At 71.0% G+C, this 55,919-nt stretch carries 55 protein-coding genes (2 of these 55 only partly in view); 31 read left to right on the top strand and 24 right to left on the bottom strand.

Annotation, left to right across the window (positions count from 1 at the left end; translation table 11 throughout):
• The 6 genes from sufB to JWR33_RS02775 all read left to right on the top strand — a co-directional run.
• Nucleotides 1-906: the 3' portion of a Fe-S cluster assembly protein SufB gene (gene sufB / locus JWR33_RS02800; RefSeq protein WP_297409261.1), read on the top strand. It extends 513 nt beyond the left edge of the window; 906 of the gene's 1,419 nt are visible here — the last part of the coding sequence; the start codon falls outside the window, past its left edge; the stop codon is at nt 904-906.
• A 96-nt stretch (nt 907-1,002) separates the two neighbouring features.
• Entirely contained in the window at nt 1,003-2,145 is a 1,143-nt protein-coding gene (locus JWR33_RS02795; protein ID WP_297409367.1) for a SufD family Fe-S cluster assembly protein, read from the top strand.
• A complete protein-coding gene (locus tag JWR33_RS02790; RefSeq protein WP_297409259.1) occupies nt 2,142-2,471 on the top strand; it encodes a non-heme iron oxygenase ferredoxin subunit in 330 nt (109 codons plus the stop codon). The genes JWR33_RS02795 and JWR33_RS02790 overlap by 4 nt, the downstream gene beginning before the upstream one ends.
• A gap of 38 nt (nt 2,472-2,509) precedes the next feature.
• A complete protein-coding gene (gene sufC, locus JWR33_RS02785; RefSeq protein ID WP_297409257.1) occupies nt 2,510-3,271 on the top strand; it encodes a Fe-S cluster assembly ATPase SufC in 762 nt (253 codons plus the stop codon).
• Complete coding sequence (locus JWR33_RS02780; protein ID WP_297409255.1) at nt 3,271-3,600, top strand: metal-sulfur cluster assembly factor; 330 nt, start codon at nt 3,271-3,273, stop codon at nt 3,598-3,600. The genes sufC and JWR33_RS02780 overlap by 1 nt, the downstream gene beginning before the upstream one ends.
• Before the next feature lie 69 nt (nt 3,601-3,669).
• Nucleotides 3,670-3,855: a hypothetical protein gene (locus JWR33_RS02775; protein ID WP_297409254.1), complete on the top strand. Its 186-nt coding sequence runs from the start codon at nt 3,670-3,672 to the stop codon at nt 3,853-3,855.
• 73 nt (nt 3,856-3,928) lie between these two features.
• Here JWR33_RS02775 and JWR33_RS02770 read toward each other — a convergent pair whose 3' ends face one another.
• Complete coding sequence (locus JWR33_RS02770; protein WP_297409252.1) at nt 3,929-4,519, bottom strand: biotin transporter BioY; 591 nt, start codon at nt 4,517-4,519, stop codon at nt 3,929-3,931.
• 112 nt (nt 4,520-4,631) lie between these two features.
• On the opposite strand from JWR33_RS02770, the gene JWR33_RS02765 reads away from it, so the two are divergent.
• Entirely contained in the window at nt 4,632-6,230 is a 1,599-nt protein-coding gene (locus JWR33_RS02765) for an ABC-F family ATP-binding cassette domain-containing protein (protein WP_297409250.1), read from the top strand.
• Nucleotides 6,231-6,382: 152 nt separating this feature from the next.
• Here the strand turns inward: JWR33_RS02765 and JWR33_RS02760 are convergent, their stop codons facing one another.
• On the bottom strand, nt 6,383-7,432 hold the full coding sequence (locus JWR33_RS02760; RefSeq protein WP_297409248.1) for an agmatine deiminase family protein: 1,050 nt from the start codon (nt 7,430-7,432) through the stop codon (nt 6,383-6,385).
• A 53-nt stretch (nt 7,433-7,485) separates the two neighbouring features.
• On the opposite strand from JWR33_RS02760, the gene JWR33_RS02755 reads away from it, so the two are divergent.
• The 5 genes from JWR33_RS02755 (at nt 7,486) to JWR33_RS02735 (ending at nt 13,563) form a co-directional block, all read left to right on the top strand.
• Entirely contained in the window at nt 7,486-9,150 is a 1,665-nt protein-coding gene (locus JWR33_RS02755) for an amidohydrolase (RefSeq protein ID WP_297409246.1), read from the top strand.
• Between the two features lie 218 nt (nt 9,151-9,368).
• Entirely contained in the window at nt 9,369-10,520 is a 1,152-nt protein-coding gene (locus JWR33_RS02750) for an ABC transporter ATP-binding protein (RefSeq protein ID WP_297409244.1), read from the top strand.
• 24 nt (nt 10,521-10,544) lie between these two features.
• Nucleotides 10,545-11,684, top strand: a complete 1,140-nt coding sequence (locus tag JWR33_RS02745; RefSeq protein WP_297409242.1) for a spermidine/putrescine ABC transporter substrate-binding protein — start codon at nt 10,545-10,547, stop codon at nt 11,682-11,684.
• A 59-nt stretch (nt 11,685-11,743) separates the two neighbouring features.
• Nucleotides 11,744-12,619, top strand: coding sequence for an ABC transporter permease (locus JWR33_RS02740; protein ID WP_297409240.1), 876 nt, complete (start codon nt 11,744-11,746; stop codon nt 12,617-12,619).
• Complete coding sequence (locus JWR33_RS02735; protein WP_297409238.1) at nt 12,616-13,563, top strand: ABC transporter permease; 948 nt, start codon at nt 12,616-12,618, stop codon at nt 13,561-13,563. Before JWR33_RS02740 ends, JWR33_RS02735 begins: the two co-directional genes overlap by 4 nt.
• Before the next feature lie 61 nt (nt 13,564-13,624).
• Here JWR33_RS02735 and JWR33_RS02730 read toward each other — a convergent pair whose 3' ends face one another.
• The 4 genes from JWR33_RS02730 to JWR33_RS02715 all read right to left on the bottom strand — a co-directional run bounded on the left by JWR33_RS02730 (nt 13,625) and on the right by JWR33_RS02715 (nt 16,503).
• The gene (locus JWR33_RS02730) at nt 13,625-15,040 is read right to left on the bottom strand and encodes an FAD-dependent oxidoreductase (RefSeq protein ID WP_297409236.1); all 1,416 of its coding nucleotides are present in this window, start codon (nt 15,038-15,040) and stop codon (nt 13,625-13,627) included.
• 64 nt (nt 15,041-15,104) lie between these two features.
• Nucleotides 15,105-15,941, bottom strand: a complete 837-nt coding sequence (locus JWR33_RS02725; protein ID WP_297409234.1) for an SURF1 family protein — start codon at nt 15,939-15,941, stop codon at nt 15,105-15,107.
• Nucleotides 15,941-16,159, bottom strand: a complete 219-nt coding sequence (locus JWR33_RS02720; RefSeq protein ID WP_297409232.1) for a hypothetical protein — start codon at nt 16,157-16,159, stop codon at nt 15,941-15,943. Before JWR33_RS02720 ends, JWR33_RS02725 begins: the two co-directional genes overlap by 1 nt.
• A complete protein-coding gene (locus JWR33_RS02715; protein ID WP_297409230.1) occupies nt 16,156-16,503 on the bottom strand; it encodes a DUF3099 domain-containing protein in 348 nt (115 codons plus the stop codon). The genes JWR33_RS02720 and JWR33_RS02715 overlap by 4 nt, the downstream gene beginning before the upstream one ends.
• 85 nt (nt 16,504-16,588) lie before the next feature.
• Between JWR33_RS02715 and fabG the strand changes: the two genes are divergently transcribed.
• The gene (gene fabG, locus JWR33_RS02710; protein ID WP_297409228.1) at nt 16,589-17,299 is read left to right on the top strand and encodes a 3-oxoacyl-ACP reductase FabG; all 711 of its coding nucleotides are present in this window, start codon (nt 16,589-16,591) and stop codon (nt 17,297-17,299) included.
• A 338-nt stretch (nt 17,300-17,637) separates the two neighbouring features.
• On the opposite strand, the gene serB is transcribed toward fabG, so the two are convergent.
• A complete protein-coding gene (gene serB, locus JWR33_RS02705; RefSeq protein ID WP_297409365.1) occupies nt 17,638-18,288 on the bottom strand; it encodes a phosphoserine phosphatase SerB in 651 nt (216 codons plus the stop codon).
• The gene (locus JWR33_RS02700; protein ID WP_297409226.1) at nt 18,279-19,520 is read right to left on the bottom strand and encodes a glucose-1-phosphate adenylyltransferase; all 1,242 of its coding nucleotides are present in this window, start codon (nt 19,518-19,520) and stop codon (nt 18,279-18,281) included. The genes serB and JWR33_RS02700 overlap by 10 nt, the downstream gene beginning before the upstream one ends.
• A 97-nt stretch (nt 19,521-19,617) precedes the next feature.
• Here JWR33_RS02700 and glgA point away from each other — a divergent pair, with 97 nt between their 5' ends.
• From glgA to JWR33_RS02685, 3 genes are all read left to right on the top strand, one after another.
• Complete coding sequence (gene glgA, locus JWR33_RS02695) at nt 19,618-20,808, top strand: glycogen synthase (RefSeq protein WP_297409224.1); 1,191 nt, start codon at nt 19,618-19,620, stop codon at nt 20,806-20,808.
• A gap of 40 nt (nt 20,809-20,848) precedes the next feature.
• Nucleotides 20,849-21,631 (top strand): ABC transporter ATP-binding protein, encoded by a 783-nt coding sequence (locus JWR33_RS02690; RefSeq protein ID WP_297409222.1) that lies wholly within the window; start codon nt 20,849-20,851, stop codon nt 21,629-21,631.
• 101 nt (nt 21,632-21,732) lie between these two features.
• The gene (locus JWR33_RS02685) at nt 21,733-21,984 is read left to right on the top strand and encodes a type B 50S ribosomal protein L31 (RefSeq protein WP_297409220.1); all 252 of its coding nucleotides are present in this window, start codon (nt 21,733-21,735) and stop codon (nt 21,982-21,984) included.
• Nucleotides 21,985-22,197: 213 nt separating this feature from the next.
• On the opposite strand, the gene JWR33_RS13530 is transcribed toward JWR33_RS02685, so the two are convergent.
• Both JWR33_RS13530 and treS read right to left on the bottom strand, forming a co-directional pair.
• Nucleotides 22,198-23,358, bottom strand: coding sequence for an exonuclease domain-containing protein (locus tag JWR33_RS13530; RefSeq protein ID WP_366073580.1), 1,161 nt, complete (start codon nt 23,356-23,358; stop codon nt 22,198-22,200).
• A gap of 55 nt (nt 23,359-23,413) precedes the next feature.
• The gene (gene treS / locus JWR33_RS02675) at nt 23,414-25,123 is read right to left on the bottom strand and encodes a maltose alpha-D-glucosyltransferase (RefSeq protein WP_297409218.1); all 1,710 of its coding nucleotides are present in this window, start codon (nt 25,121-25,123) and stop codon (nt 23,414-23,416) included.
• A gap of 104 nt (nt 25,124-25,227) precedes the next feature.
• Between treS and JWR33_RS02670 the strand changes: the two genes are divergently transcribed.
• Nucleotides 25,228-26,139, top strand: coding sequence for an alpha/beta hydrolase (locus tag JWR33_RS02670; RefSeq protein ID WP_297409216.1), 912 nt, complete (start codon nt 25,228-25,230; stop codon nt 26,137-26,139).
• Nucleotides 26,136-27,311: a glycosyltransferase family 1 protein gene (locus JWR33_RS02665; RefSeq protein WP_297409213.1), complete on the top strand. Its 1,176-nt coding sequence runs from the start codon at nt 26,136-26,138 to the stop codon at nt 27,309-27,311. Before JWR33_RS02670 ends, JWR33_RS02665 begins: the two co-directional genes overlap by 4 nt.
• Here the strand turns inward: JWR33_RS02665 and JWR33_RS02660 are convergent.
• Genes JWR33_RS02660 through JWR33_RS02650 form a run of 3 tightly spaced genes read right to left on the bottom strand, consistent with a single transcriptional unit; the run spans nt 27,280 to nt 29,219 of the window.
• Nucleotides 27,280-27,753 carry a YbaK/EbsC family protein gene (locus JWR33_RS02660; protein ID WP_297409211.1) on the bottom strand — a complete coding sequence of 158 codons (474 nt, stop codon included), beginning with the start codon at nt 27,751-27,753 and terminating at the stop codon, nt 27,280-27,282. The genes JWR33_RS02665 and JWR33_RS02660 overlap by 32 nt on opposite strands.
• Nucleotides 27,737-28,348 (bottom strand): histidine phosphatase family protein, encoded by a 612-nt coding sequence (locus tag JWR33_RS02655; RefSeq protein WP_297409209.1) that lies wholly within the window; start codon nt 28,346-28,348, stop codon nt 27,737-27,739. The genes JWR33_RS02660 and JWR33_RS02655 overlap by 17 nt, the downstream gene beginning before the upstream one ends.
• A 25-nt stretch (nt 28,349-28,373) precedes the next feature.
• Nucleotides 28,374-29,219 carry a Sir2 family NAD-dependent protein deacetylase gene (locus tag JWR33_RS02650; RefSeq protein WP_297409207.1) on the bottom strand — a complete coding sequence of 282 codons (846 nt, stop codon included), beginning with the start codon at nt 29,217-29,219 and terminating at the stop codon, nt 28,374-28,376.
• A gap of 73 nt (nt 29,220-29,292) precedes the next feature.
• On the opposite strand from JWR33_RS02650, the gene JWR33_RS02645 reads away from it, so the two are divergent.
• Nucleotides 29,293-30,099 (top strand): RNA methyltransferase, encoded by an 807-nt coding sequence (locus JWR33_RS02645; RefSeq protein WP_297409205.1) that lies wholly within the window; start codon nt 29,293-29,295, stop codon nt 30,097-30,099.
• Between the two features lie 20 nt (nt 30,100-30,119).
• Here JWR33_RS02645 and JWR33_RS02640 read toward each other — a convergent pair whose 3' ends face one another.
• A complete protein-coding gene (locus JWR33_RS02640; RefSeq protein ID WP_297409203.1) occupies nt 30,120-32,681 on the bottom strand; it encodes a transglycosylase domain-containing protein in 2,562 nt (853 codons plus the stop codon).
• Nucleotides 32,682-32,791: 110 nt separating this feature from the next.
• Here JWR33_RS02640 and JWR33_RS02635 point away from each other — a divergent pair, with 110 nt between their 5' ends.
• Nucleotides 32,792-34,051, top strand: a complete 1,260-nt coding sequence (locus tag JWR33_RS02635) for a D-alanyl-D-alanine carboxypeptidase (protein WP_297409201.1) — start codon at nt 32,792-32,794, stop codon at nt 34,049-34,051.
• A gap of 15 nt (nt 34,052-34,066) precedes the next feature.
• Here JWR33_RS02635 and JWR33_RS02630 read toward each other — a convergent pair whose 3' ends face one another.
• Nucleotides 34,067-34,864 carry an SGNH/GDSL hydrolase family protein gene (locus tag JWR33_RS02630; protein ID WP_297409198.1) on the bottom strand — a complete coding sequence of 266 codons (798 nt, stop codon included), beginning with the start codon at nt 34,862-34,864 and terminating at the stop codon, nt 34,067-34,069.
• 162 nt (nt 34,865-35,026) lie between these two features.
• Here JWR33_RS02630 and JWR33_RS02625 point away from each other — a divergent pair, with 162 nt between their 5' ends.
• A complete protein-coding gene (locus JWR33_RS02625; RefSeq protein WP_297409361.1) occupies nt 35,027-36,760 on the top strand; it encodes a DEAD/DEAH box helicase in 1,734 nt (577 codons plus the stop codon).
• A 43-nt stretch (nt 36,761-36,803) separates the two neighbouring features.
• Entirely contained in the window at nt 36,804-37,640 is an 837-nt protein-coding gene (locus JWR33_RS02620; protein WP_297409195.1) for an MSMEG_6728 family protein, read from the top strand.
• A 65-nt stretch (nt 37,641-37,705) separates the two neighbouring features.
• Here the strand turns inward: JWR33_RS02620 and JWR33_RS02615 are convergent, their stop codons facing one another.
• Both JWR33_RS02615 and JWR33_RS02610 read right to left on the bottom strand, forming a co-directional pair.
• Complete coding sequence (locus JWR33_RS02615; protein WP_297409193.1) at nt 37,706-38,569, bottom strand: NAD(P)H-hydrate dehydratase; 864 nt, start codon at nt 38,567-38,569, stop codon at nt 37,706-37,708.
• Entirely contained in the window at nt 38,553-39,293 is a 741-nt protein-coding gene (locus tag JWR33_RS02610) for a histidine phosphatase family protein (protein WP_297409191.1), read from the bottom strand. The genes JWR33_RS02615 and JWR33_RS02610 overlap by 17 nt, the downstream gene beginning before the upstream one ends.
• A 60-nt stretch (nt 39,294-39,353) precedes the next feature.
• On the opposite strand from JWR33_RS02610, the gene JWR33_RS02605 reads away from it, so the two are divergent.
• Nucleotides 39,354-40,451, top strand: a complete 1,098-nt coding sequence (locus tag JWR33_RS02605) for a VIT1/CCC1 family protein (RefSeq protein ID WP_297409190.1) — start codon at nt 39,354-39,356, stop codon at nt 40,449-40,451.
• Nucleotides 40,448-40,720, top strand: a complete 273-nt coding sequence (locus tag JWR33_RS02600) for an acylphosphatase (protein WP_297409189.1) — start codon at nt 40,448-40,450, stop codon at nt 40,718-40,720. Before JWR33_RS02605 ends, JWR33_RS02600 begins: the two co-directional genes overlap by 4 nt.
• Before the next feature lie 62 nt (nt 40,721-40,782).
• Here the strand turns inward: JWR33_RS02600 and JWR33_RS02595 are convergent, their stop codons facing one another.
• Nucleotides 40,783-44,406, bottom strand: coding sequence for an error-prone DNA polymerase (locus JWR33_RS02595; RefSeq protein ID WP_297409359.1), 3,624 nt, complete (start codon nt 44,404-44,406; stop codon nt 40,783-40,785).
• Nucleotides 44,407-44,632: 226 nt separating this feature from the next.
• Here JWR33_RS02595 and JWR33_RS02590 point away from each other — a divergent pair, with 226 nt between their 5' ends.
• Nucleotides 44,633-45,583, top strand: coding sequence for a glycosyltransferase (locus JWR33_RS02590; protein WP_297409186.1), 951 nt, complete (start codon nt 44,633-44,635; stop codon nt 45,581-45,583).
• An 87-nt stretch (nt 45,584-45,670) separates the two neighbouring features.
• Nucleotides 45,671-46,372 (top strand): UdgX family uracil-DNA binding protein, encoded by a 702-nt coding sequence (locus JWR33_RS02585; RefSeq protein WP_297409184.1) that lies wholly within the window; start codon nt 45,671-45,673, stop codon nt 46,370-46,372.
• On the opposite strand, the gene JWR33_RS02580 is transcribed toward JWR33_RS02585, so the two are convergent.
• The 6 genes from JWR33_RS02580 to JWR33_RS02555 all read right to left on the bottom strand — a co-directional run bounded on the left by JWR33_RS02580 (nt 46,363) and on the right by JWR33_RS02555 (nt 51,522).
• Entirely contained in the window at nt 46,363-47,910 is a 1,548-nt protein-coding gene (locus JWR33_RS02580; protein WP_297409182.1) for a DNA polymerase Y family protein, read from the bottom strand. The genes JWR33_RS02585 and JWR33_RS02580 overlap by 10 nt on opposite strands.
• Nucleotide 47,911: 1 nt before the next feature.
• The gene (locus JWR33_RS02575; RefSeq protein WP_297409180.1) at nt 47,912-48,682 is read right to left on the bottom strand and encodes a hypothetical protein; all 771 of its coding nucleotides are present in this window, start codon (nt 48,680-48,682) and stop codon (nt 47,912-47,914) included.
• A 109-nt stretch (nt 48,683-48,791) separates the two neighbouring features.
• Entirely contained in the window at nt 48,792-49,139 is a 348-nt protein-coding gene (locus JWR33_RS02570; RefSeq protein WP_297409178.1) for a hypothetical protein, read from the bottom strand.
• Nucleotides 49,139-49,393: a hypothetical protein gene (locus JWR33_RS02565; RefSeq protein WP_297409177.1), complete on the bottom strand. Its 255-nt coding sequence runs from the start codon at nt 49,391-49,393 to the stop codon at nt 49,139-49,141. The genes JWR33_RS02570 and JWR33_RS02565 overlap by 1 nt, the downstream gene beginning before the upstream one ends.
• Nucleotides 49,394-49,440: 47 nt before the next feature.
• Nucleotides 49,441-51,078 carry a RecQ family ATP-dependent DNA helicase gene (locus tag JWR33_RS02560; protein ID WP_297409175.1) on the bottom strand — a complete coding sequence of 546 codons (1,638 nt, stop codon included), beginning with the start codon at nt 51,076-51,078 and terminating at the stop codon, nt 49,441-49,443.
• A 117-nt stretch (nt 51,079-51,195) separates the two neighbouring features.
• Nucleotides 51,196-51,522: a hypothetical protein gene (locus tag JWR33_RS02555; protein ID WP_297409173.1), complete on the bottom strand. Its 327-nt coding sequence runs from the start codon at nt 51,520-51,522 to the stop codon at nt 51,196-51,198.
• Nucleotides 51,523-51,675: 153 nt separating this feature from the next.
• Between JWR33_RS02555 and JWR33_RS02550 the strand changes: the two genes are divergently transcribed.
• The 5 genes in view from JWR33_RS02550 to JWR33_RS02530 are tightly spaced (at most 54 nt apart) and all read left to right on the top strand, a layout consistent with a single transcriptional unit that may run on beyond the window.
• Nucleotides 51,676-52,419 carry a sugar phosphate isomerase/epimerase gene (locus JWR33_RS02550; RefSeq protein WP_297409171.1) on the top strand — a complete coding sequence of 248 codons (744 nt, stop codon included), beginning with the start codon at nt 51,676-51,678 and terminating at the stop codon, nt 52,417-52,419.
• Entirely contained in the window at nt 52,416-53,513 is a 1,098-nt protein-coding gene (locus JWR33_RS02545; protein ID WP_297409169.1) for a Gfo/Idh/MocA family oxidoreductase, read from the top strand. The genes JWR33_RS02550 and JWR33_RS02545 overlap by 4 nt, the downstream gene beginning before the upstream one ends.
• Before the next feature lie 24 nt (nt 53,514-53,537).
• Nucleotides 53,538-54,032, top strand: a complete 495-nt coding sequence (locus JWR33_RS02540) for an NUDIX domain-containing protein (protein ID WP_297409167.1) — start codon at nt 53,538-53,540, stop codon at nt 54,030-54,032.
• 33 nt (nt 54,033-54,065) lie between these two features.
• On the top strand, nt 54,066-55,409 hold the full coding sequence (locus JWR33_RS02535; protein WP_297409165.1) for a CoA transferase: 1,344 nt from the start codon (nt 54,066-54,068) through the stop codon (nt 55,407-55,409).
• Between the two features lie 54 nt (nt 55,410-55,463).
• On the top strand, nt 55,464-55,919 hold the 5' portion of the coding sequence (locus JWR33_RS02530) for an HNH endonuclease family protein (protein ID WP_297409163.1). The gene runs 252 nt beyond the window's last position; only the first 456 of its 708 coding nucleotides appear in the window; it begins with the start codon at nt 55,464-55,466; its stop codon lies off the right edge, out of view.

Below are 55,919 nucleotides of genomic sequence, written 5' to 3'. Positions count from 1 at the left end.
ATCCCGGCCGGCGACAACAAGTTCGCCGCGCTGAACACGTCGGTCTGGTCGGGCGGCTCGTTCGTCTACGTGCCGAAGGGCGTGCACGTCGACATCCCGCTGCAGGCCTACTTCCGGATCAACACCGAGAACATGGGCCAGTTCGAGCGCACGCTGATCATCGCCGACGAGGGCAGCTACGTGCACTACATCGAGGGCTGCACGGCGCCCATCTACAAGTCGGACTCGCTGCACTCCGCGGTCGTCGAGATCATCGTCAAGAAGAACGCGCGGGTGCGCTACACGACCATCCAGAACTGGTCGAACAACGTCTACAACCTCGTCACCAAGCGCGCGATCGCGCACGAGGGCGCGACGATGGAGTGGATCGACGGCAACATCGGCTCCAAGGTGACGATGAAGTACCCGTCCATCTACCTGGTCGGCGAGCATGCCAAGGGCGAGACCCTGTCGGTGGCCTTCGCGGGCCCCGGTCAGCACCAGGACGCCGGCGCGAAGATGGTGCACATGGCGCCGTACACGCAGTCGTCGATCGTGTCCAAGTCCATCGCCCGCGGCGGCGGCCGGGCCGGCTACCGCGGCGAGGTCCGGGTGGACGCCAACGCGCACCACTCGGCCAACACGGTGCGCTGCGACGCACTGCTCGTCGACACCATCTCCCGCTCGGACACCTACCCGTCCATCGACATCCGCGTCGACGATGTTCAGCTCGGCCACGAGGCGACCGTCTCGAAGGTGAGCGAGGAGCAGCTCTTCTACCTGATGTCCCGGGGCATGCCCGAGGACGAGGCGATGGCGATGATCGTCCGCGGCTTCATCGAGCCGATCGCTCGGGAGCTGCCGATGGAGTACGCACTGGAGCTCAACAAACTGATCGAGATGGGCATGGAAGGCAGTGTCGGCTAGGTGACCGAGAGCACAGCGACCAGCCCCGCGCGAGGACTCGCCACCCCGGACGGGAACACTGCCGTTGAGGTGACGGGCACCGGCACCCGCCCGTCGATCATCTCCGACGCCACCAACCGGCACGGCGCCGTGCCGGTGCAGACCCGCAACGCGCGGTTCACCTCGGCCGATGTGGCCGACTTCCCGGAGGTCACCGGGCGCGAGGCGAACTGGAAGCTCACGCCGGTCGACCGGATCCGGGATCTCCTCGACGGTCCTCTCGACGGGTCCGCGTACTCGGTGGTGGCGCAGCCATCGGACGGCGTCGACGTCCGCTGGGTGCCGCGGACCGATCCGCGGATCGGGCTCGCGGGCATCCCCGAGGACAAGGCCTCCGCCAACGCCTGGTCGTCGTTCGGCACAGCCCTCGCCATCACCCTCTCCGGTGAGGAGCACACCGAGCTCGTCGTGGGGCGCTCCGAATTCGGCACCTTGCCGCGCGCGGCGCACACTCTCCTCGAGGCGAAGCCGTTCAGCGACTCCCTCGTGGTGCTGGACAACACCGGGTCCGCCGCGCTCGTCGAGAACCTCGAGATCCTCGTCCGGGACGGCGCCCGTCTCACCCTCGTCACGGTTCAGGACTTCGCGGAGGACGCCCGCTACGTCGCGAGCCACTTCGCCCAGGTCGGCCGGGACGCGACCTTCAAGCACGTCGTGGTGTCTCTCGGCGGCAGCGTCGTGCGGGTGAACCCCTCGGTGACGCTGGCCGACACCGGTGCGGACGGCGAGCTGCTCGGCGTGTACTTCAGCGACGCCGGCCAGCACCTCGAGCAGCAGGTGTTCCTCTTCCACAAGGCGGCGAACACCCGCGGCCGGGTCAACTACAAGGGCGCCCTGCAGGGCGCGGGCGCGCGAACGGTCTGGATCGGCGACGTGCTGATCGGCCCAGAGGCCTCCGGCACCGACAGCTACGAGCAGAACCGCAACCTCGTGCTCTCGGACGGGACCCGCGCCGACAGCATCCCCAACCTCGAGATCGAGACGGGCGACATCCTGGGGGCCGGGCATGCGAGCGCCACCGGACGATTCGACGACGAGCAGCTGTTCTACCTGCAGTCCCGTGGCATCCCCGAGGAGGAGGCGCGACGGCTCGTCGTGCGCGGCTTCCTGATCGACATCATCCAGCGCATCGGCTCTGCCGCGCTCGAGGAGCGGCTGACCGCCGCCATCGAGGCGGAGCTCGCGAGGGACGACCGATGACCGGCGTGCGGGTCTGCTCGCTCGACGACGTGCGGGTCGACTCGGCCACGCGTGTGGTGATCGAGGGCGTCGCCATCGCGGTCGTCCGGGACAGCGCGGGCCGGGTGCACGCGATCGGTGACACCTGCACCCACGGCGACATCTCCCTGTCCGAGGGCTTCGTCGAGGACGACACGCTCGAATGCTGGGCCCACGGCTCCCGCTTCGAGCTGACCACGGGCCGGCCTCTCACGCTGCCCGCCTACGAGCCGGTTCCCGTCTTCGGCGTCACCGTCGTCGATGGCGGCGTCTACGTCGACCCGACGCCGCTGACGATCGGCGCCTGACCGCCCTGCGGTCACTCCACTTTCGAAAGGAATCCCCGATGTCCACCCTCACCATCTCCGACCTCCAGGTCAGCGTCGAGACCGACCAGGGCGCCAAGCAGATCCTCCGCGGCGTCGACCTCACCATCAACGAGGGCGAGATCCACGCGATCATGGGGCCGAACGGGTCGGGCAAGTCGACGCTCGCCTACGCGATCGCCGGTCATCCCAAGTACACCGTCGACGGCGGCTCGATCACGCTCGACGGTGAGGACGTGCTCGCGATGACCGTCGACCAGCGCGCGAGGGCAGGCCTCTTCCTCGCCATGCAGTACCCGGTGGAGATCCCGGGCGTCACCAACTCCAACTTCCTGCGCACGGCCAAGACCGCGATCACCGGCGAGGCACCGGCCATCCGTGGCTGGATCAAGGAGGTGCGCGACTCGATGGGGAAGCTGCGCATGGACTCCTCGTTCGCCGAGCGGAACGTCAACGAGGGCTTCTCCGGCGGTGAGAAGAAGCGCAACGAGATCCTCCAGATGGAGCTGCTCAAGCCCCGGTTCGCCGTCCTCGACGAGACCGACTCCGGCCTCGACGTGGACGCGCTGAAGATCGTGTCCGAGGGCGTCAACCGTGCAATGGCGGCGACCGGCCTCGGGATCCTGCTGATCACCCACTACACGCGGATCCTCCGGTACATCACGCCGGACTTCGTGCATGTGTTCGTGGCCGGCCGCGTCGCCGAGGAGGGCGGACCGGAGCTCGCCGAGCGACTCGAGGACGAGGGCTACGACCGCTTCCTTCCCGAGGCGGTGAGCTGATGGCCGTCTCACTCTCTCCCGAGCGCTTCGACGAGTTCACGGAGGCGCTGAAGGACGTCGTCGACCCCGAGCTTGGCGTCAACATCGTCGACCTCGGCCTCATCTACGACCTCGCCTGGGACGAGGAGAACGACGCCCTCCTCATCAGCATGACCCTCACATCGGCCGGCTGCCCGCTCACCGACGTCATCGAGGAGGACACCGCGCAGGCCCTCGACGGCCACGCCGAGCGCTTCCGCATCAACTGGGTGTGGATGCCCCCGTGGGGCCCCGAGAAGATCACCGACGACGGCCGCGAGATGATGCGCGCCATCGGCTTCGCCATCTGACCTGCCGAACCTCTCACCCCGAGCGGCGCCGGCCTTCTGCTGAGAGATTCTCAGCGGTAGGGTCGGCGCGTGACCGTTCCCGCCATCGACGTCTGGGCCGTGCTGTCACCGCCGCGCGCTGCACCACGCCACGACGCGTCGGGCGGGCGGGCGGTGGCCCGGACGCGCCTCGACCCGGGCTACGAGCTCGTCACCACCGTGGTGATGGCGCTGACCAGCCGCGCCTTCGGGGTCGGCCAGGGAGCCCCGGCCTAGCGTCGAAGCCCCGACCTGCCCAGTTCTGCCGCCGCTCAGTGCCGAGTTGCGGCGGAATTGGGCAGATCGGCGTCTAGGAGCGGCGGCGCTCGAGGCCGAACCAGCCGAGGCGGATGGCTCCGGCGGCGATCGCGGCCTTGATCACGCCGCCGAGCACGAACGGGTACAGGCCGGCCGCGAGCGTCTGCTCGAGGCTCAGCCCGAGGGTGATCGCGAGCCAGGGCAGGCCGATCGCGAACGGGACGAGCGAGCCGACCAGGTAGGCCGCCATGCCGCCGAGGATCCGCCGGTCCCAGCGGCGCTCGGCGAGATAGCCGGTGAGCGCCGCAGCGAAGATGAAGCCGACGATATAGCCGCCGGTGGCGCCGAAGAGGACGCCTGTGCCGCTCGTGGCGGCGCTGAACACCGGCAGTCCGACAGCGCCGACGACGGCGTAGAGCACCATCGAGAGCGCGCCGCGAAGCGAGCCGAGGGTGCCGCCGACCAGCAGCACCGCGAGGGTCTGACCGGTGATCGGCACGGGGTGCAGCGGGATGACGACCTGCGCGAGCAGCGCGGTCAGCGCGGTGCCCGCGACGATCAGGGCGAGATCCGCGGCGATCCCGCGCGGGACGACCAGGTCGGCCAGGACGGGGCGGCGGGCGGCGAGTGAGACGGACGACATGGCTTCCCTCGGGGTGTGGCGGGCGACCCGGGACCCGGGCGGCGGAATTTATACTAGAGGGCTGTCGTTTTCGACAATGCTCCCCCTCCTCCTGAAGTAAAGGTCGTTCTCTGTGCTCGCCGTGCATGATCTCGAGATCCGCATCGGGGCACGCGTCCTCATGGAGGGCGTGAACTTCCGAGTGAGCGCCGGCGACAAGATCGGACTCGTCGGCCGCAACGGAGCAGGAAAGACGACACTGACGAAGACGCTCGCGGGGGAGACCCTGCCGACCGGCGGCCGCATCGACCGGTCAGGCGAGATCGGCTACCTGCCCCAGGACCCGCGTTCCGGCAATCCGGAGGAGCTCGCCCGCACCCGCATCCTCGACGCTCGTGGCCTCGGCTCCCTGGTGCTCGGCATGGAGAAGGCCGGCCTCGACATGGCCAGCGACGACGCCAAGATCGCCGAGCGGGCCATGAAGAAGTACGGCGACGCCAACGACCGCTTCCTGGCCCTCGGCGGCTACGCGGCGGAGGCCGAGGCCGCGTCGATCGCGAGCAACCTGAACCTCCCGGACCGCATCCTCGACCAACCGCTCAAGACGCTCTCCGGCGGCCAGCGCCGGCGCATCGAGCTCGCCCGCATCCTGTTCTCCGGCGCCGACACGATCATCCTCGACGAGCCGACGAACCACCTGGACGCCGACTCGGTCGTGTGGCTGCGCGACTTCCTCAAGAGCTATGCCGGCGGCGTGATCGTGATCAGCCACGACATCGAGCTGGTGGGGGAGACCGTGAACCGGGTCTTCTACCTCGACGCCAACCGCTCCGTCATCGACGTCTACAACATGGGCTGGAAGCAGTACCTGCGCCAGCGCGCGTCCGACGAGGAGCGGCGCAAGAAGGAGCGCGCCAACGCCGAGAAGAAGGCGTCCGTGCTTCAGCTGCAGGCCGCCCGCTTCGGCGCGAAGGCCAGCAAGGCGGCCGCCGCCCACCAGATGGTTCGCCGGGCCGAGAAGCTCCTCTCCGGGCTCGACGAGGTGCGCACCGTCGACCGCGTGGCCAAGCTGCGGTTCCCGGATCCCGCGCCCTGCGGCCGCACGCCTCTCATGGCGTCGGATCTCAGCAAGAACTACGGATCGCTGGAGATCTTCACCGCGGTGGACCTCGCCATCGACCGTGGCTCGAAGGTCGTCGTGCTGGGCCTGAACGGCGCGGGCAAGACCACCCTGCTGCGGATCCTGGCCGGGGTGGACCTGCCGGACACCGGGCAGATCGAGGCTGGTCACGGCCTGCGAGTCGGCTACTACGCGCAGGAGCACGAGACACTCGACGTGAAGCGCAGCGTGCTGCAGAACATGATGACCGCCTCGGACACGCTCACCGAGACGGAGGCCCGCCGGGTGCTCGGCTCGTTCCTGTTCACCGGTGACGACACGAGCAAGCCCGCCGGGGTCCTGTCCGGTGGCGAGAAGACCCGGCTCGCCCTGGCGATGCTCGTGGTGTCCTCGGCGAACGTGCTGCTGCTCGATGAGCCGACCAACAACCTGGATCCGGCGAGCCGCGAGGAGATCCTGGGCGCGCTGGCCGGGTACACGGGAGCCGTCGTCCTGGTCAGCCATGACGAAGGCGCCGTGGAGGCGCTCAACCCGGAGCGGGTCCTCATCATGCCCGAGGGCACCGAGGACCTGTGGACCAAGGACTACGCGGAGCTCATCAGCCTCGCCTAGCCTCGCGGCGGTCCGCCCGGTCCTCTCGCTCAGCAGGCAGAAATCACTTGATCGGTCGGTGCGGCCCCGTTCTGCCTGCTAACGGCGATTCTGCCTGCTGAGGGAGAGTCTGCCTGCTGAGGGAGAGTCTGCCTGCTGAGGGACAGCGGCGCTCAGGCAGGGCGGGCAGAGGGCTGCTGCTGCGTGATGCAGTGGATTCCGCCGCCGCGGGCGAAGAGCTCGCGGGCGTCGAGCACCACCACCTTCCGGCCGGGATACTGCTCCGCCAGGATCCCCGCCGCCACGTCGTCGGCCGCGGGGTCGCCGAATCCGCAGGCGAGCACGCCGCCGTTCACCAGCACGTGATTGACGTAGCTGTAGTCGGTCCAGCTCTCGGTGCCCTCCACGTCCGGGGCGCGCAGCTGGGCCGGCGCCGGCAGGCGGATGAGCTCGAAAGCGCGGCCGGAGGCGTCGACGGCCCCCGCGAGCGTCTCGATCACCTCGGCGGTGACGGAGTGGTCGGGGTGCGCGGGGTCGCGCTGGTCGTGCACGAGGATCCGGCCCGGCGCGGCGAAGGCCGCGACGATGTCGACATGGCCCCGGGTGCCGAAGCGCTCGTAGTCGCGCGTCAGGCCACGCGGCAGCCAGACGGCTGACCGGGTGCCGAGGGTGCGGGCGAGCTCCGCCTCGACCTCCTCGCGGGAGAGCTGAGGATTGCGCCCCTCGCCCCGCTGCACCGTCTCGGTGAGCAGGACCGTGCCTTCGCCGTCGACGTGGAAGCCGCCGCCCTCGTTCACGAGGGAGCTGGCGACCACCTCCGCGCCGGCGAGTGCGGCCACGAAGGGCGCGATGTCTGCGTCCTTGTCCCACTCGGCCCAGTCGGGCGCACCCCAGCCGTTGAAGATCCAGTCGATCGCGCCGAGCCGCCCGTCCTCGCCGTCGAGGACGAAGGTGGGTCCCATGTCGCGCATCCAGGCGTCGTCGAGGGGCGCCGTGCGGCGTTCGACCTCGCCGGACAGGTGCCGCCGGGCGGAGTCCTCGTCGTCGGGACCGACGACCACCGTCACCGGCTCGAACTCGACTGCCGCATTGGCCACCGAAGCCCAGGCGCGCCACGCGGCCTCCGCGGTCTCCGCGCTCTCCCCGAGCGCGTAGCCCGAGGGGGGCCACGCCAGCCAGAGCCGATCCTGCCGGTCGCCCTCCCAGGGCATCGTCCACGCCATGACCCGAGGCTAGCGAGTGTCCAGCCCGCCCATCGCTCGGCTACCGTGGCGCCATGACGAACGATCTCGTGATCACCTCCGGCCGGGTCTTCACCGGCGCCGCCCTGCATCCCACTGCGACGGCGGTCGCCGTCTCCGGCGGACGCGTCGTCGCGATCGGCTCCGACGAGGATGCCCTCGCGGCGGTGCCCGGGGGAGCGGAGCTGTTCGACGCCGCCGGCGGACTGATCACGCCCGGCTTCCTGGACTCGCACGTGCATCCCACCCAAGGCGGGCACGAGCGCCTCACCTGCGACCTCACCGACAGCACCGACGCCGCGAGCGCCCTGGAACTGGTGCGGCGCTACGCCGTCGAGCACCCCGAGGACGACTGGATCGTCGGCGGCGGCTGGCATCTGCCCCACTTCCCGGGCGGCCTTCCCCGCGCAGAGCTGCTGGAGCAGGCGGCGCCGGGCCGAAAGGTGTACCTCGTCAACGCCGACCACCATGGCGCCTGGGTCTCCCCGGCCGCTCTCGCCGCGGCCGGGATGGACGCCGACACTCCCGACCCCGCCGACGGCCACATCGACCGGGACCCCGACGGCAGCCCCAGCGGCACCCTGCAGGAGGGCGCGATGGACCTGTTCGAGCACCTGCTGCCGGTCCCGGACGACGCCGCCTACGTCGACGCGCTCGTGGAGGCCCAGCGCTATCTGCGCTCGTTCGGCATCACCGGCTGGCAGGACGCGATCCTCGGCTCCTACGCCGGGGCGCGCGACAGCACGGAGGCCTACCTTCTCGGCTTCGAGTCCGGAGCCCTCTCCGCACGCGTCTCCGCCGCCCTGTGGCTGACCCGTGGCTTCGGCCTGGACGAGGTGGCGGACGTGGTCGCCCGACTCGTCGCGGCCCGGGACCGCATCGGGGTGCGGACCAACGATGCGGGCGGAAGCTTCAAGGCAGTGACCGTGAAGATCATGCAGGACGGCGTGCCCGAGAGCCGCACCGCCGCCCTGAAACAGCCCTACCTGGACGGGCACGGCCATCCCACGGACCAGCTCGGACCCTCGCACTTCCCGCCCGAGGTGCTCGACGCGGTCGCCGTCGCCCTGGCGAGGGAGGGCTTCCAGCTGCACATCCACGCGATCGGCGACCGGGCCGTGGCGGAGGCCCTGCACGCGCTCGGCCTCGCCGCCGAGCAGACCGATGGGGAGGCGCTTCGGCACCACCTGGCGCACCTGCAGCAGGTGGACCTCGACGACATCGCGACGATGGCCTCGCTGGGGGTCACCGCGAACCTGCAGGCGCTCTGGGCCTGCAACAGCGATCAGATGACCGAACTCAACCTTCCCCTCGTGGGCGAGGGACGGTTCCGGGAGCAGTACCCGTTCGCGGCGATGGCGGCGGCCGGCGTCCGGCTCGCCATGGGCTCGGACTGGCCGGTGTCGACGCCAGATCCGTGGCAGGCGATCTCGGTCGCGGTGACCCGGGTGGAGCCGGGGGAGGACCGCTATCCGCCACTGGGGAAGGGCCAGGAGCTGACCCTGGAGCAGGCGCTCTCCGCCTACACGGCCGGTTCCGCACGGGTGACCCTGCACGACGACGCCGGACGGATCGAGCTGGGCGGGAGGGCGGACCTCGCGGTGGCTGACCGGAACCCGTTCGACCTCTCGGCTCAGCAGATTCACACTGTCCGCAACGTGCTGACGGTATCGGCGGGCCGGGTGGTCCATCGCGGCTGAGAAAACCGCACGCGACCACCGTTTCCGTTGCCGTATCGCCATCGGAGCGCGGGATCCGTAGGTGTTTCGTGTCATGCGCAACCGGTTCGATCGTGTAAGAAGTGAGCGGGGTTCCGCGCGCAGAAGTTGTGGCCGCGGTGCTCGACGCCCTAATTTCGGCAGTACGCCCTTCGCGCTCTCCTGCGCGACGACTTCGTGATCATCGAGGAGCCCGAACGATGACCTTCCTCGCCACCAGCGGACCGGAGACGGATTCCGTGGCCGGCCGTCCCGGTCGCGTGACCCTGCAGGGCGTCTCCAAGATCTACGGCAAGAGCTATGCCGTCAAGGGACTGGACCTCGACATCGAGGCGGGGACCTTCGTCTCCCTGCTCGGCCCGAGCGGCTGCGGCAAGACGACGACGCTCCGGATGATCGGCGGCTTCGAGTACCCCGACGAGGGCACCATCGCCATCTCCGGAACCCCCATGCACGAGCTGCCCCCGCACAAGCGACCGGTGAACACGGTGTTCCAGGCCTACGCGCTGTTCCCGCACATGTCGGTCGCCAAGAACGTGGCGTACGGCCTCGGCTACGCCAAGGTCCCCAAGAGCGAGATCGCGACCCGGGTCACCGACGCGCTCGGCATGGTCCGGATGAAGGGCTTCGCGGACCGCATGCCGGCCCAGCTGTCGGGCGGGCAGCAGCAGCGCATCGCGCTCGCCCGCGCCCTCGTCAACCGCCCGTCGGTCCTGCTCCTCGACGAGCCGATGTCCGCCCTCGACCGCAAGCTGCGCGAGGAGATGCAGATCGAGCTCAAGCTCCTCCAGCAGCAGCTCGGCACCACCTTCGTCTTCGTGACCCACGATCAGGAGGAGGCGATGACGATGAGCGACCGCATCGCCGTGATGAACGGCGGCAGGATCGAGCAGATCGGCTCGCCGGCCGAGGTGTACGACAACCCGGCGAGCGCCTACGTCGCCGGGTTCATCGGCCAGCAGAACTTCTTCCAGGGGACCGTCCGCAAGGCCGCCGGTCAGGAGGCGGTCGTCGACTTCCCGGGCGGCACGCTGGCCGGCGCCACTCCCGCGGCCACTCTGCTGGCAACCGGCGCCGCCGTCACCGGAGCCGTCCGGCCCGAGAACGTCACCGTCACCAGCCAAACGGCCGAGGGGCACAACCAGGTCAGGGCGACCCTGATGGGTGTCAGCCAGCTCGGGTCCTACCTCCAGGTCGTCACCCTCACCGACGCGGGCGTGAAGATCCTGGCCCGCACCTCCCGCTCTCTCGACGTGCCCACGACCGTGGGCACGCCGGTCACCTGCAGCTGGCCCGCCAGTGCAGTGAAGCTCTACCCCGCGACGGACGCCTCGTCCGCCACCCCGTCCTGACCCTCACAGCCAAGGAGTCCCCGAATGCCTGAGCGATCCGACCTCACGGTCCTCGTCCCCAGCTTCATGAAGAAGGAGGTGTCCCGGCGCCTCTTCCTCGGCGGAATGGTCGGCGCAGGCGCCTCCCTCGCCCTCGCCGCCTGCGCACCGGGAACCGGCGGCGGAAGTGGCGGCGGCGGCACCCTCAACCTCTACACCTGGGGCGAGTACGACGACCCCGACGTGCTCAAGTCGTTCACGAAGGACACCGGCGGACCGACCGTCAAGCTCGGCAGCTACGACTCCAATGAGGAGCTCATCGCCAAGCTCAACTCGTCGAAGGGGACGAGCGGCTACGACATCGTGGTGCCGACGATCGGCTTCATCCCGCAGATGGTCCAGCTGAAGCTGCTGGAGAAGCTCGACAAGTCGAAGCTGCCCAACATCAAGAACGTCGACCCGGCCTACCTCGACACGGATCTCGACAAGGGCAACGACTACAGCGTCCCGAAGGCCGTCGGCGTCTCCGGCTACCTCTACGACAGCACCGTGATCAAGCGTGAGCTCACCTCGTGGGCCGACTTCTTCGACGCGGCTCAGAAGGAGGCCGCCGGCGCGACCTCCATGCTCGGCGACCCCAACGAGATCCTCTGGGCGTACTTCTTCTCCATCGGCGAGGACATCAACACGAACGACGAGACCAAGCTGAACGCCGCTCGCGACTTCCTCGTCAAGAACATCGCTCCCAACGTCCAGGCCTTCGAGTCCTACGTGAGCGCGACCATCGCGCAGAACGGACGGGTGCTCGCGCACTCGTGGAACGGTGACGCCCGCCAGGGGATGCTGAGCAACCCCGACCCGGAGCGCTACAAGTGGGTCAAGCCCAGCGAAGGCGCCGGCCAGTTCGTCGACAACTGGTGCATCCCGGTCGGCTCGAAGAACATCGACGCCGCGCACGACTTCATCAACTACGTGCTCGACCCCGAGATCTCGCTCCGCGAGCTCGAGTACATCGGCTACAACACCTGTGTCAGAGGCATCGAGGAGGCGGCCGGCAACGTCGAGCTCCCCGAGCTGATCTTCTACACGCCGCAGGAGACGGAGAAGCTCGTCTTCGACATCGTCCCCGAGTCGCAGGAGAAGCGCGTCGCGATCTTCAACGAGCTCACGGCAGCGGCGGGGTAGTGACGGCCCTCCCCGCCCCCCGGCGTTCCGGTGCCCGCAGGTGGCGCTGGAACGCCGGCATGCTCGCAGCGCCCATCGGTGTGTGGCTGCTGTTCTTCTTCGTCGCGCCGTTCCTCCTGATCGTCTGGTACAGCTTCGGCGAGAAGCCGAGCCTCTACGAGACCCACGGCAACGACGTGTTCACGCTGCAGCGCTATGCCGACGCGGTCACGCCCGCGTTCCTGTCCACCTTCGGCCGGACGCTGCAGATCTCGCTTCTCGGCACCGTGCTGTGCCTGCTGATCGCGTTCCCGATGGCGTACTGGATGGCCGTCAAGCTGCCCTCCAGGTACCAGGGGATCGCGCTCGGCCTCGTGCTGGTGCCCTACTGGACCAACTTCCTCGTGCGCACCCTCGGCTGGCAGATCACGCTCAGCCCGAGCTCGTTCGTGGCCGACATCTCCCGCAGTCTGGGCTGGGGGACGCCCGACCTCCTCTACACGGCGGGAGCGGTGCAGCTCGGGGTGGTCTACAACTATCTGCCGCTGATGATCCTGCCGCTCTACGTCGCACTCGAGCGGATGGACCCGCGGCTGCTGGAGGCGAGTCGTGACCTCGGCGGCAATGCCTTCGCGGGCTTCCGCCGGATCACGGTGCCGCTCGCGGTCCCCGGCATCGGCGCAGGGCTGCTGCTGGTGTTCGTGCCCCTGATGGGCGACTATGTCACTCCCGCCGTCCTCGGCGGCGCGGCAGGAAGCATGATCGGGCAACAGGTCGCTCAGCAGTTCACGATCGCCCAGAACTGGGCGCTCGGCTCCGCGATGGCCATCATCCTGATGCTCGCGATCCTCGCCGTCGTGGTGCTCTTCGGGGTGCTGTTCAAGATCGTCGGGCTGATCGTCAGCCGGTTCGAGCACGTCGCCGTTATCGAGGACGCTCCGGGGGTCTCCGCATGACCGCAGTCGCAGAAGTCGTGTCCGACGCGCTCCCCGTGCCGGGAGCCGAGCGGAAGCCGCTCGGTCGGCGCCGGCGGATCGATCCGGCCAACGCGCTGCTCGCCGTCTGGGGCGTCCTCGGCTTCCTGTTCCTCTTCTTCCCGGTGCTCGTCATCGTCGCGTACTCGACGAACACGGGCCGACTGCTGCAGTCGTACCAGGGGTTCGGGTTCAACGCCTACGTCGACGCGCTCAGCAACTCGGCCATCACGGACGCGGTCACGGTCTCGCTCTACGTCGCGGTGTTCTCGGCGCTGGTGTCGGCGGTGCTCGGCTCCCTTGCCGGTGTCGCGATGGCCCGTCGCGCGGGGAAGGCGTGGATCGGCTGGATGACCGCACTGCTCGGCCTCGTGCTGGTGACCCCGGAGATCGTCAACGGCGTTTCCCTGCTGCCGTGGTTCGTGACCCTGGGCACCGACCTGGGGCTGACGCCGGTGAACAGTGGTCTCGTCCGCCTGATCATCGCGAATTCGCTGTTCTCCTGCGCTGTCGTGACGTTCATCGTGCGCGCCCGGATGGCGGGCCTCAGCCAGTCTCTGGAGGAGGCGGCAGCGGACCTCGGCGCACCGCCGGTGCGGCGCTTCCTCGACATCACCTTCCCGCTGATGCGCCCTGCAGTCATCTCCGGCACACTGCTGGCCTTCACGCTGAGCCTCGACAACACGGTGCTGTCGAGCTTCGTGTCCACGGCCGACGCGACGCCGTGGCCCGTCTACGTGTTCGCGTCCGTGCGCTCCACGCTGCGCCCATCCATCGCGGCGATGTCCACCCTGATGCTGCTGCTCACCCTGGTCGCGCTCGCGCTCGTCGCCCTCGTGCTCTTCCGGGCCCGGAAGGTCACGGGCGATGGGGCGGGACTCGCGGCGACGCTCGCCGGCGGCGGCGGCGGAGTCGGCGGCAACTGACGTTCGCTCGTCCTGCCGGCACCGCCTCTCGCGGCCGGCAGGACGAGCACGCGGGTGACCGTCAGGAGTCGAAGCCGAGGCCGACGGCGTCGAGGGTGCGCAGCAGCAGGTTCCGCCGGCCGTCCGAGTGGTCGGCCCGGTCCAGGGACCAGCGGGTCGCCTGGATGCCGATCGACGCCGCGGGCTCCGGCGGGAACGGCAGCGGCCGGCTGCGGACCAGCTCCAGCTCCGTCAGCTCCGTGGACTGCCCGCTGAGCAGGTCGAGCACCACGTCGGCCGAGAAGTGGGTCGCGGCCACGCCCAGCCCGGTGAAGCCGGACGCGTAGGCGATCCGTCCGCGGCCGGCGGTGCCGTAGAAGGCGCAGAACCGGGTGCACGTGTCGATGGCGCCCGCCCAGCGGTGGCTGAACCGGATCCCCTCGAGCTGCGGGAAGGTGGTGAGGAAGTGGCTCGCCAGGCGGCGGAAGGTCTCCGGTCGGTCCTCGTAGGCGGGACGGACGCGCCCGCCCCGGTGGTAGATCGCGTCGTAGCCGCCCCAGAGGATGCGGTTCTCGGCCGTGAGCCGGTAGTAGTGGAACTGGTTCGCGGCGTCGCCGATGCCTTCCCTGCCCGACCAGCCGATCGAGGCCAGCTGTTCCGCCGTGAGGGGCTCCGTCATCAGGACGTAGTCGTACACCGGCACGGTCATCAGCCGGTTCCGGGCGAGGAGCGAGGGGAAGACGTTGGTCGCCAGCGCGACCTGGTCGGCCCTGACGGTGCCGAAGTAGGTGCTGAGCTCCACGCCTTCGGCCGTGCGGTTCAGCGCGGACACCTTGGTGTGCTCGAAGATCTGCACCCCTGCGGCCGCGGCGGCCCTGGCAAGTTCGGCGGCGAGCTTCCCCGGATGCACCAGCGCGGACGTCCTGGCGCTGCGCAGGGCGCCCAGGTAGGTGGGCGAGTCGACGAGCGAGCGCACGGCAGCCTCGTCCAGGAAATCGCCCTCGCCGGTGCCGGACGCCTCGCTCAGCCACTTCACCTGGTGCGGCTCGGTGGCGACCGCGAGGCTGCCGTTGCGCTCGAACTCGCAGTCGAGCCCCAGCTCCGCGACGGTCGCCTCCATCCGGTCGAGGTTCTCCCGGCCCAGCCGTGTGAGAGTGTCCATCTCATTCGGGAAGCGGGACGCTCCGTTCTCATGGCCGTGGGTGAGGCTGGCCTCGACGAACCCGCCGTTCCTGCCGGACGCCGCCCAGCCGATCGTCTTCGCCTCGAGGAGCACCACGGTGGCGTCGGGACGGCGCTGTTTCGCGCGGAGCGCCGTCCACAGCCCCAGGTAGCCGCCCCCGACCACGGCGAGGTCGGCGGGGATCCCTGCCGTCAGCGCGGGATAGCGGGTGGCTGGGGCATCCTCCAGCCAGAAGACGCCCCGGCGGGTGCCTGACAGGCTGGCATCCACTGCTGCGGGTGGCGGAGGGAGACGCTCGAACACGGTGCTGGCCATTCGCCGAACTCTAGCGGCTCCGTCCTACGTGCCCCCGTCCCGTCGTCGGCTCTGCTCCGTCGGCTCAGCGCCGGTCGAGCAGGGCGTCCTCCACGTCGTCATCAGTGGGCTTGGCGGCACGGCGCTGGGCCCGGCGGGCGGCACGCTCCTGCTCCTCTGGCTCGTCCGCGTTGCGGTAGCGGTACTCCTGCCGGATGGCGAACGCCAGCCCGCCGAAGCCGATCAGGGCGAAGATGACCCACTGGAGCGCATAGGAGAGATGCGGCCCCTCGTCGAGCTCGGGACGCACCGCCGCCGCGGGTCGTTCGGGCGGCGCCGGATCCTCCGAGTCGAGGAGGCCGTATGCGGCGGAGTAGATCGGCTCGTCCAGGAGCCGCTCCACCTCGGAGAGCTGGATGGAGGCAAGGATCCCGCTGGCCGTCGTGCCTCCCGGCAGGCTCGGCTCGCCGCCCTTGAGGCGGGCCACCACGGTCACCTCGCCAGGCGGCGGGGGAGGCGCCTCCGAGGGCGACGACCCATCCGAGGCGAGGGGGATCCAGCCGCGGTCGATGAGGAACACCGCGCCCTGATCGGTCCGAAACGGCACGAGCACCTCGAACCCGCCGTCGCCGTCCTTCGGGCGGTTGCGGACGAGCAGCTGATCCTCGCCCTGGTAGGAGCCGGTCAGCACCACGGGGCGCCATTCGTCGGCTCGGGAGTAGTCGTCCCGCTCGGGCAGCAGTTCCGCCAGGGGAGTCGGCGGGGAGTCGTAGTTCTGCTGGATGTAGCGGATCTCCTGCACCTTCTCGTCTCGGCGTGCCAGCTGCCAGGAGGCCAGACCGGCGCACGCGAGGGCGAAGATCACGGCGAGCAGCAGATAGCGCGCCCATCGGGCGGACAGGACGAAGCGCCATCCGCTCATCAGCGCACCTCCGCAGCGGTCGGGTCCTCGACCATCCGCACCGGGAACTCCCGGGCGGCGAGATAGTCGTGCAGATATTCCCGGTGCTCGCCGCAGGCCAGCCACACCTTGCGCCGGTCCTCGGAGTGGATGCGGGGGTTGCGCCATTCCAGGGCGCACACCGCGGCGTTCCGGCAGCCCGCACGTGAGCACGTCAGCTGCGGAGGAGCCTCGCTCACGAGTCCTGCGGGGGCCGGTGCCCCGCTGGGGAGGCGGCGGGAGCGCTCGACGTGCCCGCGTCGGCCGGGGGGAGGATGACGGGCACGATCGCGCCGGGACGTGTCACCTGCGGCACTGCCGCGGGCCTCGCGCCCACGTTCGCGACGACGACCGCGACATAGGGCAGCACCAGCGCGGCCACCACCATGACGACGACCCACCAGCCCTGCACGAAGATGAGCGCGATGACGCAGAGGGTGCGGATGCCCATCGCGACCGAGTACTTGATCATGCGGGAGCGACGCTCGTCGGTGGGAGAGGCCGGCAGAGTGGTGATCGATTGCGTCGAGGTGCTCTTGCTCATCAGGTGGCCTCAGCCTACGCCGGTCCTCCGACTGAGCGCTGTGCGGTCCTAGGCTGGTCCGGTTCACCCCGAGCGAAGGAGCGCCGTGACCCAGAGGACCGTGCTGATCACCGGAGGAAACCGGGGGATCGGCTACGCCATCGCCGAGGAGTTCGTGCGCCAAGGGCACAGGGTCGCCGTCACCTCACGCTCCGGCACCGGCGGACCCGACGGCGCGCTCACCGTGGCGGCCGACGTCACGGACAGCGCCAGCGTGGATGCCGCGTACACCGCCGTCGAAGCGGAGCTCGGACCCGTCGAGGTCGTCGTCGCGAACGCCGGCATCACCCGGGACACCCTCGTGCTGCGGATGAGCGAAGCGGACTTCACCGATGTGCTCGACACCAACCTCACCGGCGCATTCCGGGTCGTCAAGCGGGCGTCCAAGGGCATGCTCAAGGGCCGCTTCGGACGGGTCGTCCTCATCTCGAGCGTCGTCGGGCTCTATGGCGGCGCCGGCCAGGTCAACTACTCCTCCTCGAAGGCCGCACTCGTCGGCATGGCCCGCTCGCTCACCCGCGAACTCGGCGCACGGGGCATCACGGCGAACGTCGTCGCGCCCGGCTTCATCGAGACCGAGATGACCGCGGCGTTGCCCGAGGCGCAGCAGGCCGAATACAAGAAGGCGATCCCGGCCGGCCGCTTCGCCAGCACCGGCGAGGTCGCCAAGGTCGTCGCCTGGATCGCCTCAGACGATGCCGGCTACATCTCCGGCGCCGTGATCCCGGTCGATGGGGGATTAGGCATGGGGCACTGACTCCTCCTCCGACTCGGTGCAGCGGCGGGGACGGCGTCGAGCGTCCGTGCAGGAGCAGCGTGCCGGACGGTGTGCCGACGTGACGCGAAGCGAGGCCGAGGTCCAGTCCAGGGTCCCCGCCTTGTCGAGCTGCTTGGCCTTCCAACTGCTCGCGTGTTTCCGTCGGTGGTGACTCCGGCGGAGATGGGCGAGGGGAACCGGCAGGTCGGGTCCCACGCCCGGAGGGAGGGGTGCGAACCCGAACCCGTGCTCCCCTCAGGGGAAGCGGTGCTTCCGACGTGGATTCAACGGGCGGGCTGAGACGCCGCTCCGCGGCTCCCCACCAGCGGGAACCATCGTCAGCCGCGGAGGGCGAGGAGGGGGAGCAGGGTCGAGAGGTCACGCACGTCGAGGAGGATGTCGGCCACGGCGCGCACGGGGGCCTTCGCGTCGAAAGCCACCGAGAGGCCGGCGATGGCCATCATCGGCAGGTCGTTCGCCCCGTCGCCCACCGCGACCGTCCGGCTGAGGGGGAGGCCGCACTCGGCCGCCCACTCTCGCAGCGCCGAGGCCTTCGCCGCCGCGTCGACGACCGGGCCCTGCACCCGGCCGGTCAGCCGGCCGCCCTCGACCTCCAGTCGATTGGCCCGCCAGAAGTCGAGACCGAGACGCTCGGCGAGGGGATCGAGGACCTCGTGGAATCCGCCGGACACCGTGCCGACCCGGCCACCCGCCGCATGCACTGCGGCGATCATCTCCGGGACCCCGGTGGTGACCGTGATGGCGGCCCGCACCTCCGCGAACACCGAGACGGAGAGGCCCGCGAGGGTGCGCACCCGCTCCCGCAGGCTCTGCTCGAAGTCCAGCTCGCCGTTCATCGCCCGGAAGGTGATGTCGGCGACCACGTCGCCGCTGCCCGCTGCATCGGCGAGGAGCTCGATGACCTCGTTCTCGATCAGCGTCGAGTCGACGTCGAGCACCACCAGGTGCCGGGCGGGCGCTATGGCGATACCCGCTCGCCCTTGCCCACCACGGTGATCCCGCTGTCGGTGACCGTGAAGCCGCGCTCTCGGTCCCGCACTGGGTCGACCCCCACCCGGGCGCCCTCCTCGATCACGACGTTCTTGTCGAGGATCGAGCGGGCGACGACGGCGTTCGGATGCACCCGTGCGCGGTCGAAGAGCACACTGTCGGTGACCACGGCGCCCGACTCGATCGTCGACCAGGGGCCGAGGACGCTCCGCTCCACCCTCGCACCGGAGATCACCGAGCCGAGGGAGACGATGGAGTCGATGGTGAGGCCCGTGTTGCCGCGCGCGTCGCGAACGAGCTTGGCGGGCGGTGAGTTGAGCTGCTGCGTGATGATCGGCCAGGCCTGGTTGTAGAGGTTGAACACGGGCAGAGCCGAGATCAGGTCCTGGTGCGCCTCGAAGAAGGACTCGATCGTCCCCACGTCCCGCCAGTAGAAGCGGTCGCGGTCGGTGGCGCCGGGAACCACGTTGCGGTTGAGGTCGTAGACGCCGGCATCGCCGTTGCGGACGAAGGCAGGGATCAGGTCACCGCCCATGTCGTGGCTCGAGCCCTCGAGCTCGGCATCGGCGTGCACGGCGGCGACCAGCGCGTCGGTGTTGAAGACGTAGTTGCCCATGGAGGCGAGCACCTCGTCGGGCGAGTCGGCGAGACCCCGCGCGTTCTTGGGCTTCTCCAGGAACCGGCTGATCTTCGTCGGCCGCCGCGCAGTCGTCTGGATGACACCGAACTGATCGGCGAGCGACAGGGGTTGGCGGATCGCCGCAACCGTGACCCCCATGCCCGATTCGACGTGCGCGTCGATCATCTGCTCGAAGTCCATGCGATACACGTGGTCGGCTCCGACCACGACGATGATGTCGGGCTTCTCGTCATTGATGAGGTTGAGGCTCTGCAGGATCGCGTCGGCGGAGCCGGTGTACCACCGCTTGCCCAGCCGCTGCTGCGCGGGAACGGACGCCACGTAGGAGTTGAGCAGACCGGACAGCCGCCAGGTCTCGGCGATGTGCCGGTCGAGGCTGTGCGACTTGTACTGAGTCAGCACGACGATCTGCGTGAGACCCGAGTTGAGGAGGTTCGAGAGCGCGAAGTCCACGAGCCGGTAGGTGCCGCCGAAGGGCACTGCAGGCTTGGCGCGATCTGCAGTCAGGGGCATCAAGCGCTTCCCTTCACCGCCCGCGAGAACGATGCCGAAAATCTTCTTCGATGCCATGTCGGCATCCTATCGGCCGACGCCCCCGCTTCGGTATGGAAGTGCCCCCTCATCAGCCGTCCCCCTAAGGGGGCCCGCCCGTACTACCGTGAGCCGTGTGCGAGTAGATCTGCTGACAAGGGAGTATCCGCCGGAGGTCTACGGCGGAGCGGGCGTCCACGTGGCCGAGCTGGTCCGGGCGCTGCGCGGCGACATCGACGTGGTGGTGCGGTGCTTCGGCATGCCGCGGGACGAACCCGACACCTACGCCTACCTGGTGCCGGCCCAGCTCGCCGAGGCGAATCCTGCGCTGGCGACGCTCGGCGTCGACCTGCAGATCGCGGCGGACGCGGCCGGCGCAGACCTGGTGCACTCCCACACCTGGTACGCGAACGCGGCGGGCCGCATCGCCAGCCTGCTGCACGGGATCCCGCATGTGGTGACCGCGCACAGCCTGGAGCCGCTGCGCCCCTGGAAGGCCGAGCAGCTCGGCGGCGGCTACCGCCTCTCCAGCTGGGTGGAGCGGGACGCGTTCGAGAGCGCCGACGCGGTCATCGCAGTCAGCGAAGGCATGCGCCGCGACATCCTCCGGTCCTATCCGGCGCTCGACCCCGCGAAGGTGTCCGTCGTCTACAACGGCATCGATCTGGAGCAGTGGCAGGCGGTGGAGGACGACGAGCTGCTGCGCGGCCTCGGCATCGACCCGAGCCGGCCGTCGGTGGTCTTCGTCGGCCGCATCACCCGGCAGAAGGGCCTGCCCTACCTGCTGCGCGCCGCCCGGGCCCTGCCCGCAGACGTGCAGCTGGTGCTCTGCGCCGGCGCCCCTGACACGCCCGAGATCCTCGCCGAGGTCAGCGACGCGGTGCGGGTGCTCCAGCAGGAGCGCACGGGCGTCGTGTGGCTCGACCGCCTGCTCAGCCGCCGGGAGCTGAGCTGCGTGCTCGGCTCCGCCACCACCTTCGTCTGCCCGTCGGTCTACGAGCCCCTGGGGATCGTCAATCTGGAGGCGATGGCGTGCGGCGCCGCAGTCGTCGGCACGGCGACCGGAGGCATCCCCGAGGTCGTCGAGGACGGCGTCACGGGCAGGCTGGTCCCGATCGAGCAGGTGCAGGACGGCACCGGCACTCCCGTCGACCCCGACCGCTTCGTGGCGGACCTCGCTGCGGTGCTCACCGAGGTCGTCGCCGATCCCGAGAAGGCCCGGCGCTACGGCGAGGCAGGACGCCGTCGCGCCGAGGAGCACTTCGCCTGGGACCGGATCGCGACGGACACACTGGCCGTCTACGAGTCCGTTCTGCGCGGCTCGTGAGCCTCGGAGCGTGCCGATACGAGCGGATAGGGTGGAGCGCATGACCACGGTTCTCCAGCTGTCCGACGTGTCGGTCACCCGTGATGGGAACACCATCCTCGACTCGGTGGACTGGACGGTCGACAGCTCGGAGCGGTGGGTCATCCTCGGCCCGAACGGCGCGGGCAAGACCACGCTGCTGCAGATCGCCGCCGCACTCCTGCACCCCAGCCGCGGCACGGCGACGGTGCTCGACCAGCGCATCGGCGGCACCGACCTGTTCGAGCTGCGGCCGCGCATCGGCTTCGCCTCCACCGCAATGGCCCGCCGCATCCCGGCATCCGAGTCGGTTCTCGACGTCGTGCTCACGGCCGCCTACTCGGTCACCGGACGGTGGAACGAGCAGTACGACGACCTCGACGTGCGGCGCGCCCAGCGGGTGCTCGCCGAGTGGAAGCTCGGCCACCTCGAGAACCGCCGCTTCGGCGAACTGAGCGACGGCGAGCAGAAGCGCGTGCAGATCGCCCGGTCGGTGATGACCGACCCGGAGCTGCTGCTCCTCGACGAGCCGGCCGCGAGCCTCGACCTGGGCGCCCGCGAGGAGCTCCTCCAGCTGCTCGGCGGCTATGCCAGCTCGCCGCACGCGCCCGGCATGATCATGGTCACCCACCACGTCGAGGAGATCGCCCGAGGCTTCACCCACGCGCTGCTGCTCGCGCAGGGCAAGGTCGTCGGCTCCGGTCCGCTCGGCGATGTGCTGACCTCCGAGGTGCTCTCGCAGACCTTCGGGCTGTCCCTGCAGGTGACCGATGAGGGCGGCCGGTACACGGCTCGCGCGAGCTGACCTTCCCTCGCTCGCGCATGCGGGCTCTGCTATCCTTGTCTGTCGGCCCTTTCGGCCACAGACTTCCCTTTCCGCTCTCCCAGATCTGAGGTTCGTCCGCCATGAAGTCCGGCATCCACCCCGATTACAACACCGTCGTGTTCCGCGACCTCGCATCGGGCGAGACCTTCCTCACCCGCTCCACCGTCTCCAGCTCGAAGACGATCGAGTGGGAGGACGGCAACAGCTACCCCGTCATCGACGTCGAGATCTCCTCCGCCTCGCACCCGTTCTACACGGGCAAGCAGCGGATCATGGACTCCGCCGGTCGCGTCGAGAAGTTCAACTCCCGCTACAAGAACTTCGGCAAGTAGTCGAGCTGGTGGTGACTGCCGAGGGCAGTCACCACCTCCGACAGCTCGCCGAGGATCGACAGCCGCGCATGCGTGCGCAGTGTCGTGAAATCTCCAGCACTCTCGGGCGGCGTTCCGCGGGCCTGGGTTCCGTGGTTCCGAGACGCCCGCGGCGCGGGCTCCCCACCGGTGGGAGTGCGCCTCGGGCTCGCGCCTGAGCGGGAGTGTCCCGGTTCAGCGACAGGGCCAGGCGCCCGACGTCGTGAAGTCCGGGTCCTTCGTGCGACGCATGTACTCCTCGAAGCTCGCCGCCTGCTCGCGGCACCACCGGACCTGCATGTCGTGCAGTCGGTCCGCCTCCACTCCGAGCTCCACCGGGTAGCGGCGGGCGAGGACCTGCGCCACCCGGCCGGCCGCGATCGCGTCGGCTCCTGCGTCGTGGGCGTCGGACAGCTCCACGCCGTAGAACGCGGCCGTGTACTCCAGGGTGCGCTTGCCCTTGCGGAAGCGGTCCATTGCACGGTCGACCACCAGGGGGTCGACGACCAGCCCTGAGCCGTCGAGCGGCTCCAGGGCGTGGCGCGCCGCCTCGCGCGCGAGCAGCGTGAGGTCGTACGGCGCGTTGTAGATGACGAGCGGGATGCCTCGCCGCTCGACCGAGCGGATCGCAGCCAGGATCTCGGGGATCACCTCGGCGGCCGAGCGGCCGTACCGGCGCGCCCGATCGGTGGTGATGCCGTGCACGGCGGCAGCGCCGTCGGGGATCTCGACGCCGGGATCCAGCAGCCAGTCCTTGCGCTCCACGATGCCGCCGTGCTCGTCGAGCACCCCGACGTGAGCGCTGACGATGCGGGCTGTTTCGGTGTCGATGCCGGTCGTCTCGAGGTCGAACACGCCGAGCATCGACGCCCAATCCGGAGCGGCGGGCAGCAGCGGCTCGATCAGGGGAGTGTCGACCACCGGCGCCGGGGCGAGACCCGCCGAGAACATCGGCTCGAAGTCGGACGGCTCGGCGAGAGGCGCGAGAGCCGGATCGAGCACAGACAGCACGGCCGCCTCGAGCACAGGCAGCGGGTCCGGGCCGGCCGCGACAGGCGAGGACGCCGCCTCGACGGGCAGTGCGAGCACGGGGCGCGACTCGGCAGCTGCGTCCTCGGCCGGCGCTGCCGGCGCCATCACCGACTGCAGCGGAACGACCTCCGCCGGGTCGAGGTCGATGAGCGGCTCCAGGAAGAGCGCGTCGCCGGCGATGCCCTGCGTCGCGACCCGGGAGGCCCTGGCCCGGCGGGGAGCCGGTGTCTCCGGAACGAGGTCGGCGGTCAGCTCGAAGAGGGGAAGGTCCTCCTCGTGCAGGTACCGGAGATCGGGGCCGTCCAGCGTGCTCGTCGCATTCACGCCGTCAGACTAAGCACGACCCCCGACGACGCGGGGCAAGCGCGCCGAGCGCGGCTCAGGCGGGGCGGTCGGTGATCTTCAGCCAGTAGAAGCTCTGGGTCCCGAGCGTCAGCGTGACCACGCCGTCCCCGGCGATCGACGGGAACTGCCCGCCGCCGAACAGGTCCGTGAGGCTGGCCCCGGCATGCTCGGGCATCTGGACCGTCACCGAGATCGGATTGTGGGCGAAGGAGAAGATGCAGAGGATCTCCTCCGACTGGTCTCCGAAGTGCATGCCGCTGCCCGCGTAGGAGCGCACGAACGCCAGAGCCGACTCGTGGTCCGTCTGCTGCACCTGGAGGGAGCCGAGACCGAAGGTCGGGTGGGCCTTCCGCACGTGGATCACGTTCCGCACCCAGTGCAGCAGGGACCGCGACTGCGCGAGCTGAGCCTCCACATTGATCAGCGAGTAGTGGTAGACGAGCGACTGGACGACCGGCAGGTAGAGCTTTCCGGGGTCGGCCGAGGAGAAGCCGGCGTTCCGGTCGGGGGTCCACTGCATCGGAGTGCGGGAGGCATCCCGGTCGCTGAGCCAGATGTTGTCCCCCATGCCGATCTCGTCGCCGTAGTAGAGGAACGGGCTGCCCGGCAGGGCGAACAGCAGGGCGTGCGCGAGCTCGAGCTCGGCCCGCGAGTTGTCGAGGAGCGGCGCAAGTCGGCGGCGGATGCCCACGTTGCTGCGCATCCGCGGGTCGTAGGCGTACCAGCCGTACATCGCCTGCCGGTACTCCTCCGAGACCATCTCGAGCGTCAGCTCGTCGTGGTTGCGCAGGAAGACTCCCCACGCCGCGCCGGGCGGCACATCCGTGGTCTCGGAGAGGATCTTCACCAGTTCGCCGGAGGTCTGGGAGCGCAGTGAGTAGAAGATGCGCGGCATGACGGGGAAGTCGAAGGCCATGTGGCACTCCGGCTCCTCCGCGGTGCCGAAGAACGCGGCCACCTCACGGGGCCACTGGTTCGCCTCGGCGACGAGCATCCGGCCCGGGTACTCGTCGTCCACCATCCGCCGCAGCCTCTGGATGTACGCGTGCGTCGGGGGCTCACCCTCGCCGTTGCCCTCCTCCGACTCGAAGAGATACGGGATGGCGTCGAGCCGGATGCCGTCGACGCCCATGTCGAACCAGAACCGGATGATGTCGAAGATCGCGTCCTGCACCGCCGGGTTCTCGAAGTTGAGGTCCGGCTGGTGCGAGAAGAAGCGGTGGAAGAAGAACTGCCGGCGCACCGGGTCGAAGGTCCAGTTGGACTCCTCGGTGTCGACGAAGATGACGCGGATGTTCTCGTACTTCTTGTCGGTGTCGCTCCAGACGTAGAAGTCGCCGTACGGGCCGTCCGGGTCCTCCCGGGACGCCTGGAACCAGGGGTGCTGATCGGAGGTGTGGTTGAGCGGGAAGTCCATGATGACCCGCATGTTGCGCTCGTGCGCCTTGGTCACGAGCTCGCGGAACTCGTCGAGCGTGCCGAACTCGGGCAGGACGGCCTTGAAGTCGGAGACGTCATACCCGCCGTCGCGGAGGGGCGACTGGTAGAACGGCGGAAGCCAGAGGGCGTCGATGCCGAGCCACTGCAGATAGTCGAGCTTCGAGATGAGGCCGCCGAGGTCGCCCGTGCCGTCCCCGTTGCTGTCCGCGAAGCACCGCACCATCACCTCGTAGAACACCGCCCGTCGATACCACTGGGGGTCCAGAGCGAGTCCGGGCAGAGTGATGGGTGCGGTGAAGCTCACGGGCGGTCCCCTCGCGGATGTGGGTGTGCGAATAATCCTAGGGTCGGCGCCCGCCCCCGCCAGGCCCTCCCGGGGGCGCGGGCTCGCGCCGTAGACTGTGCGCGATGAAGGTCGTCCTGTCGCCGCACGCCGAGCGGGGAGCGGTCGTCGAGGGCGTCGCGCGGACCGCCCAGGTGCTCGGCTCCACCACCAGCTACTGGGACTACGGACCGGCCGACGCGGCCGTCACCCTCGTCGCCGTGCACGGCTTCCGTGGCGACCACCACGGCCTCGAGGCGATCGTCGGCTATCTGTGCTCCGCGCACCCGAACGTGCGGGTGATCGCGCCGGACCTGCCGGGCTTCGGCGTCTCCGAGCCGCTCGCGGACTCCCGGCACGACATCGACGGATACGTCCGGTGGCTCGAGGCGTTCCTGCGGGAGCTCGGGCTGCTGGGCGCCGCCGCGCTGCTCGGTCACTCCTTCGGCACGATCCTCGTCTCCGCTGCGCTTGCCGGGGGCATGCCCGCCCCGCGCGCCGTCCTCGTCAACCCGATCGCCTCACCGGCGCTCTCCGGACCCAACGCCCTCGGCACCCGGCTCGCCGTCTTCTACTACTGGCTCGGCTCGCGCATCCCGGAGCGGGTCGGCTTCGCCCTGCTCCGCTGGCGCGTCGTCACCCGCGGTATGAGCGTCACCATGGCGAAGACCCGCGACCGCGCGCTCCGGCGATGGATTCACAATCAGCACGACCTGTTCTTCGGCGCCTTCGCGCGGCGGGACGTCGTGCTGGAGGCCTTCAGGGCCTCGGTCACCCACGACGTCAGCGACTACGCGCCCCGGATCCGCATCCCGGTGCACCTGATCGCGGCCGAGAAGGACGACATCACGCCCGTCGCTGATCAGCACAGGCTGGTGGCGCTGTTCCCGCACGCGACCCTGCGAGTGCTCGAGGGCGTCGGCCACCTCATCCACTACGAGGTGCCGCAGGAGGCCGCCGACGAGGTGGCCGGGTTCCTGCTGCCCCGCGCGCCGTGACCGCGTCAGGGGCCGCCGCGCCCGTGAACGCCGCCCCGGGGAACGCCGGCGGCATCGTGGTGGACTGCCGCTATGTGCGCACCGACGGCAGGCACGACGGGATCAGCCGCTATTCGGCGGGGATCACGACCGCGCTGTCCCGGCTTGTGCCGGTGACGATGCTCGTGTCGCACCCGCGGCAGCTGGAGCTGCTGCCCGAGCTGCCGTGGCGCCGGGTCTCGCCGCCCACCAGTCCCTTCGAGCCCCTCGTGGCCCGACAGGTCAACCGACTCCGGCCGAGCGTGGTGTTCAGCCCGATGCAGACGATGGGGTCCGCCGGCCGCCGGTATCCGCTCGTGCTCACGCTGCACGACCTGATCTACTACCGGCACCGCACCCCGCCGGCCGAGTTCGCCTGGTGGGTGCGGGGGCTCTGGCGGATCTACCACCTGGCCTGGTGGCCCCAGCGCGTGCTGCTGAATCGGGCGGACGCCGTGGTCACGGTCTCCGAGACGACGAAGGCGCTGATGGCCGAGCATCGCCTGACCCGGCGACCCGTCACAGTGGTGCCGAACGCCGCCGACGTGGCGCCGGCGGCGGAGCGCCGCGCCGCGCCGGCGAAGGCTCTCGTCTACATGGGCGCCTTCATCGGCTACAAGAACGTGGACACCCTGGTCCGTGCCGCCGCGCTGCTGCCCGACTACGAGCTGCGCCTGATGAGCCGGGTGACCGAAGGCGAGAAGGCGAGACTAGAAGCGCTGGCGCCCGCGGCCCGGCTCGTGTTCCGGAACGGGGTGAGCGACGAGGAGTATCGGGCGGAGCTGCTCGGCGCGACGGCGCTCGTCTCCGCGTCCCGCGACGAGGGCTTCGGCATCCCCGTCGTGGAGTCGATGAGCGTCGGGACCCCCGCGATCCTCAGCGACATCGCGATCTTCCGGGAGGTGGGCGGGGACGCGGCGCTCTTCGCACCAGCAGACGACGCGGCCGCATTCGCCGCGGCGGTGCGGCTTCTCGAGGGCGAGGGGGAGTGGGAGCGGCGTTCCGCCGCCTCGGTCGCCCAGGCGGCGCGGTTCAGCTGGGACGCCTCCGCGGCCGTGCTGCACACGCTCCTGGAGGACCTCGTGGCGCGCGGCGGTGTGAACCGCACGTTCCGGGGCAGGGTCAGGACACCCGCACGACCTCGCCGCCGCTGAGCGCGACCAGCCGGTCCGGGGCGATCGGGAACACCGCGCTGGGCGTGCCCGCGGCCGCCCAGAGCACCTCGAGCCCCAGCAGGTCCCGGTCGATGAGGGTCCGCAGGGGAGCACGATGGCCGAGCGGCGGTACACCGCCGATGCTGTAGCCGGTCGCCGCCTTCACCGTTGCGGCGTCCGCCTTCGACAGCTCGCCTCCCGCCGCGCGGCCCACCAGCTCGAGGTCCACGCGGTTGGGTCCGGAGACGAGCACGAGGAGGGGATCGGCGCCATCCGGGGTGCCGAGCAGGAAGACGAGGCTCTTGACGATCGCGGCGACCGGAACACCGAGGGCCGCTGCGGCCTCCGCCGCCGTGTGCGCCGACGTCTCGGTCTCCCGCACGCGGCCGGGCTCGCCCAGCGCGGCGAGCTTCTCCTGGAAGCGCTCAGCGTGTCGGTGCATCGGACCGTGCGTCGAGGGTCGGGACCGCCCAGGGCGTGCCGTTGAACTCCACGAGGCCGAGCACACCGTCGCGGTAGCGGAACCGATGGGCGGAGCCGTTGGGGATCGGCTGACCCGCCTCGGGCCACGCGTAGTCGGTGGCGTCGCGGACCAGGGAGCCGATGACACCCCCGTGGCTCACGACGAGCACCGACTGGCCCGGGTGCTCCTCCGCGATGTCGATGAGGGCCGGACGGACGCGCTCGATCACGGCGTCGCGGCTCTCGCGTCCCGTCACCTGGCGACCGCCGTCGAAGCGGGCCTCCACCTCCGCGCCGGTCAGTCCCTCCGCCGCGCCGTAGTGCCGCTCCCGGAGGTCGTCGACGGTCTGCACGGAGTGCAGCCCGACCTCTGCGGCGATGATCCGGGCGGTCTCGAGGGCCCGGGACAGCGGACTGGACACGATGGCGTCCCAGTGCTGGTCGGCGAGCAGGCGCCCGGCGGCGCGGGCCTGCTCGCGTCCCGTCTCGTTGAGCGGGATGTCGCTGGACCCCTGGATCCGCTCCTGCAGGTTCCAGTCGGTCTGGCCGTGGCGGACGAGGACGAGGTGGGTCACGGGGCTCCGGAGGGTTGGGGACGGGTCAGGCGGTCAGACGCGAGGCGAGGGCCTCGAGCGTCTCGGTGGTGCCGGCATCCAGCTTAATCGTCGCCTTGCGGTCGCCCTTCGTCGGACCGCGGTTGATGATGACGACGGGTGTCCTGCGCCGCCGCGCGAGGTCGAGCAGGCGGACTCCGGAGTTCACCGCCAGGGACGACCCGGCGATCACCAGGGCGTCCGCGCGCCGCACGAGAGCACTCGCCTCCGCGAACTTCTCGAGCGGCACGAACTCGCCGAAGAAGACGACCTCCGGCTTGAGCATGCCGCCGCACACCGTGCACTCGGGCACCACGAAGTCGTCGATGGAGACGACCTCCGCGTCCCCATCCGGATGAATGACCACTGCCTCTGGCAGCTCCAGCCAGGGGTTCGCCGCGTCGATGCGCTCGGCGATGGCGCTCCTCGCGAAGATCTGGCCGCACGCCAGGCAGCGGACGCGGTCCACGGAGCCGTGCAGGTCGACGACGTGCCGGGACCCGGCCCGCAGGTGCAGCCCGTCCACGTTCTGGGTGACGACGCCGTTCACGATGCCGCCGTTCTCGAGGTCCGCGAGCACCTGGTGCCCGCGGTTCGGCTCTGCTGCGTCGAACTGGCGCCAGCCCAGGTGGCTGCCGGCCCAGTAGCGCTGGCGGAACCGCGAGCCGGCGAGGAACTGCTGGTAGGTCATCGGCGTCCGCTTCGGTGCGCCGTCGCCGCGGTAGTCCGGGATGCCGGAGTCCGTGCTCATGCCGGCCCCGGTGAGCACGACGACGGTGCGGCCGAGGAGGAGCTCGGCGGCCGCGTCGAGCTCGCGGTCCGTCGCGGTGGCGCGGGGCACTAGCGTGGACATGGATCTCCCTGACACCAGAGTAGACAGCCGCGGCCTGTCCTCGGCGCGGGGCCGGCAGCACGGGGGGCGAGCAATGCGGGTGACGCCCATCGACGGGCTGGGTCGCCCTGAGCTCGCGGACTTCTCACGACTCACCGACGTGAGCCTCCGCCGGCTGCAGGAGCCGGCCGGCGGGCTCTACCTCGCGGAGTCGACGAAGGTGATCGGGCGGGCGATCGCCGCAGGTCACGTCCCCCGTGCCGTGCTCACCCGCGAGTCCTGGCTGCCGGACCTCGAGCGCATCCTGGCCGCCTTCCCCGAGGTGACCGTGTTCGTGGGCGACGGCGCCGTGCTCGAGGAGCTGACCGGCTACCACCTGCACCGCGGGGCGATCGCGTCGATGCACCGTCCCGTCCTGCCGGATCCGGCCACGCTCCTCGCCGACGCGCGGCTCGTGGTCGTACTCGAGGACATCGTCGACCACACCAACGTGGGCGCCATCTTCCGTGCGGCCGCGGGCATGGGTGCCGACGCGGTGCTCGTGACCCCCCGCTGCGCCGATCCGCTCTACCGGAGGAGCGTGCGGGTCAGCATGGGGACGGTGCTCCAGGTGCCGTGGACCCGGCTGCCCGAATGGAGCGAGGCCGCACCCCTGCTGCACGACGCCGGCTTCACGATCGCCGCGCTGGCCCTGGCGGACGATGCGGTGCCGCTCGACCGATTCGCCGCGGAGGCGCGGGAGCGGATCGCGCTGGTGCTCGGCTCGGAGGGCGACGGGCTCTCGCGTTCGGCCCTGCGGGCCGCGGATGTCGTGGTGACGATCCCCATGCGGCACGGAGTCGACTCGCTCAACGTCGCGGCGGCAAGCGCCGTGGCGCTGTGGGAGCTGCGTCCCCGCTGAGCGGCGCCGCAGCGCCCACGTCAGCAGGACGGCTTGCTGATCGTGACGGTGATCGCGGTGGTGGCCTTCGCGCCCGAACCGGGGGCAGGATGCTGCGCCGTCGGCTTGCCTGTCCCGGCGGCGTCCACCACACAGGCCTCGCGCACGTCGCCGAATCCGGCGGCACCGAGCCGTGCTCGGGACTCGCCGAAGGAGCTGCTCGCCGTCACCGCGTCGGGAACCGTCATCAGCTTGCCGTTGCTCGTGTACACCGAGACGATCGCGCCCCGGCTCGTGGTGCCCGAGGGGTTCGTGCCGATCACGATGCCGACGGGCAGGTCGGAGTCCCGCTTGCCGCCGTCCTCGAAGCCGAAGCCCGCGTCCTCCAGCTTGGCCCTGGCCGAGTCGAGGGTGAGCCCCTTCACGTTCGGCACCTCGGCGGTGCGGCCACGCAGGAGGTTGGCGGGCGGCTCGGGGAACGGGTCGCCGCCGTACTTGGCGTTGGCGACGCTCATGATCCGCGGCCAGATGCGGTGGCGAGCGTCGGCTGCATAGCCACTGGGGAAATTCATCTCACGAAGGCTCACCGCCCCCTTGTTCTGGGTGTTGAACGCCCCCGCGACGGTCACCGCCTTCGAGCTCCCGCCCGTGATCCAGGTCGCGTGGGCGTCGTCGGTCGTCCCGGTCTTGCTGAACATCGGAGCGAAGGTGGTGAGGGCGTAGTAGGAGGAGCGCCCCGTCCCGCCCTCGAGCGCCCTGTTCAGGGCGTATGCGGCGGTTGCGGCGACGTCGGCGCTGATCACCCGCTTGCAGGACTTCGGCGGAACCGGGATCTCCGAGCCGCCCCGCTTCACGATCTTCACGATCGCGATGGGCTGGCAGCTCATCCCGCCGGCCGCGACGGTGGCGAAGGCGGTGGCCATCGAGAGAGGAGCGATCTCGTTGGTGCCGAGCACGAATGCAGGTCCCTGCTGCATGGGGTCGCCATTGGCGCGATGAGCGCCCATCGCCTCCGCCGTCTTGCGGATGCCGCAGAGGTCCAGCTGCTTCGCCATGGCCATGAAGCCCGTGTTCATCGATTGCATCGTGTTGTACAGGGCGGTCCAGTGGCCGCCCGGCTCGTTGTTGTCGTTGTGGGGGGAGTAGCCCCCTGCGTTGACTGTGCCGCCGTCCGCGCACGAGTCGCGGAAGGTTCCCCAGCTGGGGCGGACGCGAGCGTCGACGCCCTCGTTCAGTCCGTGGCCCTCCTTCAGCCACTGCACCAGGGTGAAGAGCTTGAAGGTCGACCCCGGCTGGAAGCCGCTGGAGCCGCCGTAGTCGATGTCGGTGTTGTAGTTCACGGCGCTGTATTGGGGCTTCTTGAGGACCGCCGGGTCTTCGGAGTACTTGGTGTTCTGCGTCATCGCCAGGATCTTGCCGGTGCCAGGCTGCACTGTCACGGCGACGCCGCCGATGTGCAGGCCGGCCATGTGGGCCGGCACGTTGTCGTGGACGGCGGATTCGGCCGCCTTCTGCAGGTCGGGGTCGAGCGTGGTGTAGACGTCGTAGCCCGCCCGCACGAAGTTCTGCCAGCGAGTCTTCGAGTCGCCGAAGAAGTCGTCGTTCTTGAAGAGGTTGGTGACGTAATCGCAGAAGTAGGCGGCGCCCTTCGCCGTCTGGCAGCCCGTGCTCGGCTCGGTGATCTTCGGCTCGATCGGCGCCGCGACCGCTTCGTCGTGCTCGCCGAGGGTGATCATCCGCTCCTCGAGCATGTTGTCGAGGATGTAGTCGCGGCGATCCTTGTTGGTGGCATAGCCGTTCGCGGAGCCGTTGCTCTCGCTGTCCGGGTAGTCAAGGCGGAACTTCTCCGGGTTGTTGACGATGGCCATCAGGCTCGCGGACTGGGGCAGCGTCAGCTTTGCCGCGCTCGTCGAGAAGAAGTAGTTGGCGGCGGCCTCCACTCCGTAGACGCGCCCACCGAAGTGGGCGATGTTGAGGTAGCCGAGCAGGATCTGCTCCTTGGAGTACTTCTTCTCCAGGCCGATCGCGAGGCGCATCTCGCGCAGCTTGCGGGCCTGGGACGGCGCGGTCGCCTCCCTGAAGGCGGCGCTCACCTCTTCCTGCGTCTTGAGGTCCTTGATCGTGTTCTGGATGATGACGTTCTTCACGTACTGCTGGGTGATGGACGAGCCGCCCTGCACGTCCTTCTTCATCAGGTTGGAGAGGACCGCGCGCAGGGTTCCTGGCAGGTCGATGCCGCCGTGCTCGTAGAAGCGCGGGTCCTCACCGGCGACCGCGGCGTCCTTGGCATAGCCGGAGACCTTCTCCCACGGCACCTCGACCCGGTTCTGGTCGTAGAAGCTCGCGAGGAGCTTGCGCTTGCCGTTCGCCTTGGTGGCGTAGATGTTGGTGCGCTGGGACAGGGCGCCGATCTCGAGGTAGGAGGGCAGGTCCTCGAAGATGCCGATGGTCTCGTTCGCGGCGATGCTCGTCACGGCGAGGGCAGGCGTGATGGCGACCGTCGCGAGCACGCCGACGGCGGCGCTGACGCCGACGAAGCCGAGGAAGCCGGCGAATCTGCTCGTGAAGCGGGCGAACGACATGGGTCCCTTTCCGCGGGTCACGATACGGGAGTGGGCACCCCCCTTTCGGGAGGCGGAGCCGACGATCCCTCGGATCCCGGCCGTCCGAGGGTCGCGGCCGGCTCGCCGGATGCTCCGCTTATCCTTTTCCCGTGTCGAATCCGGTCCGCGTCACCAGCCGGAAGCGGATCTACCGCCGTCGCCGCGCCCTCGTCTTCGGGACGCTCGCCGTTCTCCTCGCCGGGGGCGTCTATGTGCCGACTGCGGCGGCAGCCGACGTGCCGGACGCTCCCGCGGTGATCGCAGCTCCCGATGTCCCTGCGACCGAGGCGGTCGAGCCGGACTTCCCCGACTTCGGGCGGGGCGCGATCGGCGCGATCGGCTTCGACGGCGTCCTCGCCTCGAGCGGGGACCAGGGGCCGTTCCCGATCGCCAGCATCACCAAGGTGGTCACGGCTCTCGTCGTGCTCGATGCCAAGCCGCTCGGCGCGGGCGAGGACGGCCCCGACATCGAGTTCACCGACGCCGACGTGCAGATCTACAACGACGTGCTCGCCCAGAACGGCTCGCTGCAGCCCGTGAGCGCCGGCATGGTGCTCACCCAGCGGCAGACGATGGAGACGATGCTCATCCCCTCCGCCAACAACTACGCGGAGTCGCTCGCCCGCTGGGCCTATGGCTCGAGAGACGCCTACCTGACGGCAGCCCGCGCCTGGCTCGACTCCCACCAGCTCACCGACACTGTTGTGGAGGACGCCAACGGCCTCTCCCCGTCCAACAGGAGCACCCCCGCGGACCTCGTCGCGCTGGGCGAACTCGCGCTCGCCGACCCGACCGTCGCTGCGATCGTCGCGATGCCCGCCGCCGTCGAGCCGGGCATCGGGACGATCGAGAACACGAACCAGCTGCTCGGCACTTCCGGCGTCGACGGCATCAAGACCGGCACCACCGACGAGGCCGGCGCGTGCCTCCTCTTCTCCACCGACATCCCGGTGGGCGGGGAGACGGTCACCGTGGTGGGCGCGATCCTCGGGGCCGCCGACCACGACGTGCTGGATGACGCCGTGGTCGCGCTGCTCGCGAGCGTGACGCCCGGATTCCACGAGGTCCCCCTGGTGCACAAGGGTGATCCCTACGCGGAGTACAGCACCGAGTGGGGGAGTGAGGCGACCGCGGTGGCGGCCGAATCGCGGTCGGTCCTCACCTGGTCGGACACCCCGGTCACCGCCGAGGTCTCCGCCCGGCCGCTCGAGTCGGGTGCCGCGGGTGAGGACATCGGCAGCGTGACGTTCACGGTGGGCGATCGCGAGTACGAGGTGCCCCTCGAGCTCGATGCGAGCCTCGCGGACCCGGATCTGTGGTGGCGGGTCACCAACCCGCCATGGGCGCGCTCCGCCGTGCCCGCCGCCTGACGCCCGCGACCTCGGCTAGAGCGCGGTCGTGGTGTCCGTCCTCGCGTACGGGCCCGCCTCGGGGCGCTTCGGCAGCACGGAGTCCCCGGAGGAGACCCGGCGGATGCGGCGGATCGCCCAGGGCACGAAGTACTTCCTCGCCCACACCAGGTCGTCGGTGCGCGACTGACGCCACGTGCGGGAGGGGAAGGACTCGGGCCGCATCGGCTGGAGGTCGTTCTCCACCCCGAGCGTGCGCAGGACCATGCGGGCGACGGTGTGATGACCGAGCGGTGCGAGATGCAGGCGATCCCGGTCCCACATGCGTGCGTCCTGGATCTCGGTGAGCGCCCACTGGTCGGCCACCAGGGTCCCGTGACGCTGGGCCACCTTGCGGATGTTCTCGTTGTAGATGGCGATGCGGCCGCGGATCCGGGTGAAGACGGGGGAGAAGCCCACGTCGGTGCCGGTGAACAGCACGATGGTGGCTCCCGTCGCGGCGAGGCGGGAGACCGCGCCGTCCAGCTTGTCCGCCAGCGCGTCCGGGTCCGCGCCGGGCCGGATCACGTCGTTGCCGCCGGCGGAGAGGGTGATGAGGTCGGGCAGCAGAGCGAGCGCGGGCTCGATCTGCTGATCGATGACCTGCTGCAGCAGTTTGCCGCGCACCGCCAGGTTGGCGTAGGCGAAGTCGTCCACCGACTGGGCGAGCACCTCCGCCACGCGGTCCGCCCAGCCGCGGTGGCTGCCGGGCCTGCCGGGCTCCGGATCGCCGATCCCCTCGGTGAAGGAGTCCCCGAGGGCCACGTACCGCCGCCAGGCGTGTTCGCCCGTCATCGTCCACCTCCTGACCCGGCAGACACCTCTGGCCGGGAACGATCCCATTGTGCTCCTCCCCGGCGACACGCTGACCGCCGTCAGAAGGCCCCGGTACTATTTGATCGAGTGAGCACATCGCACTTGTTTCCCCCGACTCCGGGGACGAGTGCAGCGGAGCACATGTCGCCGTCCTTCCCTGGACGCTCGCCGTGGGGCACGGCCGGCAAGCTCCGCGCCTGGCAGGAGGAGGCGCTCACCGCCTACTTCGAGCGCGAGCCGAAGGACTTCCTCGCCGCCGCGACGCCGGGCGCAGGCAAGACGACCTTCGCGCTCCGCCTCGCCAAGGAGCTGCAGGCCCGCCGGGTGGTGGACCGGCTGATCGTGGTCGCGCCCACCGAGCACCTCAAGCGGCAGTGGGCGGAGGCGGCCGAGAAGGTCGCCATCCACCTCGATCCCACCTTCCGCAACAGGGACCGCTGGTTCGGCCGGCACTACCACGGCATCGCCGTGACCTACGCCCAGGTGGTTGCCGATGCGGCCCTGCACCGCCAGCTCACCGAGGCGGGCAGGACGCTCGTCATCCTCGACGAGGTCCACCACGGCGGCGACGCCCTCAGCTGGGGCGACGCGATCCGCGAGGCGTTCTCGCCGGCCGCCCGCCGCCTCTCCCTGTCCGGCACGCCGTTCCGATCGGACACCGCCGCGATCCCGTTCGTCGAGTACGTGCGGGACCGGGAGGGCATCCGCGTCTCCCGCACCGACTACGACTACGGCTATGAGCGGGCGCTCAGGGACGGCGTCGTCCGTCCCGTCATGTTCATGGTCTACGCAGGCTCGATGCGCTGGCGCACCACCGCGGGCGAGGAGATGGAGGCCAAGCTCGGCGAGGGCAACACGAAGGACATCACGTCCCAGGCCTGGCGCACCGCGCTCGACCCGTCCGGCGACTGGATCCCCTCCGTGCTGCGCGCGGCGGACCGCCGCCTCACCGAGGTGCGCCAGGGCGTCCCCGACGCGGGTGGCCTGGTGATCGCGACGGACCAGTTCGCCGCACGGGCCTACGCGCGGATCCTCGAGGACATCTGCGGCGAGGCGGTCACCATCGTGCTCTCCGACGAGAAGGCGTCGAGTGACCGGATCGCCGACTTCGCGGGCAGCACGACGCGCTGGATGGTCGCGGTCCGGATGGTGTCGGAAGGCGTCGACGTGCCGCGCCTCGCCGTCGGGGTCTATGCGACCTCGTCCGCGACGCCGCTCTTCTTCGCGCAGGCGATCGGGCGCTTCGTCCGGGCCCGCCGGCGCGGCGAGACGGCCTCGGTGTTCCTGCCCGACGTGCCCACCCTGATGGCGCTCGCGGGCGCCATGGACGTGCAGCGGGAGCACGCTCTCGACCGGCCGCGGAACGAGGACGAGAACGGCGTCGACGAGGACGCGATGAACGCCGCGAACCGTGAGGAGAAGGCGTCCGACGCGCTCGGGCAGGAGTTCACCTTCGAGGCGGTCGGCTCGGCGGCGATGTTCGATCGGGTCGTCTACGAGGGCGGCGAGTTCGGCTTCGAGGCGGAGTCGGGCAGCGCCGAGGAGCTGGACTTCCTCGGCATCCCGGGCCTGCTCGAACCGGATCAGGTGCGCGAGCTCCTCCAGCACCGCCAGTCCCGCCAGGAGCGGCGGCGCAAGTCGCGCCCGGCGGAGGTCCGCGCGGAGGACCCGACACCGCTCTACCGCAACGTGAAGGAGCAGCGGAGCCTGCTCAACAGCCTCGTCGGCATGTGGGCGAAGACCTCAGGGGAGACCCACGCGATGATCCATGCCGAGCTCCGCCGGATGTGCGGCGGACCCGCGGTGGCGCAGGCGAGCGTCACCCAGCTGCAGTCGCGGATCGAGCTGCTGCGCAAGCGGATGGGCTCGCACTGATGCCGCCGGTCGCGCCGATCCGCCGGGTTCTGCCGGAGCGCTGATGCAGACCTTCCTGCCCTACGAGTCCTTCGCCGAGAGTGCCGCTGCGCTCGACCAGGCGCGGCTGGGCAAGCAGCGCGTCGAGACGCTGCAGGTGCTGCGCTCCCTGCTGCTGCCCACGTATGGCTGGCAGAACCACCCGGTGACGAAGATGTGGCGCGGCTTCCTCCCCGGCCTCACCGCCTACGGGCTCGCCACGGTGGACGAGTGGGTCCGCCGCGGGCACACCGACAGCACGCGGCACCTGATCGCAGAGTTCGCGCCCGGCGTGGTGGGGAAGAGCCAGGAGGAGCTCGCCGAGCGCCGCATGCTGCCGGCCTGGATCGGCGACGAGGAGCTGCACCGCAGCCACCGCTCGAACCTGGTGCGGAAGGCGCCGGAGTACTACCGGCCGATGTTCCCCGACGTGCCCGACGACCTCGACTACCTGTGGCCGCCCGAGGGGGAGAGGCCGCCCGCCCCGAGCGGCGAACCGCTCTGGGTCGTCCGGCCGAGAACCGGCGAGGACCTGACCGAGTGGCAGGAGGAGGGCTTCCTCGCGGTGGGTGAGCGGTCGCCGCTCGGCCGAGACACGCCCAACTGGCGCGCGCAGGTCGCCGCCTTCGTCGACGCGCTCGAGCCGGGCACAGAGGTGGGGGCGCTCGTCGGCAACGAGGGCACCGTGCACCGTGCCACCGTGACCGGCGACGTGCAGACGCGGGTCGAGGAGGCCGGCACGGTCACCCTGGTGCGAGCTGCCGAATTCGCGGGCACGCTGGCGCGAACGGACTTCACGGTGCCGGCGATCCTCCAGGATCCCCGTTCGGTCTTCACCGCCCCGCTGCGCACCGACGGCTGAGCCTGTCGCAGGCCGAGGAGCCGCACAGGCGCCGTATCGGAGCCGAGGCGACCGGACCGGACTGCTCAGCCGAGCTCGGTCAGCAGCGGGGGCAGCTCGTCGAGCAGCTCTCGCGCGAGGAAGCCGAGCGGACCGATCCGCGCCGACAGCCGATCGCCCGCCGCCGAGTGCAGGTAGCCCGCCCAGCATGCCGCCTGGGCTGAATCGGCGCCGCGCGCTCGCAGGCCGGCCATCGCTCCCGCGAGCACATCGCCGGACCCGGAGGTGGCGAGACCGGAGTGCCCGGTCGTCACCTCCCAGCGCCGGCCGCCCGGCTCGGCGACCATCTGCATGAGGCTGACGACCGCGCCGTAGCGGTCCGCGATCTCCGCGGCGTCGTCCTCGAGCTCGCCCGGGTCGCGTCCGAGCAGGAAGCCCGCCTCCGTGACGTTGGGCGTGAGGAGCAGGCGTCCGGACAGTCGCTCACGCACGCGCGTCTCGCCGGCGAGTGTGCCCAGTGCGTAGGCGTCGAGCAGCACCGGCGTCTCGTCCTCGAGCAGGTCGACGAGCTCACGGAGCAGGATCGCCGCCTCGTCCGGGTCGTCGAGTCCGGGACCGGCCACCACGCAGGACGCCCCGGAGATGTCGCGGGCCAAGGCGGTCACCCCGGCGCCGCGAACCGCGCCGGACGCCGTCTCGGGCAGGCCCATCACTCCGGCTTCCGGGAAGACCGCGGCGACGGCGGGCGCGACGCTCTCGGCGATGCCGAGGGTGATCCGGCCGGCGCCCACCCGGAGGGCGCCGAGCCCGGCCAGCACGGCCGCGCCGGGTGTGCGTCGCGCACCGCCGATGATGAGCACGTCGCCGCGCTGATGCTTGGAGCTGCCCGCCTCGGGCAGCGGCCACTGCCGGAGGGATGCGGGGGTGATCGGCTCAGGACGTTCGGGCATCGGTGTCCCCTCTGTGCTCGGTGACCGGCGCGTCCTCGCGCCGGAGGTGCTCGACGGCGTTGACCGCCTCGGCCCGCCAGATCCCGGTGCCGCTCGGGCGCACCAGCCGGGTCAGCGATCCGTTGGGCACCGGCTCGGTGCGGGCGATGGTCATCAGAGTCTCCTCGTCGAGCCGCTCGCACACGTAGCGGAAGACCCGGATGACGGCGTCGTGACAGACGATCAGCACCCGTTTGCCGTCCTCCTCGCGGTCGAGGTCGGCGAGCAGGAAGCGCACCCGCAGGGCGACGTCCACCCAGGACTCCCCGCCGGGCGGCCGGTAGTAGAACTTGCCGAGCCAGTTGCGGCGTTCCGCCTCGGTGGGGTGCAGGCGCCGGACTCCGCGGCCGGTGAGAGCGTCGAGGATCCCCAGCTCCCGGTCCCGCAGACGCTCGTCACGGCGTGTCTCCAGCTGGATGCCCCCCGCCTCCAGCGCGAGCATGCCCGTCTGCACGGCACGCCGGTACGGCGAGACCCACAGCGATTCGGGGCGCTCGTCAGGGCGGAGGTCGGCCAGATAGGCGCCCACCGCCTCGGCCTGCTCGCGTCCTCGCGAGGAGAGGACCACGTCGGCGTCCCTGGCCGGAACCGCCACGCGATCCGACCGTGAGCGGTCCGCCTCTGTGGCAGCGACGTTCGCCTCGCTCTCGCCGTGCCGGACAAGGAGGAGTTCTACCGCGCCCATCTGCCGACCATAATCGACGGTCCGCGGCGGGCCCGCCCGGTTGACTGGGAGACTGGAGGGGTGATCGACTCTCCTGCCACGAGCCCCTCGCCCCAGCCCGAGCCCAGCCCGGCGGATGTGCGCCGCTGGCGCAGGTACCTCGCTGACGAGCAGGCGGAGGCCATCGTCTACCGGGATCTGGCCGCCCGCCGGACGGGGGAGGAGCGCGCCATCCTGCTCGCCCTCGCCGACGCGGAGGGGCGGCACGAGGCGCACTGGCGCGAGCGGCTGGGCAGCCGCCTGAAGAGCGAGCCGAGGGTGGACCTGCGCACTCGGATGCTCGGCTTCCTGGCACGCCGCTTCGGGTCGGTCTTCACGCTCGCGCTCATGCAGCGCGCGGAGTCCCGCACTCCCTACGAGGGCGACGCGGACGCCACCGACACGATGGCGGCCGACGAGCGGATCCATGAGGAGGTCGTCCGCGGCCTCGCGGCACGCGGCAGGCAGCGGATCTCCGGCACCTTCCGCGCTGCGGTGTTCGGCGCCAACGACGGCCTCGTCAGCAACCTCGCGCTGGTGCTGGGCGTTGGCGCGACGGGCGTCGCGCCGCAGACCGTCCTCTTCACCGGCGTCGCGGGGCTCCTGGCCGGGGCGCTCTCGATGGCGGCGGGCGAATACGTGTCGGTGCACTCGCAGCGCGAGCTCCTCGCCGGCGCGGCCCCCAACGCGGAGGCGAACCGGGCGGTCGCCGACCTGGACGTGGACGCGAACGAGCTGGCCCTCGTCTATCGAGCGCGTGGCATGGAGGAGGACGAGGCGCTGGTGCGGGCCGCCGCGGTGCTCGGCGGGCATGAACGGATCGGCGGGGTCGACCAGGGGGTCGATGATCACGATGTGGTGGGCACGGGCCGCAACGCGGCACTCTCGAGCTTCTGCTTCTTCGCGGTCGGGGCGGTCATCCCGGTGCTGCCGTGGCTGATCGGGCTCAGCGGGCTGCCCGCCGTCCTGCTCGCGGCCGCGCTGGTCGGCGTCGCACTCCTCGGCACGGGCACCGTGATCGGGCTGCTCTCGGGCGCCTCGCTCGTTCCCCGGGCCCTGCGTCAGCTGCTGATCGGCTACGGGGCGGCCGCGGTGACCTACGTGCTCGGCCTGCTCTTCGGGGCGTCGGTCGGCGGATGACCCGGATCGCGCGTCGCGTGCTCGTCTCGGGCCGGGTGCAGGGGGTCGGCTTCCGCTACTCCTGCCGGGCGAAAGCGGCTGCGCTCGGGGTGTGCGGCTGGGTGCGGAACCTCGAGGACGGCCGCGTCGAGGCGGAGCTGGAGGGCGACGAAGCCCAGGTGGCGGCGCTCATCCAGTGGCTGCACCGGGGCCCCGCCTTCGCCCGGGTCGCCGCGGTGGAGGTCTCAGAGATCGAGCCGAGCGGCACCGGAACCTTCGCCGTTCGCTGACGGGCCGTTCCGGCGCGAAGTGCCCCTTGTTGCGCGCACTTGGCGCCGGAACGGGCACTTGGTCAGTGGAAGTCGCGGGAGACGCTCCTCGCGCCGATCGTGAGCAGCTCGAACCGGTCGGCGAGCACGTTGATCACGCCCTCCGGTGAGCGTTCGAGGATGCCGCGGATGATCATCGCGGGCGCCTCCCGGGCGATCCTGCGGTAGCGCTGCCAGACGCCGACGCTGCAGACGATGTTGACCATCCCTGTCTCGTCCTCGAGGTTGAGGAATGTGACCCCTGCCGCGGTCGCCGGACGCTGCCGGTGGGTGACCACTCCGGCGATCTCGATCCGCCGCCCCGACTCGGCCGTGGCGAGCTGGGCATAGGAGAGGACGCCGCGCTGAGTCAGCCGGCTCCGCACGAAGGACATCGGGTGCTGGTCGGGGGAGATGCCGGTGGCCCAGAGGTCGGAGGCCACCTGCTCGGCGGGGCTCAGCATCGGCAGCAGCGGCGGCTGCACGGTGATGCCCGTTCCGGGCAGGTAGTCGGGGTGCTCCTGCGCGGCGGCGCCCGCACCCCAGAGCGCCTCCCGCTGGCCGAGGCCGAGCGATGCGAACGCGCCGGCCGCCGAGAGAGCCTCCAGCTGGGGTGCGCTGAGCCCGACGCGGCGGGCCAGGTCGTTCTGGCTCGTGTACAGCCCGCCGCGCTCCCGCTCCTCGACGATGCGGGCGGCGAGCTTCTTGCCGATCGAGGAGACTTCGGCGAGCCCGAGCCGCACCGCGGAGTTGCCGTCCCGCCGATGGGCTGCGTCCTCCACGGGGGCAGTCGGGTCGAACCGCGCGGAGACCGGCGGCTGCTCCCGGTCGAGGCAGGTGTCGCGTCCCGTCGCCCAGGGTCCCGGTGGCGCAGGGCGCCGCGCGTCCGCCGTCTCCTGCAGCTCGCCGAGGAGCGCGTCGACGTCCGTCAGCGCAGTGCCGCTGTCGCCGAACGCGGTGCGAGCGGCCGAGCGTGCGTTGCCGGCGTACCGGGCTCGACTGCGCGACCCGTGCCCGGCGGACACGCGCTCAGCGTCAGCATCACCGGCGGCGGGCAGGTCGGGGAGCACGAGCGGCTCCAGGTCTGCCTCCACACCCGAGCGCAGGATGTCGGGTCTTCGCACCTCCACGCCGTGGTGGCGAGCGTCCGCGGTGAGGGACTGCGGCGAGTAGAAGCCCATCGGCTGCGCCCGCAGCAGCGCCGCGAGGAAGATGCCCGGATAGTGCAGCCTCATCCAGGCGCTCGCGTAGACGATGAGCGCGAAGCTGATTGAGTGGCTCTCGGCGAAGCCGAAGTCGGCGAAGGCCTCGATCTTGTCGTAGATCTGATCGGCGACATCCGGCTCGATGCCGTTCGAGGCCATCCCCGCATAGAGCTTGTCCCGCAGGGAGTCGATCTTCTCGAGCCCCCGCTTGGAGCCCATCGCGCGACGCAGCAGGTCGGCGTCCTCGCCGGTGCAGCCGCCGACCTCCATGGCGATCTGCATCAGCTGCTCCTGGAAGATCGGCACGCCGAGGGTGCGCTCCAGCACCGGCTCGAGCTTGGGGTGCAGGTAGCTGACCTTCTCCTCGCCGACCCGGCGCCGCACGAACGGGTGCACCGCCTTGCCCTGGATGGGCCCGGGCCGGATGAGCGCCACCTCGACGACGAGGTCGTAGAACACGCGCGGCTGCAGTCGGGGAAGGGTGCCCATCTGCGCCCGGCTCTCCACCTGGAACACGCCGATCGAGTCGGCACGGCACAGCTGGTCGTAGACGCCCTGCTCCTCCTTGGGCATCGAGTCGAGATCCCAACGCTCGCCGAGATGGGTGTCGGCGAGGTCGAATGCGTACTGGAGGGCGGCGAGCATGCCGAGACCGAGAAGGTCGAACTTGACGAGCCCCATCCAGGCGCAGTCGTCCTTGTCCCACTGCAGCACCGTCCGGCCCTCCATCCGGGCGTTCTCGATGGGACACACCTCGCCGACGGGACGGTCGGTGAGCACCATCCCGCCCGAGTGGATGCCGAGGTGCCGGGGGAACTTGAGCACCTGCTGGGCGAGATCCACGACGGGCTTCGGGATGTCGTGGTCGTCGCTCTGCACATCGCCGCCCCAGCGCTCCACCTGGCGGGACCAGGCGTCCTGCTGGCCGGTCGAGTGGCCGAGCGCCTTCGCCATGTCACGCACCGCGTTCTTCGGCCGGTAGGTCACCACGTTGGCGACCTGGGCGGCGTTGCGGCGCCCGTACTTCGCGTAGACGTACTGGATGACCTCCTCCCGCCGGTCCGAGTCGAAGTCGACGTCGATGTCAGGCTCCTCGTTGCGGAGGCTGGAGAGGAACCTCTCGAAGGGCAGGTTGTAGCGGATGGAGTCGACCGCGGTGATGCCGAGCAGGTAGCACACCGCGGAGTTGGCGGCCGAGCCGCGGCCCTGGCAGAGGATGCCCCGGCCCTTCGCGAACCAGACGATGTCGTGGACGATCAGGAAGTAGCCGGGGAAGTCCTTCGCCTCGATCACGTCGAGCTCCCGCGCGATGCGCTCGAGCGTGGACTGCGGCGCGTTCGGGTACTTCCGCGGCACCGCGTCCCCGACGAGCCGGCGGAGCCAGCTCATCGGGGTGTGCCCGTCCGGGACCTCCTGCTTGGGCAGGCCGGGGCTGGCGCTGCGGAGGGAGAAGGCCAGGTCGGCGGCGAGATCGACGGTCGCCTCCACAGCGCCCGGATAGCGGGCGAATCTGGCCGCCATCTCCGCTCCGGTGCGGAGGTGCGCGCCGCCCCCGGCCGGGAGCCAGCCGTCCATGTCGTCGAGGCTGCGGCGGGCGCGGACGGCGGCGAGAGCGGTGGCGAGCCGGTGCTGCTTCGGGGTGGCGTAGTGCACAGCCCCCGTGGCGACGATCGGCAGTCGCCGGGAGCCCGCGAGAGCCGCGAGGGCGTCGTTGAGGGTCGAGTCGAGCGGCTCGCCCCGGTCGAACAGCTCCACCGCCACGTTGCCTGCGCCGAAGAGGTCGACGAGCAGGTCGAGCTCCCGTCCCGCCGACGCCGGATCGAGCGGTCCCGCCGGATCGGGCTGCAACGCCTGGCGCACGAGGCCCTTGCGGCAGCCGGTCAGCACGAACCAGCCGCCGTCCGCACGCTCGGCGAGCTCGGTCAGGTCGAAGCGGGGACTGCCCTTCTCCGCGCCGGGCGCGAGCTGTGCGTTGGTGATGGCGCCGGCCAGCCGGTGGTAGCCCTCCTGGCGGCGGGCGAGGACGACGAGGTGGCTGCCCTCCGGATCGGCGATGCCGTTCTGGGGCCGGGTGAGGCCGAGGGCCAGTTCCGCCCCGAACACCGTGCGGATGTCGTGCTTCTCGGCCGCCTCCGCCAGCCGTACCGCGCCGTACAGTCCGTTGTGGTCGGTGAGGGCGAGTCCCTCCAGCCGGAGGCGGGCGGCCTCCTCGAGGAGCTCCTCGGGGGAGGAGGCGCCGTCGAGGAAGCTGAAGTTGGAGTGCGTGCGCAGCTCTGCATACGGGACGACAGGCCCCTCGAGAGGCGGAGCCGACGGGGGCGACGGCCGGTAGGGCGCCCGCTTGGGGGACCAGGCGGGGCTGTCGCCGCCGTCCGCCTCGGCCGGCCGCGTGTTGGGCCGGCGCGCGTCGGAGAGACGGCGCTCGAACTCCGACCACGGGATCGGCGGATTGTTGTATCCCACCCTCCCAGTGTCGAACATATGTTCGAATCTCGCAAGCGGCGTGCCTCCTGTTCACCCCCTTCCTCTGTCGCTCTTCCTCTGTCGCTCAGCAGGCAGAAAAGTCTCCAGCAGGCAGAACCGGGCCACATAGCGGGATGGCGGCAGAATTGCCTGCTGAGGGAGAGGGACGGCGGGGCCGAGCAGGGCGCGGGGGCGCCGATACGGGGGCGTCTTCTAGAGTGTGCCCATGCGGGTTCTCTCCTGGCACGTGCACAGCAGCTGGACCACCGGCTTCGTGCAGGGGTTCCACGAGTACCTGATCCCGATCGGCGCCGAGGAGGCGGGCAAGGTCAAGCCGTACTGGCCGGCGTCGGCCGTCAACCTGCCGGAGGACGAGCTCGCCGACGCCGCGGTCGACGTGGTGGTGCTGCAGTCCTTCGCCGAGATCGAGAGGACGGAGCGGCTGCTCGGCCGGCGCCTCGGGCAGGACGTGCCCGCCGTCTTCGTGGAGCACAACACCCCCAGAGGCGACGTGCCGTCGACCCGGCATCCGCTGGCCGACCGGGACGACATCCTGATCGCGCATGTGACCCACTTCAACCGTCTGATGTGGGACACCGGCATCGCGCCGACCACCGTGATCGAGCACGGCATCCCCGACCCCGGACACCTGTACACCGGCGAGCTGCCCCGGCTCGGCTTCGTGATCAACGAGCCCGTCCGGCGCTGGCGGGTGACCGGCACCGACCTGCTGCCCGCGTTCGCGGCGGCGGCGCCGATCGACGCCTGGGGCATCGACGCCGATCAGCTGCCCGGTGCACTGGGGCTCGAGGAGGGGCGAATCGCCTTCGCCGGCAACCTCGCGCCGTGGGAGCTGCACCCCGCGCTCGCCCTGCGCCGCGCCTATCTGCATCCGATCCGCTGGACGTCGCTCGGCCTGAGCCTGCTCGAGGCGATGCAGCTCGGGATGCCCGTGCTCGCCCTCGCGACCACCGAGGCGTACCGGGCGGTGCCTCCAGAGGCGGGTGCGCTGTCGATGGATGTGGACGAGCTGGTCGCAGCGGCCCGGCTCCTGATCGCCGATCCCGACGAGGCGCGGGAGCGAGGTGCGGCGGCCCGCCGCTTCGCTCTCGATCACTACGGGCTCCCGGCCTTCCTTGCTCGCTGGGACGAGCTCCTGGCCCGCGTCGCCCGCTGAGGCGTACCGTTCCAGGTGCACGTTCCGGCAGAAAGTGCCCGCTGCAGCGGTCACTCCGCGCCGGAACGGGCACTTCGAGGAGGGGACGTGGCGGACTTCGCAAGGCCCGGTGCCGAGCAGTGGGTGCCGGAGGGTGGCAACCTTGCCGAACTGCGTGCCGCCGCGCCCTCTTGCCAGGGCTGCGAGCTCTACCTCGACGCAACGCATGTCGTGTTCGGCTCCGGGAGTCAGCAGGCGGACCTGATGCTCGTGGGCGAGCAGCCCGGCGACTCGGAGGATAGGCAGGGCAGGCCCTTCGTCGGCCCGGCAGGACGGCTGCTCGCCGACGCGCTCGCCCAGGCCGGGGTGCCGGGGGATTCGGCGTACGTGACCAACGCCGTCAAGCACTTCCGCTTCGAGGAGCGCGGCAAGCGGCGGCTGCACAAGTCGCCCGCGGTCGCGCACATCGTTGCGTGCAATCCCTGGCTCGAGGCTGAGGTGCGGGCGGTGCGGCCCAAGGTGATCGTGGCGATGGGGGCGACGGCGGGCCGAGGGGTGCTCAGCCGGACCGTCAGGGTCACGGCGGAGCGCGGCCGGGTGCTCGAGGATCGGCTGCCGGCCGCCGAGGATGCCCGCGTGCTCGTCACGGTGCACCCCTCCGCGGTCCTGCGGCTGCGCGGCACTCCCGAGTTCGACCGCGAGTTCGACGGCTTGGTCGCCGACCTGCGGACGGCCGCCGCCCTCCTCCGACCCGGCGGCGCGACAGTTCCGCCGCGGCGGTGGAGTTCGGATGCGCCAGCTCAGTCGTAGAGGCCCTCCGCCCACCATGAGCCGTCCTCCAGGACGAGGAGCCAGGCCTCGCCGTCCTCGTCGACCACCTGGAAGCGGTACAGGCTGCGGCTCTGCTCCACGTCCCACCAGCGCTCCTCGACTCCCCACGGACCCGACCAGGCGATCACCGGACGCGCGAGCCCTGTGCCGGGAGCGGCGAAGCGGGCGGGCGGAGCCGACAGCATGCCACGGTCGTCGACGGCCACCGAGGATCCGTCGGGACTGAGCACGGCGCAGGTCCGACGGCCAGGGAAGACGGTCGCCGGCGTCAGCCCGGGAAGCGATCCTGGCCACGGCCGCTCGGCCGGGCGGGGTGTCTGCGGACGATCGCCCCAGGGGATCAGCACCTGACGGTCCGCGAGCAGGCGACCACCGCCGATCGTCGCGGTGAGCACCGCCTCATGCCCGAGCATGCTCTGCACCCGGGACAGGCCGTGGTGGATGCGCTCGTCGGGCGCGGCGCCCCAGAGGCCCTCCTCGTGGCCGGCCGCGGCGTCGACGCTCTCGGGCAGCACGCGCACTCGAGCGATGGGGGAGCCGAGCCCCGTGTCCACCGCTCCCGTGCCCTGCAGCTGCCAGCGCACCCGATCCACCACCTCGGCGGCGGTGAAGGACCGCGGATGCAGCCAGGTGCGCTCCGACAGCTCCCCGCGCTCCGTCGTGATCTCGATCCGCACCGCCGTGCAGACGAGCCCGAGCCCGATGAGCCGCTCGAGGAACCGGTCCGCCGGGGCCCGCACCCCGAAGGTGACCTGATCGACGCGATCGAGCGGCGGCTCGAACTCGGCCACCACGTCGAGCTCGTCGGGCGGCAGCCGGGGCAGGACGCGGCGCCCGTCCCGACCGGCGGCGAGCCGATGCGCGGCGGCACCCTCCTGGCCGAACCGGTTGCGCACCTCGAGCGCGGGCAGCGACGCGAAGGCGCCGAGGGTGGGCAGCCCCAGACGGCGCAGCAGCATCCCGAGTGCCGGCGCCCCGAGGATCGCCACCGGCATCGGCGCGAGGAAGGCGGGCGACTCACCCGACGGGATGACCCGCACGCGCTCCGGACCGCTGGTCCGGGCCGCCTGCTCCGCTGCGAACGGCCCGTCGGCGATGCCGACCCGCGCTTCGGTCACGCCCAGCTGGGCGAGGCGGTCCAGCAGCACGCGGGCGGCCGCCGCTTCGCCCCCATAGAACCGTGCGGGCCCCTGCGCCCGGATTGCGGCGGTGCCCGGGCGGAGCAGCTGGACGCCCGGCATGATCTCCTCGATCCCCGCCAGCACCGGCTCGAAGATCCGCGCATCCAGTCCGGAATCGTAGGGGAGGGCGGTGAGGGACGCGCAGCGGGCCTGCGCCTCGCGGATGCGCAGGCCCCGCCGCACCCCGTCGGCGCGGGCGGCCGCCGAGCAGGCGAACACCTCGCCCCGGTCGGTGAGCGCGAGAGGGGCATCCGGTGCCAGCCCAGCCGCCCGGGTCGCCGCGACGACCGGCCAGTCCGGGCACCAGAGCACGAGGGTGCGGAGGATCTCGGGCACGCTAGCCGGCCCTCTCCGCTGACCCCAGGGAGGCGAACTCCGATCGGGCGGGCACGGCGGTCAGGGTCGCGACGGGGGCGAGCTCCGGCCACTCGGGCGGAGCGGCCTGCTCGACCCTCTCGCCGGCCGTCGCTCCCGCATCGGGCCCGGGAAGGTCGATCCACCGGGAGCGGGTGCACTTCCCTCGGCTCTCCACGCTCACCTCGACCCTGCGCCGGCGGAGGATGCCGTGACCGGCGCCGATCCCCTCCCATTCGCTGCGCACGATCTCGAGCTTCGCCTCGCTGCCCGGCCAGTCGCCGAGGGCGATGAGTGCCGCCTCACGCTTCCGCAGGCGCGCGGCGAGCCGGCTGGCGTCCGCGTCGCTGATGCGGCCGGCGGGCTTGAGGACGACGAGCGGCAGCACATCGAGGAGGGCAGAGGTCACGGCGAGCCACTGATCGGCGGGCTCGGGCACGAGCACCAGGCGATCGAGCGCGATGCCGTGCGCCGCGGCGGCCTGCGCTCCGAACTCGGGCACGCCGACGACCGCGCACCAGGATCCGGCCGCGGAGGGGGCGGAGAGCATCGCCATGGCCAGCGTCATCGAGCCCCGCACCGAGTACGCCGCCCCCGCCTGGAGCATCCCGTCGGGCAGTATCCCCGAGAACATCGGATGGGTGGCGAGGGTCTTGGTCGTCAGCCGCGTCGACTGCATCTCCCGGATCCGGGCCTGCAGCTCGCGCACCTTCTCGTCCGCCGCGGCGGCGGAGGAGAGCGCGAAGGTTGCCACACTCCATGTTCGAACAGATGTTCGAATGAGTCAATCCGCAGACGAGCTCTTCTGCTCCACATTTCGTCCGCGCCGACGGCCCCCGGCGCCCGCCCGCGAACGCCGGGGGCTAGTCCGGCGTCTCCTCGCCGGCGCGGTCGCCGCCGGGGAGCGCTGCGTCATCGCCGAGCGAGTCCCCGCTGCTGTCGAGGGAGCTCATCGAGGGCGCGTCGGCCCCCACGACGCGCTCCGGCATGCTGCCGCCCGGGGCGGCGCCGCCGATGCTCGCGCCCGCGCCCTGCTCGGCCACGCCGGCGCGCACGCCCGTCGCGCCGGGGACGTCGTCGAGCGTGATCAGCCCGTCGGGATCCTTCGGATCGTCCTGGCCGGTCAGCCGCGCGCCGATCCTCGCCTTGCTGTCCTCGGCCACCGGCTTGTCCTCGTGGTCGGGTGGCGGGGGAGTGCTGCGCCCGGCCATCAGGCGTGCGATTCGCGGACGGGGCCGCTCGGGCCCTCGTCGCGGAGGCCGACGATCTCCTCGCCCTCAAGGTCGTTCTCGGGGAGGCCGGGCTCCAGCTCGCGGGCTGCGCCGCCGGTGGGACCGTCGTTGCCCTCGCCGACTCCGGGCAGCACGGTCTCGCCCGCCACCGCGTCGTTGGTGACGGTCTGCTTGCCTGTCGCGTCGACCGCTTCGTCGTCGAATCCTCCGCCGTCGGGGATGGTGTCACTCATTCCGTGCTCCTTTCCTTGGGTCTTCTCACGCTACGCCGGGCGGGCGGTCAGCTCACCAGCTGCAGCAGATCGTGCTCCTCGACGACCGGCAGCGAGAGCACCCGATAGCCCTCGGTGTCGAAGAAGACCGTGATGCGGTCGTCCTCGACGCTCATCACCGTGCCGTCGCCCCACTCGCGATGCCGCACGGCGGCGTCGACGGGGAACGGACTCGACTTGGTCGGCTCCGCGGTCGCGGCCTCGTAGGCGGTGCCGCTCGAGCAGGTGTCGCAGTTGCCGCACGGCTCGTCGAGCTGCTCACCGAAGTAGCCGAGCAGGAACTGGCGCCGGCAGCCGAGCGTCTCGGCGTACTGGCGCACCATCGCGATGCGCGACTCGTCGATCCGCTCCCGATGCTCTGCCGCCTCCAGCGCCCCGGCGAGAGCCGTCTCGAGGGTTGCGCCGCGGGCGGGACGCAGGCCACGGGCGGTCTGCCGCACGGCGCCCGCCTCCAGCAGCAGGTTCACGGCCTCCGCCACCCGGCGTGCCGTCAGCTCGGTCTGCTCGACCAGCTCGGTCTGGTCGACGGCACGTGCGGCCGAGTCGATCGCGGTGAAGACCCGCTCGAGCCTGCCGCGATCCGGCTTGCCGGACGCGAAGAAGGTGCGCAGCCCGAGGTCCTCCGGGCGGTAGTGCAGCGTGGCCACGGCGGACTCGCCGTCGCGGCCGCACCGGCCGACCTCCTGGTAGTAGTTGTCGACCGACTCGGTGATGGCGGCGTGCACGACGAACCGGATGTTGCCCTTGTCGATGCCCATGCCGAACGCGCTGGTGGCCACGACGACGTCGAACCGGTCGTCCCGGAACTGCTCGTGCAGCTCCCTTCGCGCCTTCGCACCGAGCCCCCCGTGATAGGCGGTCGCCCGGATGCCGCGCGCGGTCAGCTCGGCGGCGTACTCCTCGGTCTCCCGCCGCGTCGCCACGTAGAGCAGGCCGGGCTTCGGGAGCTCCGCGAGCTGATCCAGCACCGCGCTGCGCTGCTGCCTGCCCTCCTGGTGACGCACGACCTCCAGCCGGATGTTCGGCCGGTCGTATCCGCGGGTCATCACCACCGGATCCTTCATCCGGAGACGCTCGAGGATCTCCTCCCGCACCGGGCCGGATCCGGTCGCGGTGAGCGCGAGCACCCGCGGGCGGCCGAGCGCCTCGATCGCCTCGCCGAGGCGGAGGTAGTCCGGCCGGAAGTCGTGCCCCCAAGCCGAGACGCAGTGCGCCTCGTCGACGGCGAAGAGTGCGACCGAGAGCCCCTTGAGCCGCTCGACCACCTCGTCGTTCGCGAGCTGCTCCGGGGAGAGGAAGACGTAGGTGGTGCGCCCCTCGGCGAGGTCCGTCCAGACCGCGTCGTTCACCCCGTCGCTCTGCGAGGAGTTGATCGCTCCTGCGTCGGGAGCGTCCTCTCGGGCGTCGATGCCGGCCACCTGATCCGCCTGCAGGGCGATCAGGGGGGAGACGACCACGGTGGGCCCGTCGAGCAGGGCGCCGGCGATCTTGTAGACCGCGGACTTGCCGTACCCCGTCGGCAGCACCGCGAGCACATCGCGGCCGGAGAGGACGGCGGACACCGCCTCTTCGATGCCGGGCCTCAGCTCGTCCCACCCGAACAGCCGGGCGGCCTCCTCGATGCTCGCTCGGTCTGCTCGGTTCACGTGCGCCATCGTAGGCAGGGGCATCGGAGGCGGACGGCCCCCTTGACCTCCCCGGACCGCTGTGTGCAGGAGCCCGCTGGTGGGCCGCGGAGGAGGGCCGCTCTTCGCGGAGGAGCCTCAGGCCGCCTTGAGATCGATCCGGCCGAGCATGCTCCAGACGGTGCGGGTGAGGTCCGGGTGCTGCAGCGCGATGGAGCGGAGCACGCCGAACTCGAACTGCTCGGCCTGTCCCGGGCGCGCCGTCGGGTGATAGGCCTGCGACCGCTGCTCGCGCAGCCCGTTCGCGACGATCGTGTCGGCCCGCAGGATGCGGACGACCCGCTCATCGACGGTCGGCAGCTCATGCGCGAACTGCCACGGATCCTCCCCGTCGCGGCAGCGTCGCTCGATCTCTGCGTCCAGCTCGTTGCGCGCTTCCGCCCTCAAGTCCTCGAGTGAATGCACCTGCCGCCCCTTTCGTTCCGACGACGATACGACACCGTCGAGAGGCTCCGGGAACGCACCCGCCGGAGAGTGCACAGTCGGCACCGCGGCATAGGCTTGGAGGGAAAGCGGCTCTCCTGCCGCACCGCTCGCACTCGTTCGCAGGGATCGCCGATGACGTCATCCACTCTCTCGCTTCAGCTGTACTCCGTCCGGGATGCGATCGCCGCGGACCTCCGCTCAGCGCTGCAGAGGGTCGCTGATCTGGGCTTCCGCCAGGTCGAGCTGTTCGGCTTCGTCGACCGCGCCGACGAGTACAGCGCGCTGCTGCCGCAGCTGAGCCTGACGGTTCCCTCCGCGCACGCCCGCCTTCTCGGCGAGGACCAGCGGGCGATCTTCGCCGCGGCCCGGATGATCGGCGTCGGCACCGTGATCGACCCGTTCATCGAGCCAGAGCGGTGGACCACGCGCGAAGGCGTCCTGTCCGTCGCCGACGACCTCAACGCCGCCGCCGAGCTCGCCGCCGACGCCGGCGTGCGCCTCGGCTACCACAACCACTGGTTCGAGTTCGCGGACATCGGCGGCGCCACCGCACTCGAGGTCCTCGCCGATCGCCTGGACCCTGCCGTCGTGCTGGAGCTCGACGCCTACTGGGCTGTTGCAGGCGGAGCGGATCCGGTTCGCCTTCTCGGCTCGCTCGGCGACCGGGTGCGCTTCCTGCACGTGAAGGACGGGCCCGGCACCCGCGAGACGCGCGAGCAGGTCCCGGCCGGGCAGGGGGCGATCGACGTGCCGGCGCTCCTGCAAGCCGCACCGGATGCGCTGCGCGTGATCGAGTTCGACGACTACGCCGGCGACGTGTTCGACGGCGTCCGGGCGAGCGTCGAGTACCTGGTCGGGCAGGGGGAGCAGCTGTGAGCGGGACGGGCCCGGTCGGCGTCGGCGTCATCGGCGCGGGAAACATCAGCGATCAGTACCTTCGCACTCTCACGTCGCTGCCGGACGTGCAGGTGCTCTTCGTGGCGGACCTGGACGAGCAGCGAGCCGCTGCACAGGCGGAGAAGTACGGCGTGCCGGGCGCCGGCTCGGCGGCGGAGCTCCTCGCGCGGCACGACATCGAGATCGTGGTGAACCTCACGATTCCGGCCGTGCATGCCGAGGTCGGCATGCGAGTCCTGGCGGCGGGCAAGCACGTGTGGAGCGAGAAGCCCCTCGCGCTGGACCGGGAGAGCGGACGGGCTCTGCTCGAGGAGGGCAAGAGGCGAGGGCTGCGGGTCTCCTGCGCCCCCGACACGTTTCTCGGCCCCGGTCTGCAGACCGTGCGGCGACGCGTGGACGACGGCAGCATCGGCGTCCCGCTCACCGCACTGACACTGTTCCAGACCGGCGGTCCGGAGCGGTGGCACCCCAGCCCGGACTTCTTCTACGCGCCGGGCGGCGGGCCCCTGTTCGACATGGGCCCGTACTACCTCACCGAGCTGATCCAGGTGTTCGGTCCGGTGAAGAGCGTCTACGCGCTCGGCTCGACCTCGCACGAGACCCGCACAGTCGGCTCGGGCCCGAGGGCGGGGGAGTCGATCCCGGTGGCCGTGCCGAGCCACGTGAGCGCCATGCTGGAGTTCGAGAGCGGGGCGAGCGCGCAGTGCGTGTTCAGCTTCCAGTCCCACCTGGAGCGCACCGGCTTCGTCGAGGTGGCGGGGACCGATGGCACCGTCGTGTCGCCGGATCCCAACAACTTCGACGGCGACGTGGTCGTGCACTCCGCCGCAGGCGACAGGACGGACCGCACCACCTTCTCGCTGTGGCGCGGCATCGGCGTGCTCGAGTTGGCCCGCGCGATCCGGGCCGACCGCACCGAGCGCGCCTCGGGAGCGCAGGCCTTCCACGTGCTCGACATCATGGCGTCCATCTCGGACTCGGTGACGCAGGGGGCTCCGGTCGCCGTCGAGAGCACGGTCGAGCGGCCGGACCCGCTGCCGGAGGACTGGGACCCCACCGCGGCGACCCTCTGACGGAAGCCTCGGTAGCCTCGAGCCATGTTCGCGGTCGCCGTCACCTATCTGCTGCGCATGACCCCGACCGGCACCGAGGTCCTGCTCGGGCGCAAGCTGACCGGCATCGGCGCGGGTCGGATCGTCGGCCCGGGCGGCAAGCTGGAGCCCGGCGAGGACGCCGCGACCGCGGCAGCACGCGAGGTCGAGGAGGAGGTCGGCATCTCGGTGGCCGCACCGGACCTCGTCCGCGTGGCGGAGCTCGCCTACGACTTCCCGCACCGCCCGGCCTGGAGCCAGCGCTCCACGGCGTTCCTCGCGACCAGGTGGACCGGCGACGCCCGGGCGAGCGCCGAGCTGGTTCCGTCCTGGTTCCCGGTCGCCGAGCTGCCCCTCGGGGAGATGTGGGACGACGCGCGACTCTGGCTGCCGCGTGCACTCGCCGGCGACCTCGTGCGAGCCGAGTGCACCTACGCCGAGGACAACCGGACGGTGCTCGGCTGGCGCGAGGGCGAGGCGGACCGCGGGCGCGGCACGTGACGCCCGGGGACGGAGCACCGCCAGAATGACGGCGTGAGCTCCGCCTTCCTGCCCGCGATCCTGACCGCCCTCGGCGAGGATCCGTCGTCCGCCGCCGAGGTTCGCTCGACCGGCGACGCCCTGCTGCCCCTCCTGCCGTCACCGCTTCCCGTCGGCATCCTCGCCCATGACAGCGTCGCAGCGGTGTCCCTGCTCGCGCGACCGGGCGCGGGGGAGATCCGCCTCGACCCGGCGACCGTGGCCACCGCGTACACGAGCGAGCGGCACTTCCGGCTCGACGGCGCGCTGCCCTCGGCATGGGCGCCGCTGTCCGGGTTCTGGCCCACCGCGGACGGCTGGCTCCGCACCCACGCCAACTACCCCCACCATCGGGACCGGCTGCTCACCGCGCTCCGGCTGCCCGCGGAGGCCGCTCCTGCCCACCTCGCCGCCCGCCTGACGGAGACGACGGCGGAGGAGGCGGAGGAGGCGATCGTGGCGGCGAACGGAATCGCCGCCGCGGTGCGAACCGAAGCGGAGGCCGCAGCAGCGCCCGCGCGCGCAGCAGTCACAGGCGCGCCTCTGCTGCGGCGCGACCGCATCGGAGAGGGCGAGCCCCTGCCGGCGATCGACGGCGGGCCGGTTCCGCTGGCCGGAGTCCGGGTGCTCGACCTCACCCGTGTCATCGCGGGACCGGTCGCCACCCGCACCCTGGCCCTGCTCGGGGCGGAAGTGCTCCGCCTCGACTCGCCCGACCTGCCGGAGGCGGCATTCCAGCACCTCGACACCGGCATGGGCAAGCGCTCGGCGCTGCTGCACCTGTCGAGGGATCGCGAGGCCTTCGAGAGGCTGCTGAGCGACGCGCACGTGATCGTGCTCGGCTACCGGCCGGGCGCCCTGGAGGGCCGGGGGCTGTCTCCGGCGGAACTCGTCGCCCGTCGGCCGGGCCTCGTCGTCGCCCGGCTGAGCGCCTGGGGCACGTCAGGGCCGTGGAGCGGCCGGCGGGGCTTCGACAGCATCGTGCAGGCTGCCAGCGGAATCGCCGCGGTCACCTTCCGGGACGGCAAGCCCGGCGTCCTTCCCGCACAGGCCCTTGATCACTCGGCGGGCTACCTCCTCGCCGCCGGCATCCTGTCGGCGCTCCGGGCGCAGCGCCGCGAGGGCGGCTCCTGGCTGGTGGAGACCTCGCTCCTGCGCATCGCGACCGAACTGCTCGCTGCCGACCGTCCGGAGCCGCCGGCGCCCGAGCCGCTCCTCCCTAGGACGCTTCACAGAAGAACCCTGAGCGGGCACCTCACCTACGCGGCCCCCGCCCTCGCCTTCACCGGAGCGCCGCGGGACTGGCGGACCGTGGGGGACCCCTGGGGGTCCGCGGCCCCGCGGTGGGCCTCGAACTGAGCCCGGCCGCCGCGCCTCCGGGTGCCGGGCCCGGCGCGCGCCTACCCTGACGGCGTGAGCAGACGGCGCAGAAGCGGGGGAGGGCCCGCGGTCAGCATCATCCTCGTGCTCGCCGCCGTCGTGATCGCCGTGCTCTGGACCGTCGGCGGCTCCCCGAGAGCGACCGGCGCCGCGCCGGCCTCCCCCCGCCCGGCCGTGACCGCGGACGCGGGACTGCTCACCACGATCGCCTCGCTGCCCGCCGCACCCAGCGAACCCGTGGACGGCTACGAGCGGGACCTCTTCGGCAAGGGGTGGAAGGACCCTGACCGGAACGGCTGCGACGCGCGCAACGACGTGCTCGCCCGAGACCTCGCCGACACCACCTTCAAGGGCGGCACCCACGACTGCGTGGTGCTGACGGGCACGCTCCAGGATCCTTACACGGGAACCACCATCCGGTTCCAGCGCGGCAACGACACCTCCGAGCTCGTGCAGATCGATCACATCGTTCCGCTCAGCTGGGCCTGG

Origin of the sequence: Naasia sp. (genome assembly GCF_025465545.1) — a bacterium.
Classification (GTDB): Bacteria; Actinomycetota; Actinomycetes; order Actinomycetales; family Microbacteriaceae; genus Naasia.
This window is presented reverse-complemented; position numbering and strand designations above follow the sequence as displayed.

Bases quoted from the DNA above. Each gene is read 5' to 3' on its own strand.
- JWR33_RS02790 (WP_297409259.1), top strand. From the start codon at position 2,142: ATGACCGGCGTGCGGGTCTGCTCGCTCGACGACGTGCGGGTCGACTCG.
- sufC (WP_297409257.1), top strand. From the start codon at position 2,510: ATGTCCACCCTCACCATCTCCGACCTCCAGGTCAGCGTCGAGACCGAC.
- JWR33_RS02780 (WP_297409255.1), top strand. From the start codon at position 3,271: ATGGCCGTCTCACTCTCTCCCGAGCGCTTCGACGAGTTCACGGAGGCG.
- JWR33_RS02770 (WP_297409252.1), bottom strand. From the start codon at position 4,519: ATGTCGTCCGTCTCACTCGCCGCCCGCCGCCCCGTCCTGGCCGACCTG.
- JWR33_RS02760 (WP_297409248.1), bottom strand. From the start codon at position 7,432: ATGGCGTGGACGATGCCCTGGGAGGGCGACCGGCAGGATCGGCTCTGG.
- JWR33_RS02755 (WP_297409246.1), top strand. From the start codon at position 7,486: ATGACGAACGATCTCGTGATCACCTCCGGCCGGGTCTTCACCGGCGCC.
- JWR33_RS02750 (WP_297409244.1), top strand. From the start codon at position 9,369: ATGACCTTCCTCGCCACCAGCGGACCGGAGACGGATTCCGTGGCCGGC.
- JWR33_RS02745 (WP_297409242.1), top strand. From the start codon at position 10,545: ATGCCTGAGCGATCCGACCTCACGGTCCTCGTCCCCAGCTTCATGAAG.
- JWR33_RS02740 (WP_297409240.1), top strand. From the start codon at position 11,744: ATGCTCGCAGCGCCCATCGGTGTGTGGCTGCTGTTCTTCTTCGTCGCG.
- JWR33_RS02735 (WP_297409238.1), top strand. From the start codon at position 12,616: ATGACCGCAGTCGCAGAAGTCGTGTCCGACGCGCTCCCCGTGCCGGGA.
- JWR33_RS02730 (WP_297409236.1), bottom strand. From the start codon at position 15,040: ATGGCCAGCACCGTGTTCGAGCGTCTCCCTCCGCCACCCGCAGCAGTG.
- JWR33_RS02725 (WP_297409234.1), bottom strand. From the start codon at position 15,941: ATGAGCGGATGGCGCTTCGTCCTGTCCGCCCGATGGGCGCGCTATCTG.
- JWR33_RS02715 (WP_297409230.1), bottom strand. From the start codon at position 16,503: ATGAGCAAGAGCACCTCGACGCAATCGATCACCACTCTGCCGGCCTCT.
- JWR33_RS02700 (WP_297409226.1), bottom strand. From the start codon at position 19,520: ATGGCATCGAAGAAGATTTTCGGCATCGTTCTCGCGGGCGGTGAAGGG.
- JWR33_RS02690 (WP_297409222.1), top strand. From the start codon at position 20,849: ATGACCACGGTTCTCCAGCTGTCCGACGTGTCGGTCACCCGTGATGGG.
- JWR33_RS02685 (WP_297409220.1), top strand. From the start codon at position 21,733: ATGAAGTCCGGCATCCACCCCGATTACAACACCGTCGTGTTCCGCGAC.
- JWR33_RS02670 (WP_297409216.1), top strand. From the start codon at position 25,228: ATGAAGGTCGTCCTGTCGCCGCACGCCGAGCGGGGAGCGGTCGTCGAG.
- JWR33_RS02660 (WP_297409211.1), bottom strand. From the start codon at position 27,753: ATGCACCGACACGCTGAGCGCTTCCAGGAGAAGCTCGCCGCGCTGGGC.
- JWR33_RS02650 (WP_297409207.1), bottom strand. From the start codon at position 29,219: ATGTCCACGCTAGTGCCCCGCGCCACCGCGACGGACCGCGAGCTCGAC.
- JWR33_RS02645 (WP_297409205.1), top strand. From the start codon at position 29,293: ATGCGGGTGACGCCCATCGACGGGCTGGGTCGCCCTGAGCTCGCGGAC.
- JWR33_RS02630 (WP_297409198.1), bottom strand. From the start codon at position 34,864: ATGACGGGCGAACACGCCTGGCGGCGGTACGTGGCCCTCGGGGACTCC.
- JWR33_RS02625 (WP_297409361.1), top strand. From the start codon at position 35,027: ATGTCGCCGTCCTTCCCTGGACGCTCGCCGTGGGGCACGGCCGGCAAG.
- JWR33_RS02620 (WP_297409195.1), top strand. From the start codon at position 36,804: ATGCAGACCTTCCTGCCCTACGAGTCCTTCGCCGAGAGTGCCGCTGCG.
- JWR33_RS02615 (WP_297409193.1), bottom strand. From the start codon at position 38,569: ATGCCCGAACGTCCTGAGCCGATCACCCCCGCATCCCTCCGGCAGTGG.
- JWR33_RS02610 (WP_297409191.1), bottom strand. From the start codon at position 39,293: ATGGGCGCGGTAGAACTCCTCCTTGTCCGGCACGGCGAGAGCGAGGCG.
- JWR33_RS02600 (WP_297409189.1), top strand. From the start codon at position 40,448: ATGACCCGGATCGCGCGTCGCGTGCTCGTCTCGGGCCGGGTGCAGGGG.
- JWR33_RS02590 (WP_297409186.1), top strand. From the start codon at position 44,633: ATGCGGGTTCTCTCCTGGCACGTGCACAGCAGCTGGACCACCGGCTTC.
- JWR33_RS02570 (WP_297409178.1), bottom strand. From the start codon at position 49,139: ATGGCCGGGCGCAGCACTCCCCCGCCACCCGACCACGAGGACAAGCCG.
- JWR33_RS02565 (WP_297409177.1), bottom strand. From the start codon at position 49,393: ATGAGTGACACCATCCCCGACGGCGGAGGATTCGACGACGAAGCGGTC.
- JWR33_RS02550 (WP_297409171.1), top strand. From the start codon at position 51,676: ATGACGTCATCCACTCTCTCGCTTCAGCTGTACTCCGTCCGGGATGCG.
- JWR33_RS02540 (WP_297409167.1), top strand. From the start codon at position 53,538: ATGTTCGCGGTCGCCGTCACCTATCTGCTGCGCATGACCCCGACCGGC.